At 63.8% G+C, this 47,220-nt stretch carries 48 protein-coding genes and 3 riboswitches; of the genes, 20 read left to right on the top strand and 28 right to left on the bottom strand.

What is annotated here, in order from left to right; all coding sequences use genetic code 11:
* Window positions 1-145: 145 nt before the first annotated feature.
* Window positions 146-248: riboswitch (glycine riboswitch) on the bottom strand.
* A gap of 1 nt (window position 249) precedes the next feature.
* Window positions 250-348: riboswitch (glycine riboswitch) on the bottom strand.
* Window positions 349-891: 543 nt separating this feature from the next.
* Both J2S96_RS19095 and trmB read right to left on the bottom strand, forming a co-directional pair.
* Window positions 892-1,098, bottom strand: coding sequence for a DUF7336 domain-containing protein (locus tag J2S96_RS19095; RefSeq protein WP_306867098.1), 207 nt, complete (start codon window positions 1,096-1,098; stop codon window positions 892-894).
* Between the two features lie 252 nt (window positions 1,099-1,350).
* Window positions 1,351-2,274, bottom strand: a complete 924-nt coding sequence (gene trmB / locus J2S96_RS19090; protein ID WP_306867095.1) for a tRNA (guanosine(46)-N7)-methyltransferase TrmB — start codon at window positions 2,272-2,274, stop codon at window positions 1,351-1,353.
* Window positions 2,275-2,333: 59 nt separating this feature from the next.
* On the opposite strand from trmB, the gene J2S96_RS19085 reads away from it, so the two are divergent.
* Complete coding sequence (locus J2S96_RS19085; protein ID WP_370873165.1) at window positions 2,334-3,620, top strand: MFS transporter; 1,287 nt, start codon at window positions 2,334-2,336, stop codon at window positions 3,618-3,620.
* A gap of 132 nt (window positions 3,621-3,752) precedes the next feature.
* Here the strand turns inward: J2S96_RS19085 and J2S96_RS19080 are convergent, their stop codons facing one another.
* Window positions 3,753-5,045 carry an MFS transporter gene (locus J2S96_RS19080; RefSeq protein ID WP_306867092.1) on the bottom strand — a complete coding sequence of 431 codons (1,293 nt, stop codon included), beginning with the start codon at window positions 5,043-5,045 and terminating at the stop codon, window positions 3,753-3,755.
* Between the two features lie 26 nt (window positions 5,046-5,071).
* The gene (locus J2S96_RS19075; protein ID WP_306867089.1) at window positions 5,072-6,292 is read right to left on the bottom strand and encodes a M20 metallopeptidase family protein; all 1,221 of its coding nucleotides are present in this window, start codon (window positions 6,290-6,292) and stop codon (window positions 5,072-5,074) included.
* A 152-nt stretch (window positions 6,293-6,444) separates the two neighbouring features.
* On the opposite strand from J2S96_RS19075, the gene J2S96_RS19070 reads away from it, so the two are divergent.
* Window positions 6,445-7,500 carry an Lrp/AsnC family transcriptional regulator gene (locus tag J2S96_RS19070; RefSeq protein WP_306867086.1) on the top strand — a complete coding sequence of 352 codons (1,056 nt, stop codon included), beginning with the start codon at window positions 6,445-6,447 and terminating at the stop codon, window positions 7,498-7,500.
* A 26-nt stretch (window positions 7,501-7,526) separates the two neighbouring features.
* Here the strand turns inward: J2S96_RS19070 and J2S96_RS19065 are convergent, their stop codons facing one another.
* On the bottom strand, window positions 7,527-8,678 hold the full coding sequence (locus J2S96_RS19065; protein ID WP_306867083.1) for an alkaline phosphatase family protein: 1,152 nt from the start codon (window positions 8,676-8,678) through the stop codon (window positions 7,527-7,529).
* On the bottom strand, window positions 8,675-9,940 hold the full coding sequence (locus J2S96_RS19060; protein ID WP_306867081.1) for an alkaline phosphatase family protein: 1,266 nt from the start codon (window positions 9,938-9,940) through the stop codon (window positions 8,675-8,677). Before J2S96_RS19060 ends, J2S96_RS19065 begins: the two co-directional genes overlap by 4 nt.
* Before the next feature lie 153 nt (window positions 9,941-10,093).
* Between J2S96_RS19060 and J2S96_RS19055 the strand changes: the two genes are divergently transcribed.
* Window positions 10,094-11,518, top strand: a complete 1,425-nt coding sequence (locus J2S96_RS19055) for an MFS transporter (RefSeq protein WP_306867080.1) — start codon at window positions 10,094-10,096, stop codon at window positions 11,516-11,518.
* A gap of 38 nt (window positions 11,519-11,556) precedes the next feature.
* Here the strand turns inward: J2S96_RS19055 and J2S96_RS19050 are convergent, their stop codons facing one another.
* Together J2S96_RS19050 and J2S96_RS19045 are read right to left on the bottom strand one after the other, a co-directional pair.
* A complete protein-coding gene (locus tag J2S96_RS19050) occupies window positions 11,557-12,096 on the bottom strand; it encodes a hypothetical protein (RefSeq protein WP_306867077.1) in 540 nt (179 codons plus the stop codon).
* A gap of 189 nt (window positions 12,097-12,285) precedes the next feature.
* Window positions 12,286-12,960: an SAM-dependent methyltransferase gene (locus J2S96_RS19045; RefSeq protein WP_306867075.1), complete on the bottom strand. Its 675-nt coding sequence runs from the start codon at window positions 12,958-12,960 to the stop codon at window positions 12,286-12,288.
* A gap of 331 nt (window positions 12,961-13,291) precedes the next feature.
* Here J2S96_RS19045 and J2S96_RS19040 point away from each other — a divergent pair, with 331 nt between their 5' ends.
* Entirely contained in the window at window positions 13,292-15,031 is a 1,740-nt protein-coding gene (locus J2S96_RS19040) for a DEAD/DEAH box helicase (RefSeq protein WP_306867072.1), read from the top strand.
* 201 nt (window positions 15,032-15,232) lie between these two features.
* On the opposite strand, the gene J2S96_RS19035 is transcribed toward J2S96_RS19040, so the two are convergent.
* From J2S96_RS19035 to J2S96_RS19015, 5 genes are all read right to left on the bottom strand, one after another.
* The gene (locus tag J2S96_RS19035; protein WP_306867069.1) at window positions 15,233-15,883 is read right to left on the bottom strand and encodes an MBL fold metallo-hydrolase; all 651 of its coding nucleotides are present in this window, start codon (window positions 15,881-15,883) and stop codon (window positions 15,233-15,235) included.
* A gap of 36 nt (window positions 15,884-15,919) precedes the next feature.
* Window positions 15,920-16,939 carry an aldo/keto reductase gene (locus J2S96_RS19030; protein ID WP_306867066.1) on the bottom strand — a complete coding sequence of 340 codons (1,020 nt, stop codon included), beginning with the start codon at window positions 16,937-16,939 and terminating at the stop codon, window positions 15,920-15,922.
* Between the two features lie 75 nt (window positions 16,940-17,014).
* Window positions 17,015-17,359, bottom strand: coding sequence for a DMT family transporter (locus J2S96_RS19025; RefSeq protein WP_306867064.1), 345 nt, complete (start codon window positions 17,357-17,359; stop codon window positions 17,015-17,017).
* A 2-nt stretch (window positions 17,360-17,361) separates the two neighbouring features.
* A complete protein-coding gene (locus tag J2S96_RS19020; protein WP_306867061.1) occupies window positions 17,362-17,676 on the bottom strand; it encodes a DMT family transporter in 315 nt (104 codons plus the stop codon).
* Between the two features lie 9 nt (window positions 17,677-17,685).
* Window positions 17,686-17,751, bottom strand: a riboswitch (guanidine-III (ykkC-III) riboswitch).
* 118 nt (window positions 17,752-17,869) lie between these two features.
* Window positions 17,870-18,496: a HutD/Ves family protein gene (locus J2S96_RS19015; protein WP_306867058.1), complete on the bottom strand. Its 627-nt coding sequence runs from the start codon at window positions 18,494-18,496 to the stop codon at window positions 17,870-17,872.
* 133 nt (window positions 18,497-18,629) lie between these two features.
* On the opposite strand from J2S96_RS19015, the gene J2S96_RS19010 reads away from it, so the two are divergent.
* From J2S96_RS19010 to poxB, 6 genes are all read left to right on the top strand, one after another.
* On the top strand, window positions 18,630-19,226 hold the full coding sequence (locus J2S96_RS19010) for a phosphoribosylanthranilate isomerase (RefSeq protein WP_306867056.1): 597 nt from the start codon (window positions 18,630-18,632) through the stop codon (window positions 19,224-19,226).
* Between the two features lie 163 nt (window positions 19,227-19,389).
* Window positions 19,390-19,740: an ArsR/SmtB family transcription factor gene (locus J2S96_RS19005; RefSeq protein WP_306867053.1), complete on the top strand. Its 351-nt coding sequence runs from the start codon at window positions 19,390-19,392 to the stop codon at window positions 19,738-19,740.
* Window positions 19,737-20,198, top strand: coding sequence for an SRPBCC family protein (locus J2S96_RS19000; RefSeq protein ID WP_306867049.1), 462 nt, complete (start codon window positions 19,737-19,739; stop codon window positions 20,196-20,198). The genes J2S96_RS19005 and J2S96_RS19000 overlap by 4 nt, the downstream gene beginning before the upstream one ends.
* 136 nt (window positions 20,199-20,334) lie before the next feature.
* On the top strand, window positions 20,335-20,811 hold the full coding sequence (locus tag J2S96_RS18995) for a hypothetical protein (RefSeq protein ID WP_306867045.1): 477 nt from the start codon (window positions 20,335-20,337) through the stop codon (window positions 20,809-20,811).
* Between the two features lie 142 nt (window positions 20,812-20,953).
* Complete coding sequence (locus tag J2S96_RS18990) at window positions 20,954-21,355, top strand: YccF domain-containing protein (RefSeq protein ID WP_306867042.1); 402 nt, start codon at window positions 20,954-20,956, stop codon at window positions 21,353-21,355.
* Window positions 21,356-21,444: 89 nt separating this feature from the next.
* Window positions 21,445-23,181, top strand: a complete 1,737-nt coding sequence (gene poxB, locus J2S96_RS18985; protein WP_306867040.1) for a ubiquinone-dependent pyruvate dehydrogenase — start codon at window positions 21,445-21,447, stop codon at window positions 23,179-23,181.
* A gap of 19 nt (window positions 23,182-23,200) precedes the next feature.
* Here the strand turns inward: poxB and J2S96_RS18980 are convergent, their stop codons facing one another.
* The 8 genes from J2S96_RS18980 to J2S96_RS18945 form a co-directional block, all read right to left on the bottom strand.
* Window positions 23,201-24,922 (bottom strand): sialidase family protein, encoded by a 1,722-nt coding sequence (locus J2S96_RS18980; RefSeq protein ID WP_306867037.1) that lies wholly within the window; start codon window positions 24,920-24,922, stop codon window positions 23,201-23,203.
* 39 nt (window positions 24,923-24,961) lie between these two features.
* Window positions 24,962-25,723: an ABC transporter permease gene (locus J2S96_RS18975; protein WP_306867032.1), complete on the bottom strand. Its 762-nt coding sequence runs from the start codon at window positions 25,721-25,723 to the stop codon at window positions 24,962-24,964.
* Entirely contained in the window at window positions 25,720-26,532 is an 813-nt protein-coding gene (locus J2S96_RS18970) for an ABC transporter ATP-binding protein (protein ID WP_306867030.1), read from the bottom strand. The genes J2S96_RS18975 and J2S96_RS18970 overlap by 4 nt, the downstream gene beginning before the upstream one ends.
* Window positions 26,529-26,909: a DUF1048 domain-containing protein gene (locus J2S96_RS18965; RefSeq protein ID WP_306867027.1), complete on the bottom strand. Its 381-nt coding sequence runs from the start codon at window positions 26,907-26,909 to the stop codon at window positions 26,529-26,531. The genes J2S96_RS18970 and J2S96_RS18965 overlap by 4 nt, the downstream gene beginning before the upstream one ends.
* A 2-nt stretch (window positions 26,910-26,911) precedes the next feature.
* Window positions 26,912-27,241, bottom strand: a complete 330-nt coding sequence (locus J2S96_RS18960; RefSeq protein WP_306867024.1) for a PadR family transcriptional regulator — start codon at window positions 27,239-27,241, stop codon at window positions 26,912-26,914.
* A gap of 100 nt (window positions 27,242-27,341) precedes the next feature.
* On the bottom strand, window positions 27,342-28,121 hold the full coding sequence (locus J2S96_RS18955) for a 2-phosphosulfolactate phosphatase (RefSeq protein WP_306867021.1): 780 nt from the start codon (window positions 28,119-28,121) through the stop codon (window positions 27,342-27,344).
* Window positions 28,118-28,987 carry a DUF4031 domain-containing protein gene (locus J2S96_RS18950; protein WP_306867018.1) on the bottom strand — a complete coding sequence of 290 codons (870 nt, stop codon included), beginning with the start codon at window positions 28,985-28,987 and terminating at the stop codon, window positions 28,118-28,120. The genes J2S96_RS18955 and J2S96_RS18950 overlap by 4 nt, the downstream gene beginning before the upstream one ends.
* 16 nt (window positions 28,988-29,003) lie before the next feature.
* Window positions 29,004-29,243 (bottom strand): hypothetical protein, encoded by a 240-nt coding sequence (locus J2S96_RS18945; protein WP_306867014.1) that lies wholly within the window; start codon window positions 29,241-29,243, stop codon window positions 29,004-29,006.
* Between the two features lie 81 nt (window positions 29,244-29,324).
* Between J2S96_RS18945 and clpB the strand changes: the two genes are divergently transcribed.
* Window positions 29,325-31,997 carry an ATP-dependent chaperone ClpB gene (clpB, locus tag J2S96_RS18940; protein WP_306867011.1) on the top strand — a complete coding sequence of 891 codons (2,673 nt, stop codon included), beginning with the start codon at window positions 29,325-29,327 and terminating at the stop codon, window positions 31,995-31,997.
* A gap of 34 nt (window positions 31,998-32,031) precedes the next feature.
* On the opposite strand, the gene J2S96_RS18935 is transcribed toward clpB, so the two are convergent.
* The gene (locus tag J2S96_RS18935; RefSeq protein WP_306867008.1) at window positions 32,032-32,748 is read right to left on the bottom strand and encodes a septum formation family protein; all 717 of its coding nucleotides are present in this window, start codon (window positions 32,746-32,748) and stop codon (window positions 32,032-32,034) included.
* Window positions 32,749-32,969: 221 nt separating this feature from the next.
* Between J2S96_RS18935 and J2S96_RS18930 the strand changes: the two genes are divergently transcribed.
* Window positions 32,970-33,203, top strand: a complete 234-nt coding sequence (locus J2S96_RS18930; RefSeq protein ID WP_028265518.1) for a DUF3073 domain-containing protein — start codon at window positions 32,970-32,972, stop codon at window positions 33,201-33,203.
* Window positions 33,204-33,364: 161 nt separating this feature from the next.
* Here the strand turns inward: J2S96_RS18930 and J2S96_RS18925 are convergent, their stop codons facing one another.
* Entirely contained in the window at window positions 33,365-33,556 is a 192-nt protein-coding gene (locus J2S96_RS18925; protein ID WP_306867004.1) for a hypothetical protein, read from the bottom strand.
* Window positions 33,557-33,582: 26 nt separating this feature from the next.
* Between J2S96_RS18925 and J2S96_RS18920 the strand changes: the two genes are divergently transcribed.
* A complete protein-coding gene (locus tag J2S96_RS18920; protein WP_306867001.1) occupies window positions 33,583-34,368 on the top strand; it encodes a VOC family protein in 786 nt (261 codons plus the stop codon).
* A 71-nt stretch (window positions 34,369-34,439) separates the two neighbouring features.
* Here J2S96_RS18920 and purM read toward each other — a convergent pair whose 3' ends face one another.
* From purM to J2S96_RS18905, 3 genes are all read right to left on the bottom strand, one after another.
* Entirely contained in the window at window positions 34,440-35,600 is a 1,161-nt protein-coding gene (gene purM, locus J2S96_RS18915; RefSeq protein ID WP_306866999.1) for a phosphoribosylformylglycinamidine cyclo-ligase, read from the bottom strand.
* Entirely contained in the window at window positions 35,597-37,216 is a 1,620-nt protein-coding gene (gene purF, locus J2S96_RS18910) for an amidophosphoribosyltransferase (RefSeq protein WP_306866997.1), read from the bottom strand. The genes purM and purF overlap by 4 nt, the downstream gene beginning before the upstream one ends.
* 62 nt (window positions 37,217-37,278) lie before the next feature.
* Window positions 37,279-37,647, bottom strand: a complete 369-nt coding sequence (locus J2S96_RS18905; RefSeq protein ID WP_306866994.1) for a hypothetical protein — start codon at window positions 37,645-37,647, stop codon at window positions 37,279-37,281.
* Window positions 37,648-37,782: 135 nt separating this feature from the next.
* Between J2S96_RS18905 and J2S96_RS18900 the strand changes: the two genes are divergently transcribed.
* The 6 genes from J2S96_RS18900 (at window position 37,783) to J2S96_RS18875 (ending at window position 44,561) form a co-directional block, all read left to right on the top strand.
* Window positions 37,783-39,327 (top strand): amino acid permease, encoded by a 1,545-nt coding sequence (locus tag J2S96_RS18900; protein ID WP_306866992.1) that lies wholly within the window; start codon window positions 37,783-37,785, stop codon window positions 39,325-39,327.
* Between the two features lie 58 nt (window positions 39,328-39,385).
* Window positions 39,386-40,120 carry a FadR/GntR family transcriptional regulator gene (locus J2S96_RS18895; RefSeq protein WP_306866989.1) on the top strand — a complete coding sequence of 245 codons (735 nt, stop codon included), beginning with the start codon at window positions 39,386-39,388 and terminating at the stop codon, window positions 40,118-40,120.
* A gap of 98 nt (window positions 40,121-40,218) precedes the next feature.
* Entirely contained in the window at window positions 40,219-41,565 is a 1,347-nt protein-coding gene (locus J2S96_RS18890; RefSeq protein WP_306867103.1) for a glutamine synthetase family protein, read from the top strand.
* A gap of 2 nt (window positions 41,566-41,567) precedes the next feature.
* Window positions 41,568-42,374, top strand: coding sequence for a gamma-glutamyl-gamma-aminobutyrate hydrolase family protein (locus J2S96_RS18885; protein WP_306866987.1), 807 nt, complete (start codon window positions 41,568-41,570; stop codon window positions 42,372-42,374).
* Window positions 42,371-43,735 carry an aldehyde dehydrogenase family protein gene (locus J2S96_RS18880; RefSeq protein ID WP_306866984.1) on the top strand — a complete coding sequence of 455 codons (1,365 nt, stop codon included), beginning with the start codon at window positions 42,371-42,373 and terminating at the stop codon, window positions 43,733-43,735. Before J2S96_RS18885 ends, J2S96_RS18880 begins: the two co-directional genes overlap by 4 nt.
* Before the next feature lie 43 nt (window positions 43,736-43,778).
* Entirely contained in the window at window positions 43,779-44,561 is a 783-nt protein-coding gene (locus J2S96_RS18875) for a 3-oxoacyl-ACP reductase (RefSeq protein WP_370873164.1), read from the top strand.
* Between the two features lie 79 nt (window positions 44,562-44,640).
* Here J2S96_RS18875 and uraH read toward each other — a convergent pair whose 3' ends face one another.
* Complete coding sequence (uraH, locus tag J2S96_RS18870; protein ID WP_306866981.1) at window positions 44,641-44,982, bottom strand: hydroxyisourate hydrolase; 342 nt, start codon at window positions 44,980-44,982, stop codon at window positions 44,641-44,643.
* Entirely contained in the window at window positions 44,979-45,509 is a 531-nt protein-coding gene (gene uraD / locus J2S96_RS18865) for a 2-oxo-4-hydroxy-4-carboxy-5-ureidoimidazoline decarboxylase (RefSeq protein WP_306866978.1), read from the bottom strand. Before uraD ends, uraH begins: the two co-directional genes overlap by 4 nt.
* A gap of 491 nt (window positions 45,510-46,000) precedes the next feature.
* Between uraD and J2S96_RS18860 the strand changes: the two genes are divergently transcribed.
* A complete protein-coding gene (locus J2S96_RS18860; RefSeq protein WP_306866975.1) occupies window positions 46,001-47,095 on the top strand; it encodes a pyridoxal-phosphate-dependent aminotransferase family protein in 1,095 nt (364 codons plus the stop codon).
* Window positions 47,096-47,220: the final 125 nt, after the last annotated feature.

Below are 47,220 nucleotides of genomic sequence, written 5' to 3'. Positions count from 1 at the left end.
CTTGGCCTTGATCCACTCGGGCTTGCGTTCGACCGGGACGGCTTTATTGCGCTGTTCAACGCGCAGCAGCTTACGGCCTTCAGGTGCCAGGGTCATGAGGAACTCCATAATTCAGGTGGCGCGGACGCGCCACGATGATTCGGTTCCTCCCCGCTCTGTATTGGACCTGAGAGTTTCCGCGTCCCGCCTCTCGGCTGGACGCTTGCACCGTCGGTGAGTCCGGTTGCCCGGGCTGCTTTCCAGAGTTGCCTTGCCGCGGCGGTACGTGGGCCTGAGAGATTCCTGGGGAGGATTTGCTCCTACGGCGCCTGCTGAAACGTACCGGCAGGGCTCTCCCGCCGCAGATCATAAGCATGTGCCACCTCTCGGTGACACGCTTCACATGGTATCCGGTGCCTGTACGGCACGCAAAGAACCGGTGTGTTTGGCCGAGCTCCTGGGATCTGGCCGGACGAAGTTGAGTGTCCGGTGTTGGCTTCGGCGAGAGTATCTCATTAGCGCCCCCCCTTACTCGGTGTCAAGGGTTTTGCTCTGGATTGAGTGGTCGATATGCAATATTGAGTACTCGTAATCAATAAATTGAGTGGCGTATGGATTGTTGACTGAGTATTGGGGAATAAGTATCGATCGAAATTGCCGACCTCCGATTCTATAATTCCTGAGAAAAAGTGCTCTGACCTGTTTATTGAATGGTCTTGCTTAATTTGTTATGACTGCATAATTTTATTGTTGAGCATTTGCTTCGACGGGTCTGCCCAATAACACTCGCAGAAGGACAGCATGAATCTAAAGACGCGAACCCTAAAATCTCCGGCGCAGTTGTCACTATGCTGTGCGCTGCCGCCAGGCGGTCGTGGCCCCGGTCAAGGCCTAAGCCGGGGATTGGGCGAGTTAATGGTCGCCGGGACCGAAACTCGCGTGTCCGGGTCCCCTGTTGTAGCGGTATCCGATTTCATAGCGGGAGTAAATGACCCCCCTGGCGTACTCATCTTTGATTTCGTCGGCGAACTCTTCCGCCTCGTCTTGAGATGCGAAGACGCCAAGCACGGCATTAAAAGGTTCCTCTTCATCGTGTTGGACTATCCACACCGCAGTCATGTTGACAGGGTACCTGAAAACTTGAGCGCCTCAACCCTTTCATAATGTCCACGGTCTTTCCGGACCATTTTCCGAACAGTAATAGCAATAGCAATAGCAAAGGGATGCCATGAAGAAAGCATTTGTACTAGCCACGTCAGCCCTGTTGCTGGCCTCGTCGTTCGCAGCAGGGCCGTCAACCGCCGCTGAACCCTCTCCGACAGCGCCTGGGAAGAAGCCACCTTGAGGTGCGGGACCAATTAATATCTGAAGCTAAATCCTGCGGTAGCTGAGGTCGAAGATCATGCGTCCGGCCTCGTGGGCCTTGTTTTCGAAGCTCGTGCGGATCCGTCCATCGAAGCGCGGAGCCCACCCGCCCACGTGGTCCACTCCCTCGTTCGGGCCGGTGTGCTCGGTGCTGACAGGTGCCCGGCCTTCCTTGACGGGTGCCCCGCCCACCATGGATTCGACTCCGGATTCCCACACTTGCGTGAGGGGGCTCTCCGCGCCGGTCCGCTCGCCGTCGTGCAGGTTTTCAAACTCGGTGGAACCGGCAAGGACCTCGCGGACGTGGATGGCGTAGTTGGACCAGTCGGTGGCGATCCGCCACAAGCCACCCTTCTTAAGGGACCGCGCAGCGAGTTCGGCGAAGGCAGGCTGGATGAGGCGGCGTTTGTGATGCCGGGATTTGTGCCACGGGTCCGGGAAAAAGACCCAGAGTTCACTCACCGAACCCGCAGGGAGCATGGTCGCCAGTACCTCGGGGGCGTTGGCCTCCACCACTCGGACGTTGCTGAGCCCGCGGCTATTGATCTTGATCATGGTGTTGGCCAGCCCCGGGGTGTAGACCTCCACGGCGAGGAAGTCCTTGTCCGGGTTCTCCTCCGCGGCATGGCATACGGCGTCGCCAAGTCCCGAACCGATTTCGACGATCAACGGTGCCTTGCGCCCAAACTCGGCCTCGGCGTCGAACACGTAGTCCGGATGAACGGAGGTGTTGGCGACATGCCGCGGAACCTGGATGGCCCAGCGGTCCGAGTGCTCTTCCCACGCTGCCTGGCGGCGGCCCTGAAGGCGCGTACCGCGGCGCACGAAACTGACAGGCCGCCCACCATAAGTGCCGAACGAGGCCTGGCTGCCCGGGGTCACGGGTCGCGGAGACTGCGGTGTTTCAGGGGAATCTGGGGTTTCACTCATCTCCTCCAGAATACCGGTGCGGTGCCGGACGCCGGCGGCGCGACTGCCAGAATGGGTTGGTGACCCGCGCTTCAAGCTCCCCCGAGAACCCCAAGCCGCACTCCGGCGTTTCCGAGACCCTCGTCGACGCCGAGATCGACGAGGTTCCCGCCGCCGCGCCCACCCGGGTCAAGACGCGCGGCGGACTCGCCTTCCTTGGGGTCTGCCTGGTGCTCATCGGCCTGAACCTGCGGACGGTGTTCTCGAGCTTTTCGGCGGTCCTTCCGGAAGTGACCGCCGACGCCGGGCTGCCGGGATGGGCGGTGGTTGTGCTCACCACGGTGCCCGTGACCTTGCTGGGTGTCTTCGCGCCGCTCGCCCCGGTCCTGGCCCGTCGTTTCGGTGCCGAGAGGGTGTTGCTCGGTGCGATGGCCGTGCTGACAGCGGGGTTGCTGATCCGTCCGGTGGACCTCGCCGACGCCGGGCATTTGCCCGCCCTTCTTGCCGGCACCGCGGCGTGCGGCGCCGCGATCGCGCTATGCAACGTGCTGCTGCCCGGCGTCGTCAAGCGTGACTTCCCGCATCGGCTGGGACTCATGGGCGGCCTCTACACGACGGCGATTTGCGCGTCTGCCGCGCTTGGCGCCGGTTTCACCTACCCCGTCTTCCAAGCCACCGGTCACTGGACCGTGGCGCTCTGGTTCTGGGCGCTCCCGGCCGCCGTCGTCCTTTTGCTTTTCTTGCCGCTGGCGGTCCGCCAGCACCCCGTCCGCCACAACGCCGCCGACGGCGGTGGGAACGTCTGGCGTTCCGCCGTCGCCTGGCAGGTCACTATCTTCATGGTGTTGCAGTCGATGATGTCCTTCAGCGTGTTCGCCTGGTTGGCACCGATCCTGCGTGACCGCGGAATTGACGGCGGGACGGCCGGCTTGATCGTGTCCGTGTCGATTGTGCTGCAGATGCTTGGTTCGTTCGTTGCCCCGGGGCTCGCGGCGCGTTTCAAGGATCAGCGCGTTATCAACACCGTGGTGGCGCTCATGACCGGCGGCGGCTTCGCCTTGAGTATTTTCGGCCCCACGGATCTGATTTGGGTGTGGACAGGGCTGCTGGGCCTGGGCCAGGGGAGCCTCACGGCTGTCGCGTTGACGATGATCATGCTGCGAACCCGCGATTCGCACACCGCTTCGCACCTTTCGGGAATGATGCAGGGCGTCGGCTATGGCGTGGGTTCCACGGGAACGCTCATGGTGGGCCAGTTGCACCAAGCCACCGGTGGTTTCGCGGCCGCCGGCATCCTGTTCCTCGTGGTGGGGTCCCTGGCAGCCTTCTTCGGCATCCGTGCCGGCCGCAACCGCTATGTCAGTTAGGCGGAACCGGAGGGGCCGCTGGAACTCCCCGGTTTTGGATCCAAACGCCGACGGCGACCCGCGCTACTGAGCGGGGGTCGCCGTCGTCGGGACTGAAAAGAGGGGAGGTCCAGCGGGCGGCCGGATGCAGAGTCAGTGCGTCAGGTCCTTGCCCTTGGTCTCCGGGATCGTGAAGGTGAACGCGATACTGATGACCAACAGGATCACGGCGTAGACGTTGAACATGTTGGCCTGCCCGATGCTGGCGAGCCAGGTCTGCAGGTACGGTGCCGTCCCGCCAAAGACTGCCACGCAAATGGAGTACGGGACGCCCACGCCCACGGTGCGGATCTTGGTCGGGAACAACTCGGCGTACACTGCCGGGACAATGGCGGCGCTGCCGGCAATGAAGAACAACGTGACGGACATCGAAACGGCCAGCTGCCATGGTGAGTCTTTTAGGAGCCACGTCATGGGGAAGTGCAGCAACGCCGTCCCGGCAGCGCTCATGATCATTACGGGCTTGCGGCCGATCCGGTCGGATAGCTTGCCCCAGAAGGGCAGCGCCGCGATGAAAGCGATGTTGCCGATGACGCCGGCCCACAGGGCTGCGCCGCGGTCCATCTTGAGCGTGCTGGCAGCGTAGCTCGGGGCCACGACACCCCAGATGTAGTAGACAACGGTGAGGCCAACCGTCAGCCCGATGACCTGCAGGGCCTGCTTGCGGTACTTGACGATCTGCGGCCACATGGGCTCGCGCTTTTCCTTCGGCGCCTCGGCTTCGAACGCCTCGGTCTCCTTCATCTTGGCCCGCATGACCAAGGCGTAGATGCCCAGTGCGCCGCCGATCAGGAACGGTACACGCCAACCCCAGGCGTTCATGTCGGCCTTGCTCAGCATTCCGGTCAGAATGGCGCCCAACAGTGTTCCGGCGAGGATGCCTGCGGTGCCGGAGGTGTAGATGAGCGTTGCCCAGAAGCCCCGCTTTTCCTTGGGTGCCATTTCGGACAGGTAGGTTTGCGACGACGGCAGCTCGCCGCCGTGGGCGAGGCCCTGGATGAGGCGTGCCACCAGGAGCATCACGGAGGCCAGGGCCCCGACAGCCTGGAAGGTCGGGGCGATACCGATGAGCAGGCTGCCGAGAGCCGCGAGGCCGACGGCGACGGTCATGGATGTCTTGCGGCCGATCCTGTCGCCGATCCAGCCGAAGACGAAGCCGCCGAACGGCCGGGCCACGAACCCGACGGCGAAGATCGCCAAAGTGGAAAGGACCGCGGACGTGGGGTCGGCGCTGCTGAACAGGGCGCTCGCAATGAAGGGCGAGAAGGTGGCGTAGATGGCCCAGTCGTACCATTCGACGGCGTTGCCGATGCCGGTACCGATGAGGGTCCGCAGGTGCGACTTGTGAACCCGGGCTGTGGCTGAAGTGCCAACGGTGGCGGTCATGTGTTGCTCCATGGTGTGGGTGGTGGTTAGCTGCCGGCGGCGAGGGTGGCGATGCGGGAGACCGCGAGCTCTGCGTAGAGCGCCGCACCATCGGAGAGGACACCGTCGTCGAAGGTGGCGTAAGGGGAGTGGTTGAACGGTGAGCTGGTGTGGTCCACCCCGCGCGGCACGGCGCTGAGGCCCACGAAGGTTCCCGGAACTTCGGCAAGGACCCGGGAGAAATCCTCCGAGCCGCTGATGGGCGTGGCCCAGCGGGAAAGCCGCGAATCGCCGAACATGTCCGAGATGACGTTCTCGGCGGTGTGCGTCTCGTCTTCGTCGGTGACGGTCATGGGGTATTCGCCACGGTAATCGACGTCAACCTCCAGGCCGTGCGCTGAGGCAATGCCCTTGAGGAGCCGGGGAACCGCAGTCATCATCCGGTCCCGGGAAGCTTCGGAGAACGTACGGATGGTGGCTTCGAAACGCGCGGATTCGGGGATCACATTGCGCTTGGTTCCGGCCTGCAGCACGCCCACGGTCAGGACTACGGGGTCGAACATGTTGAACTGCCGCGTGATCATCACCTGGAGCGCCGTCACCATTTCCGCCGCCGCAGTCACGGGGTCCTTGGCCGCATGCGGCGCCGAACCGTGACCGCCGGCACCCAGGACCGTGACGAAAAGTCCGTCCGAAGCGCTCATCATGACGCCCGACTTGGTGCAGAACTGGCCGTACGGCTCCAGTGAGGAGAAGACGTGCATGCCGTAGGCGGCGTCGACGCGGCGGCCGGCGGCATCCAGGACGCCTTCGCGGATCATGTGGCCCGCGCCGTCGAAGCCTTCTTCGCCGGGCTGGAACATCAGGACGACGTCGCCAGCCAACTGATCACGACGCTCGGACAAGAGGGTTGCGGCTCCGGCGAGCATGGACGTGTGGAGGTCGTGGCCGCAGGCGTGCATGGCGCCGTCGAGCTTCGAGGTGAACTCGACGCCGGTGCGTTCCTGGATGGGAAGGCCGTCCATGTCTGCGCGGAGCAACACTGTTGGCGTCTGCTCGGAAGCGTGGGGCGCGCCGCCGCGCAAGACCGCGGTGACCGACGTCGTGCTCTGGCCAAGGGTGATTTCGTACGGGAGCCCGTCGAGCGCCTTGAGCACCTTTTCCTGGGTGCGCGGCAGGTCCAGGCCGATTTCCGGTTCCTGGTGGAGCTCGTGACGGAACCGGGCGATTTCTGCCTGCATCTCTTTGGCGTCTGCGGCGATCGACATTTGTTCTCCTGTTTCCTGAACGATTGTTAGGTATCCATAGCCATTGTGGAGTGACTAGCCTCACAATCTTTCAAAGCCCTGAAAAAATTCAGGAACGTGGCAGAATTAACAGGAATCGCGCACGGCTCGGGGAGTAAAGGGGAGGATTGCCAATGGAACTCAGTGAAGAGGACCTGCGGCTGATCAATGCCCTCCAGGTCTCGCCTCGGATCAGCTGGTCCGACGCGGCGGAGGTCCTGGGAGTCCATGCCACTACGTTGGCCTCCCGCTGGGACCGCCTGCGCGAATCCGGAGCCGCCTGGACCACGGCGCACCTCATGGGCGACCCGAAAAACGCCTGCCTGGCACTGTTGGACGTGGACTGCGAAATGCACCTCAGGCCTGAGGTTACGGCCGCGCTCGCAGCGATCCCGGAGATCATCACGGTTGAGGAAGCTGCCAGCAACCGGGATCTCATGCTGACCGTGATCACCCAGGACCTGGGGGAATTCAGCAGCCGGCTCTTGCCCCAGCTCAAGGAAATCCCGGGGCTCACCAAATACAGGACCTCGCTCTGCACCCGGATCCACACAGGCGGCTATGCGTGGCGGCTCAACGTCCTGAGCCGGGCGGAGCAGCAGGCGCTCCGCGCGCTGGCCGGGCCCGAAGCCGCTAATCCGTCCGCTCCCGACGCGATCGTCCCGCCGCTGCCGGAGAGCCATCTGCCGCTCCTTCCCTTCCTCGCCCGGGACGGGCGGGCGTCCGCCGCGGAGATCGCCCGTGCCCTGGGGCGGCATCCCGCCACCGTGCAGCGGCAACTCGGCAGGGTGCTCGCGAGCCGGCTGCTGTCCTTCCGCTGCGAGATAGCCCAGCAATTTTCCGGCTACCCGATAACGTGCCAATGGTTCGCGAATGTTCCGGCCGGGCAACATGAGGCCGCGGCCGCCGAGTTGCGGGCCATCAGGAATATCAGGTTCACGGCCTCCACCACCGGGAGCACCAACTTTGCAATCATCATGTGGTTGCGTTCGCTGGGCGAGGTCCTGGAGATAGAACTCGCCATCCAGCAACGTATCCCGAGGATCGAACTCGTCGAAAGCGTCGTGATGCTGGGCACGGCCAAGCGGGTCGGCTGGATGCTGAACCCGGACTCGACGGCGACCGGCGCCGTCGTGCCCACCGCCGCGGGAGAGCTGATCCCCGCGATCGAGGTGCCGACGACGGCCTGACCCGCCGTGCGGGTCAGGCCATCGGACTAGACCCCGGCGTTGTAGACGTCGAGACCGAAGCGGTTCAGTCCAGGGGTGCCGGCATAGCCGAGGTACGGGAGACCGAAAGTGTCTTCAATGCTGGCCAGCAGGCTGTAGTGGTTGTACGGCGTAGTGGACCAGGTGCCGCCCTTGGTGAAGGGGGAGATGACCAAAGCGCCCGCCCGGCCGCCACCCTGTCCAACGATCCCGGGAAGCGCAGCGTTGGGTCCGGGACCTTCGCCGCAGCACGCCGAGGCGTCCGACTGGGGGCTGTCGGATTCGTCAAAGGTGATCACCAGGACACCGTCCTGGCGGAACGCGGGGGACGAGGTGATCATCGGAACGTACTGCTTCAGCCATGCATCCGCGCTGGTAAGGCCACCGGGCTGTCCGTCAACGCAGGGAGAGTCGTGTCCGTCGTGGCAGAGATTGGGCGTGATCATGGACAGGTTGGGCGTCGTGGAGACCGACGCGAGATCGGTTTGCAGGGCGCCGAGGTCCACGTCGTTCTTGGCACAGTCCGGTGATCCCGTGATTCCCGCGAAGTAGACAAAGGGGTTGTGGCGGGCTGCGTACTGGTCCCCGACCTTCGCCTTCTGGGTGTCATCGGGCGCGCCGAGGGCCGGGTGGCGGCACGGTGTGCTCATGTCCTCCATGTAGCCCTTCCAGGTCTTCCCGGCCGCCGTCAATTGGCCGGCCACCGTCGGAACATCCGCGGGAAACACGCAGCCGTCCCCGACGGCCTGCCCGGGAGTTGCCGTGCCCGTCTTCACGAACGGGGAATACGTCTGGCAATCGGCTTGCATCTGCGGGTTGGGGCCCTGCCCCGAAATCTGGGCCACGTAGTTTGGCTGCGAATTGTGCGCCGTACCGAAGTACTGGTTCAGGAGGACGCCTTGGTTGCGCAGCGTGGTGGAAAGGTACGGTGCCGCCGAGCCCGGCCCCCATGTCGTGTCGTAGCCCTTGTTTTCCAGGTTGATCACGAATACGTGCTGGGCTCCGGGGAGATATCCGGTGCTCTGGACGGTCTGGGGCTGGCTCGCTTGCGCTTGCGGCTGCTGCATTCCGAAGGCGATGCTGCAGGCCCCAAGCAGCACAACCATCAGCGCAGCCAATCCGAGCCGCATCTTGGAAATGGCGAAGGTCTTGAAGGTCATGGCAGGATCCATCCGTCCGCAAGTGCTTTCTGTTTCAATCCGGCCCATTCTTCTTCCGCTGGCGGTCCGACCGGGGAACACGCAGGTCCGGCGGCATAAGGCGGCACGAGGTATGTCGGAGCAGTCAAATTGGGCGTTGATTGGAAATCGAGCACTTCGGCGATGTTGCGGGCGGCGTTGTCCCGCGGTGTCAGGGGTTGAAGTCCCCAGCGCCACTCGATGGCCTTCAGGACCGAGGTGTGGTCGTAGGTGTCATGTGACACGTATTGCCGGCGGGCGCGTGGAGAGATGACCATGGACGGTACGCGGAAGCCGCGTCGCGCAGTGTCCGGATTGCTGTCCGGCGCTGTTTCCGGTGGCACGTGGTCGTAGAACCCGCCCCACTCGTCGTAATTGACCACCAGCATGGTGTTTGCCCAGTTCGGGCTCTTGGTCACGGCGTTGTAGACCTCCGCCAGGAACAGCTCACCGGAGCGGATGTCGGCATGTGGGTGGTCATCGCCGGAGGTTCCGCTCGACTCATCCGTGAAGCGGGGATCCACGAAGGACACCGAAGGGAGTTTGCCTGAACTGCAGTCGCTGAGGAACTCGGAGTAGGGCCTGGAGATTCCGAGGTACTTGGTTCCCCAGAGGGCGGTGAAGGGGATGTCGCCGTAGTAGTACTTTCCTTGAACTCCGGCAGCCGCCAAACGGTCCCAGATCGTGGGCATGGTGCTGGTGACGGTCGAGTTATGGAGCCTGTCCGTAGCCGCTGAGTGCTGATAGAAGCGGTTCGGATAGGTTTCGGCCAGGGTGGCTGCGAAATAGCGGTCGCAAACAGTCCAGTCGGGACCCGCTTGGCGCCAAAAGTCGAGGTCGCTCGAGTCGTAGTATCCGACGGCGAATTCGTCGTTCTCGCCTGCCCGCAGCCAGCCATCGTTCTTGCCGTTGTTGAACTGGATCCGGCCGCCCTCATAGGAATGGTCGGGGTCGGGATGCCCGCAGCCCTGGAAATCCATCAAGTGGTGGGTTGTATGCGGAATGCCGTACCGGTCAACGAACGTCAGACCGGCTTGCTTTCCGTCCGCGCCGGGCATCCATCCAACGAAATGGTCGAATGAACGGTTTTCCATCATCACCACAATGATGTGGTCGATGCCTGAGGAACCGGGCTGCGGGAGTGCCGAAGCTGTAGGTGCGGTCCTCACGGTGGCGCCGCTGACAAGCGTCGCTGCCGTGGCGGAACCGGCGACCGAAAGGAAATTGCGTCTTGTGAAGTTCACGCCAAGCAGTGCATCACGAAATGATTACGGAAGACAACCGAGAGTTAGCTATTTAATAAATTGTTTGCCCAGAGTTAATTTTAGAAAACTGTTAATCAGTTGAATGGATTTTTAAGCTGGCCCCGAACTCGTCCGCCCTTCTAGGCTGGGATGATGACAAGCCACGACGCAACAGCCGGCATACTGCAGCGCCCCTATCTCCTGGCGACCGCTGGTGCCTGTGCGTTGGTTTTCCTGGCAGCTTTCGAGTCCATGGCCGTAACTACCATCATGCCGCTTGTGAGCCGCGATCTGGACGGTGCCGGACTCTATGCATTGGCCTTCGCCGGCCCGCTCGCCACAAGCGTGATCGGCATGGTGGCTGCAGGGAACTGGGCCGACCGGCGTGGTCCGGCCGCCCCGCTGTACGCATCCGTGGCGCTGTTCGCGGCGGGGCTGCTCATCGCAGGCATCGCGGTTTCCATGCCGATGCTCGTGGCCGGCCGGCTTGTCCAAGGCCTAGGCATAGGCGGGATGACCGTGGCGTTGTATGTGGTGATCGCCCGCGTCTACCCGGCCCGCTTGCATGCCCAGGTCTTCGCAGCGTTCTCGGCGTCCTGGGTCATTCCCTCGATGATCGGCCCCTTCGCCGCCGGCGTAGTTGCCGAGTTGAGCAGTTGGCATTGGGTTTTCCTCGGCGTCGCCGGCCTCGTTGTTCCGGCTCTGGCAATGATCCTCCCTGCCATGCGGGGCATGCGTTCCGGGGCGGAACCTGAAAGCTCCCGTGTTCCCTGGGCCTTCGGCCGGATGGGATGGGCCGCGCTCGCGGCCCTCTCGGTGCTCGGCCTGAACCTCTCCGGACAGGTGCCCGGCGCCGGCTGGGTGATGGCCGCCGTCGCGCTCGTCATCGCCATGCTGGCAGTGCGGCCCCTGGTCCCGCGCGGCACGCTCGGCGCGCACCGCGGATTGCCAAGCGTTATCCTCATGCGCGGACTTGCCTCGGCGGCCTTCTTCGGTACCGAGGTTTACGTGCCGTACCTCCTCACGGGGCGGTACTCGTTCTCCCCGGCGTTTGCCGGCCTCGCGCTGACAGGCTCCGCGATCGCGTGGGCAGCGGCGTCCGCCGTGCAGGGCCGCATGGGTTCCCGGCTTGGCAATGCGCTGGCCGTCGGGGTCGGCTCGGCGCTGGTGCTGGCTTCGGTGGTAATCGTCCTCGTGACCACCGTGTTTGCATGGCCCGCGGCCGTGGCGATCGCGGGCTGGCTGTTCGCAGGCGCCGGGATGGGCCTGATGTACCCGCGCCTGAGTGTCATGACCCTTGCCCTTTCCAAGCCCGAAGATCAAGGCTTCAACAGTTCTGCGATGTCCATCTCCGATTCCCTCGGCGGCGCCCTTTCGCTCGCCGTGACGGGCCTCGTCTTCAGTGCGCTGACGACGACGGCGGGATCCTTCGCGGGGGTATTCGTACTGACGTCGGCGATCGCCCTCGTCGGACTCATCATTGCGCCGCGGGTAGCCGTCCGGCGGCCCGCGGCTAGTGAAAGTGCTGCCGAGGCGCGTGGCGCGGCCGAAGGGGACTTGAAGAATGTTCATTCCTAGGAATTGGTTCCCAGGAAGGTAAGGAGGCCGGGTGCAGGTCAGTCCTCCGGGACAACCATATGGTTTGGACGCACATAGTAGGCTTCCAGCCCAGGTGAGCCGAGGATTCTCCCGATCACGGCAGCGGGGCCGCCGACGAATACTGATCGGGCGAAAATGTCGTTGGCAACGCACCAACTGCCGTCTGTGGGAAGCCAATTCATGGGCAGCCGGTCTGGCGGTTCCTCGATTGATTCCACTGCCCGTCCAAGGAGTGCTTCGTGCACGTGCATGATCCGCCCCTGGGCGTTGGAGATGGCTGGCGCGAGGCGGATGTCACGTCGCAGGGAACCATATCCCTCCCATATGAGGAAAGCGCATTTCATCTGCGCCCTGGCGAACGACGTAAGAATGGCGAACAGCTTCGCCGCGACTCCGGCATCGATTGTTCCCGTCTCGGGCTCGTAGTAGGTGGACGGATCAGGGTTCGCGGCAATGATGATGTCGCTCCATTGCGTGGCTGCATCGACCGGAAGCCTTTCTCCCGCGATGTCGGACCAGCGCAGCCGCTGGCCGCCCGGCGTAGCTACGGGGTTCATCACCCGGGCATACGCGGGATAGATAGGCGGTATCAATCCGGCCAATGATCCTCTGTCATGGCCGCGAGTCTGCTCCAGGTACCAGGCGACTCTCGATTCGGGACCAGTGGTGAATGGTTCATTCACAAGTCAGAGAGTCCTTTCGCGTGGGTTTGTGAATTCATGCTCAACTAATTCGATTGGAACTGCTCATCCAGCTGTTCGGGTCGCCCGGAGCACGCTGTCGATCGTGGTGGCGTGTTGACCGTCCGGGCCGGTAACCTCCCGTTCCCGCGAGTCGGCAACGTTGATCCGCCATGAGCCGGGGCCGCGCGTGAGCGCCTGCACCAAGTCCTCGGGAGTGAAGAATTTGTCCTTCATGTCCTTATGCCCGCTCCACGGAGTCAGGCCATCCGGATGATGGCCCACCACCAGCAAAGCGCCCCCCGGAGCCACGGCGGCCGCGGCCGAAGCGAGCGAATCGCGCCACGTTATAAGCGGAGAATGAAGGAATTGGGAGGACACCAAGTCGAAGCCCTCTGCCGGTTGCCACGAGCCGAAGTTCCGTGGCAGCCACGCTATCCGGTCTTGCAGCCCGGCCTCGACCGCATGGGCTCGGGCCCGTTCGAGCGCGACGGCGGAGACGTCCACCGCGGTCACCGTCCAGCCATGCTGGGCGAGCCAGATCGCGTCCGCGCCCTCCCCGCAGCCGAGGTCCAGGGCGGTGCCCGGAGCCAGGCCCTTGGCTTCCGCGATCAGCTGCGGATTGGGGTTCCCGCTCCACCTCTTCGCCTTTTCCAGGTACACCCCGTCCCAAAACTGCGCGGCGCCCGCGTCGTCGGATTGGCTGTTAAGGTGGGCGTCGGCGTCGTGCTCGTGCGTCATGGCTCAAGCCTGCCTTGGCATGCCCCCACGAGGCAACGCCCCCGCGGAGTGCGCCCTGTGAAAAGCCCGCTGCCCGCGGATGCTAGAATGGATCTACTTGATGTGCAGTGATGCCCGCTTAGTCCCCGAATTTGGCTTGGTTCCGAACTCGGGAAGTGGGCTTTTTTCATGTGAGAGGCACATCCTGCGTCGATGAACGCGTATTCTCTGGTCCCGGCCACGGCTTATTGCCTACCGGTCGATCACTGACTTTTTCCTCGGCGAACCCTTGGCCCAACCGGCGTCGGGGGACGATGTCCGTTGGACACCGCCAGAAAGACCCTTGAAACACATGACTACTTTTGCTGCCCTTGGCACGCCCAAGGCCATCGCCGAGTCCCTCGCAGCGGACGGCATCGAAGAAGCCTTCCCCATCCAGGTCAAGACCCTCCCGGATACGCTCGCAGGCCGCGACGTCCTGGGCCGGGGCCGCACCGGCTCCGGCAAGACGATCGCCTTCGCCATTCCGCTCGTGGCACGTCTCGCCGAGCGCGAAGCCAAGCACTTCCGCAAGCCCGGCCGCCCCATGGGCTTGGTCCTCGCACCGACCCGCGAGCTGGCCACCCAGATCAATGCCACCATCGAGCCGCTGGCCAAGGCCATGGGCTTGAACACCACGGTCATCTATGGCGGCATCTCCCAGGCGCGCCAGGAAAAGGCCTTGCGTGCCGGCGTCGACATTGTCATCGCCTGCCCCGGCCGTCTTGAAGACCTCATTCGCCAGCGCATCCTGACGCTCGAAGCCGTCGAGGTCACCGTGCTGGACGAAGCCGACCACATGGCAGACCTCGGCTTCCTCCCCGTGGTCAAGAAGCTCATGGACATGACCCCGACCCAGGGCCAGCGCCTGCTCTTCTCCGCGACGTTGGACAACGGTGTTGACAAACTGGTCAACCGTTACCTGTCCAACCCGCTGACCCACTCGGTGGACGACCCCCAGGCCGCCGTCACCACCATGGAACACCATGTCCTCGTGGTGAACGACCAGACTGTCAAGAAGCAGCTGATCGTCGAGCTGGCCTCCGGCGCAGGCCGACGGGTCCTCTTCATGCGGACCAAGCACCACGCCCGCAAGCTCGCCAAGACGTTGACCGACTGCGGCATTCCCGCCGTCGACCTGCACGGCAACCTGTCGCAGAACGCCCGTGACCGCAACCTTGCCGAGTTCTCCAGCGGAGAGGTCCGGGTCCTGGTGGCCACCGACGTCGCCGCCCGCGGCGTGCACGTCGACGACGTCGAGCTGGTCATCCATGTCGACCCGCCCACAGAGCACAAGGCCTACCTGCACCGTTCCGGACGTACGGCCCGCGCGGGTTCCGACGGAACCGTGGTCACGCTGACGCTTCCCGACCAGCAGGCCGACGTCAAGAAGCTCATGAAGGCCGCCGGCGTCGACGTCACGTTCGAGCGCGTCACCGCGTCATCGCCGTTGGTCGCCGAGCTGGTGGGCGAGGTTGCCGACAAGGTAGACCCACGCACCCGCGCGGCGCTGCTGGCGGCCAAGGCTCCGCAGCAGGGCGGCACCTCCAACGGTGCCAACGCCCAGCGCAAGCGGGCCCGTCGTTCCGGCCAGGCTGCACCCACAGCGGGTGGCCGTGGTGGCCGCGGCGGGCGTGGCAAGGTCTCGGCCGAGCCGGTGCGCACCGATATCAACCGTGCCGAGCGTCGCGCAGCAGCGAATGACGACGTCGCCCGCAGCTCGCGTGGGCGCGGCAACGCAGGTTCCGGCCACCGCAACGACGTTCCTGGTGCTCGTGGACAAGGTGGACAAAGCCAGAACAGCCGCAGCGGCCGTCCGGCAACCGGCCAGCGCGCCTCCGGGGGTAACCGTGCCGCGTCGGCTCCGCGCTCGGAATCCGCGACCTCGACTCGCAACTCGGGCGGCAACAAGGCTGTGTGGTCCTCGAACACGGGCGGAACTTCCGGCGGTTCGTACGGCTCCGGCTCGGGCAAGTCGGGTTCCGGTCGTCCGGCCCGCAGCGGACCGCGCCGCGCCTCGGCTCCGGCGTCGAACGAACGCCGCGGCCGCTAGGTAGCAGCTAGCTCAGGTCGCTCGGGGCTCCTGGCACTAGCTACACCACCGGACATGCTCAACGTGGGCAACAAGGAGTGGACATAATCCTCGTATGTCCACTCCTCGCCACGGAAGCTGGACATGCTCCTCGGTGTGGTTGGGCGAGCACTGAGCATGTCCATCGGTGGCCTCAAAAAATGGGCATGGTGGTGCGCGGAGTTACCAGCCGCGTTCGCGCCATTCCGCAAGGTGCGGCCGCTCTGCACCGAGGGTGGTCGGAGCTCCATGGCCCGGATGCACCACGGTGTCATCCGGGTAGGCCTCGAACAACCGTTCGCTCACGTCGTTCAACAGCGACGTGAAGCGCGCGGGATCGTTCTGGGTGTTGCCGACGCCTCCAGGGAACAACGAGTCGCCGCTGAAAATGTGCGCGGGTCCTTCCGGGTCCAGGTACACGTAGGCGATCGAACCGGGAGTGTGGCCGCGCAAGTGCACCGCGGTGATGTCGAAACCGTCGAAGTTTCCCACATCGCCATGGTGCAGCTGCACGTCCACGGGCACGGGCAGCGCGTCCGCGTCGTCCACTCCGGCCGAGGTCTTCGCTCCCGTGGCTTCCACCAACCCGGGAAGTGCGCGGACGTGGTCCCAGTGCTGGTGGGTCGTGGCGATCAGGGCCAGTTTCGGCGTGGCGGTGGTGTCCGCCGCGGAGTCTTCGATCATCCCTTGGATGGCTGGAAGGTCGTCCGCGGCATCGATCAGGAGCTGCGCTCCGCTTGCCTTGGCAGTGAGCAGATACACGTTGTTATCCATCTCGCTGACCGAGATTCGCCGGATGGTGATGTCACGCAGTGAATGAATGAGTGAGTCCATTGGTCCACTCTACGGAAGCTGCCTGCGGCTTGGCGGCTACTCGCGGCCCTGCGAAACCCAGGTGGGGTCCGCGGACCGTGAGCCGACGACGGCGTCCGCAGCGCCGTCGAGCACGTCGAGTTGAGCGGCGCTCAACTCGAGCGACAAGGCGCCCAGGTTCTCATCGATTCGGTGCGCTTTGCGCGTCCCGGGGATGGGGACCACGCTGAGCTGGCGGCGACGGCCCTGGGCCAAGAGCCATGCCAGAGCCACCTGGGCGGGAGTTGCATCCCGGCCGGTGCTCTCGGACAGCTCCGCGGCGATGGCGCGCACGGCGGCAACAACCGCCTGGTTGGCGTCCAGTGCGCCGTCGGCAAAACGGGGAATGCGATGCCGGAAATCGTTCTCGCCGAGTTGATCGGCGCTGACGGTTCCGGTGAGGAAGCCCCGACCAAGCGGCGAGTAAGGTACGAAGCCTACGCCCAGCTCCGCCGCAGTCGGGACGACGTTGCGCTCAACGTCCCGGCTCCAGATAGACCATTCGCTCTGCACTGCGGCGATCGGGTGCACGGTGTTGGCTTCCCTCAACTCTTCGGCTGTCACTTCAGACAGCCCAAGATGCCGGACCTTGCCTGCCCGGACAAGCTCCGCCATGGCCTCCACGGTTTCCACAATCGGAACGCGGAGGTCACGGCGGTGCATGTAGTAAAGGTCAATCACGTCGGTGCCCAGGCGGCGAAGGCTTGCGTCCGCAGCCTGGGCCACGTACGCGGAATCTCCCCGCACATCGGTGTAGCCCTCGCGCGGGTTGCCCACGATTCCGAACTTGGTAGCAAGCTGGACCTCCTCCCGGCGATCCTTCAGCAGCTTCGCGAGCAGTTCCTCGTTGTCGCCCGCACCGTAGATATCCGCGGTATCAATGAAGCTGATGCCGGCATCCACGGCATGATGCAGTGTCTTGAGGGATTCGGCGGGATCCACGTCGCCGTATACGGGCGTCAGTGCCATCCCGCCGAAGCCTAGGGGGCTCACCGTCAGGCCATCGCCAAGCTGTACGTTCGTGGTTTCCGTGCTCATGAGTGTTCTCCTTCGCCGAATGTTCGCTTCATTGCTCGCAACTCCGTGGAGCGGGGGAGTATTCCGGTGTCTTCCTCAAAGCTCAGGCTTCTCCGCGGGAATGGCCTTCAACCCGGCCGCGCAACCCACGATTCCCGCGATGAACAGCAGCTTGAGCGGATTGCCCGGCTCGACCCCGGTGGCCATCGCCCAGCCTACTGTCAATGCCGCGCCAATCCCCACCCAGACGGCGTAGGCCGTGCCCAGCGGGACCAGCTTCACTGCGATCCCGAGGCCGATCATGCTGAGGGTGGCCGCGACGGCGAAGACCACGGTTGGGAGGATTTGGCTGAAGCCATCGGACAGTCCAAGGGCCGTCGCCCATACAGCTTCGAGCACCGCGGAGGCCAGCAATATGGCCCATGCGAACTTAGCAGTCACGGCTACGCCACCACCTTCAAGCCGACCACGCACACACCGATTCCGGCCAGCAGGAGCAGCCGGGCCGCCGTCGGACGCTCCACTTTGGTGACCATCGCGTAAGCGGCCGTGAGGACGACGCCGACCCCCACCCACACCGCATACGCGGTTCCGGTGGGAATGGATTGCATCGCGAGGGCCAGTCCGGCTGTGCTCGCGATGACGGCGACGAGGAAGACGGCGGAGGGCAGCGGCCGGCGGAAGCCGTTGGACCGGTGAAGCGCTGCGGCCCAGACAGCCTCAAGCGCGCCGGACAGAACCAGGATTAACCACGACATGACAGATCCTTTGGCCAGTCTTGTCGCGTGCCGGGTACTGAACCGTCGTCCGGAGGTCCCTGTGCGGGCCTTCCTTCGAGGCTAGCAAAGCCCGACGCCGGGTTGCCAGCTTTGGTGGCGAGCCTCACCGGGGGACATGTCCAGTCTTCGGCTCAGCGAACGGCCATATCTGCATGATGTCCAGTGCTGGGACCTAGGGGTGCGCATGCTCCACGCGGTCGATGGAAATGACGGCGAGGAATCCACGGCCCAGGATTTCCGGGCTGCGAGTGTCGGAACCCACTACCGCGTCGTAACGTGCCAGCTCGGCTGTCTCGACGTCGGGTTCACCCTCCGAGCCGTCCGCCGTTTCCGCAGGATCCGCCCCGGGACTAACAGAAGCCTTGCCCTCCAAAAGGACTGCCAGCTGGCCTTCGAACACTGGGTGTGCGCGCTTCTTGGAGAGCTCGATGATGGACGTGTAACCCTTGAACTCGCCCGCCCGGGCAATCACATTGAGGTCCCGGATGTCGCCGGTCGGCAGTGCGCTGGCCGAAGCCGCCTCGCCAGAGAACCGGAACGGCCGATACTTTTCCAGCGGGTGTTCCTGGCCGTCTACCGTGAGCAGAAGCAGTTCGCCATCGATCACCGTGAGCACGCGCTCCATGCCCGGGAATGTCGAGAATTCGCCGGCCGATCCGACGTCGGCGATGCTGACCCGCCAGTCCCACGCTCCGTCTTGCGCTGACGCCGCCTTCGGGTGGCTGGCGAGTTCACGGGTCACCCCGCCTCCGTTGCGCCATGGTTCGGGTTTGAGCTCGGCAAAGCGGATGATCTCCATGCTCTCCAGCCTAGTCCGACGCCGCCGTTCGCCGATTGAACGCTCTCGTAACATCGGTGCAATCTTGGCACGGTTCAACAATCCCGAAAGCCCTTGCTAACGTCGTAAGAAGGTAAACGGTTGGAGGCGCGGAATGTTCGTCAAAGTGTGTGGTTTGAGCACGCCTGAATCCGTGCAGGCCGCCGTCGAGTCCGGCGCAGACGCCGTGGGTTTCGTTCTGACGAAAAGTCCCCGCGAGGTATCCCCTAACCGTGCCCGGGACTTGCTGGTCCACGTACCGGATGGTGTGGCCGCCGTCGGGGTCTTCCGTCACGAGACAGCCGCCGACGCCGTCGCAACCGCCCGCGAGGCTGGCCTCGAATGGGTCCAGCTGCACGGAACCCGCTCGCCGGAAGACGTTAAGACCGTGCACGACGCCGGCATGAAACTGGTCAGGGCCGTCACCATGGGTGCGGCTCCGGACGAGTTCGCGGAGTGGGGGGAAGAGCTTCTCCTGATCGACGCCGCCGTTCCGGGTTCCGGGGAGGCATGGGACTATTCCTCCGTCCGGAAGCTCGACCTGGGCGGGCGCCAGTGGTTGTTGGCCGGAGGTTTGACCCCTTCCAACGTCGGAGCCGCGGCGCTCGAAGCCCAGGCCTGGGGCGTCGACGTGTCCAGTGGCGTGGAGTCTTCGCGTGGAGTGAAGGACCTCGGCCTCGTTCGAGCCTTCGTCCGAGCCGCAAAAGCCTGACGCCCCCCGCGCACGCTCGGTCACTTTCAACCCCCTTTCTCCAGACGCTCGTTCACTTGATCTGAGCAAGGATGTGGCAGAACCCCTTGACAGCCCACGTCGGCGGTCGCATATTTAACGCATCAGTTAATTAGCTGACCAGTTAAACACAAAGGCACAGGCGATGTCCGCAGACCGGCTCAGTCTCATTTTCTCGGCCTTGGCCGACCCCACCCGCAGGGCCATCCTGGCCCGGCTTTCGGAGGGCGAGGCCACCGTGAACGAGCTTGCCGAACCGTTCGACATCAGCCTTCCTGCCGTCTCGCGGCATCTCAAAGTCCTGGAAAACGCAGGGCTGATCAGCCGGAGCCGGAATGCACAATGGCGGTCGTCCAAATTGGAAGCCGAACCGTTGCGCGAAGCCACCGAGTGGATGGACAGATACAGGCGTTTCTGGGATGCCAGCTTTATCCGCCTCGATGCCCACCTACGCAAGATTCAGCACGATTCAGAGGATCCAGGAGTCAAACAATGAACACGGAACAGCACATTCTCACCATGACCCGCGAATTCGATGCCCCGCGCGAGCTCGTCTTCCAGGCGTTCGTGGATCCCGACCAGCTCGCCGCATGGTTCGGGCCAGTGGGCGTGGATTCGCCGCGTGACCGGATAGTCGTCGACCCACGGGTGGGCGGAGCCTGGCAGCTTGTCATGACCTGGCAGGAGGATGGTGTTGTCAAGGAATCGCCCATCGACGCCGTCATCACCGCATATGATCCGCCCGCCCTGCTGGTCGCCACCCAGAAAGCAGAGCCCGACGCCGGGACCATACTTTTGCTCGAAATGCGCCTTGAGTTCGAGGTGCTGGATGGCGGACGCACGCTGCTTCGTCTCACTCAGGGCCCCTTCGACTCCGACGAATGGGTGGAAATGACCCGCGAGGGATGGGGGACTTCGTTCAGCAAGCTGGACCGCTTGCTGGTGCGGCAATAGGGAAGTGGCCTGAAGGGCGCGAAGTCAACTTGGAAGGTCCAGGCCCATTCGGGCTACACTCCACGGCGGGGACAGAATGCCATTGCTCCGGGGGCTGAAAGGTTCCGGAGACAGACGATCAAGCAGAATGCGACCTTTGAAAATCTTTGCTCAACCTCTTAACAGCCCTATCCGATTCCTGACAGTCGCCCTCTTCGCCGCCGTGGCGATGTCCGGCTGCTCCTCACAGGCTGGCGGCTCCGCTGCGGCGGGCACGCCGTCGGCCTCTTCCGGGGGCGAGTCCGCCTCCGCAAGTGCAAGCCCAACCCCATCATCGGGGCCATTCGGAGGCTTCGCTTCGGCAGCTGAAATGTGCTCCACCATCTCTCAGGAAGCCACGGGAGCTTCGTTGCTGCCGATGACTGCGGCGCAGGGAAAGACCGCCGAGCTGGAGCAATACAAGACCGAGCTCAGCGCCACAGCCGATCGCGTCCCCGACGCGCTCAAGGCTGATTTCACCAACCTGAAGGACACTGCCATCGCAGGCCTGAAAGACCAAACCGTCTACTCGAGCGGCAAGTTCGAAAAGGCAATGGCTCCCGTTACGGCTTGGCTAAGCGCCAATTGCAAGTGATCTTTTCCACGGGATCCATCGCTCGTATGTGAGCGAGGGTGTGCCGGGAGGGCCCCGTATGTGAGCGGGGATCGGAAGGCCAGGGGGATTTCATTGCGGACCCCTAGGTCCCCGCGGGGTCCCGCAAGGGCAGAATGGGGGTATGAAAACGCTGCTCAACATTATCTGGCTCGTCTGTGGTGGCTTCGTCCTGGCTTTGGGCTATTTCATGGCCGGAATTGTTTGCTGCTTGTTGATCGTCACCATCCCCTGGGGCATCGCCTCTTTCCGGATCGCCTCGTACACGCTGTGGCCATTTGGCCGCATGGTGGTCGACAAGCCCGGGAGTGGGGGCGCTTTTGCGCTCTTGGGCAATGTCATCTGGTTGCTGGTTGCGGGCATTTGGATCGCGATCGGTCACGTGCTCACGGCCTTCGCCATGGCCATCACCATCGTCGGGATCCCGCTGGCCATCGCGAACCTGAAGCTCATTCCCGTGTCGCTCATGCCGCTGGGCAAGCGGATCGTTCCTAGCAACCGCCCGTTCGTCAGCAGCTACCACTAGGCGTCCCCGCGCCGGGCATCAGGCGCCAAGGACTGTTCGGGAGTAGCGTAGGCGGTGTCTGCACTGCCTCCCCTCGAAAGGAACAGTCCATGTCCGCCGCCCGGAACACCGTTGCCAAAAACATCGTCGCCACCCTCAAGGCCAACAACGTCCAGCGCGTCTACGGGATCCCCGGAGATTCGCTGAACGGATTCACGGACGCGCTGAGGGAGGACGAGAGCATCCGTTGGGTGCATGTCCGCCACGAGGAGGCCGCGGCGTTGGCGGCTGCCGCCGAGGCGGGCCTCACGAATGAACTTGCGGTGTGCGCCGGATCCTGCGGCCCGGGCAACTTGCACCTGATCAACGGCCTCTACGATGCCAACAAGTCCAGGGTTCCCGTGTTGGCGATCGCCGCCCACATTCCCAGCGAGGAGATCGGAAGCCAGTACTTCCAGGAAACGCACCCCCAGGAGCTGTTCCGGGAATGCAGCGTGTATGTCGAGCACGTGGCGCACCCTTCCCAGATGCCCAGGGTCTTGGAAATCGCCATGCGGACGGCCGTCGAGAAGCGGGGTGTCGCCGTCGTCGTCATTCCCGGCGACGTTGCCCTCGCGGAGGCGCAAAGCAACCGGACGGCCGTGATCCGGGCCGCGCGTCCGGAGATCAGGCCCAACCCCCGGGAACTCGCCGAAGCAGCGGACATTCTCAACACGGCCGGCAAAGTCACCATCCTGGCCGGTGCCGGTACGGCCGGTGCGCACGCCGAGGTCATGACCTTGGCGGACGCGCTGGGCGCGCCGATTGTCCACGCGATGCGCGGCAAGGAGCACATCGAATACGACAACCCGTTCGACGTCGGCATGACGGGACTTTTGGGGTTCAGCTCCGGTTATCGTGCCATGGAGAGCTGCGAGGCCTTGCTGATGCTGGGCACCGACTTTCCGTACCAGCAGTTCTACCCGGAGAACGCAAAGATCATCCAGGTGGACATCAGGGGCGAGCAACTCGGCCGGCGGTCCCGGATCGATCTTGGCCTTGTGGGCACCGTCAAGGACACAGCAGCCTCGCTCCTGCCCTTGATCGAGCGCAAGTCGAGGCGGACACACCTGAGTACTTCGCTCAAGCACTACGCCAAATCGCGCGCCAAACTCGACGACCTGGCCTCTCCGGCCAAGGATGGCCAGCCCATTCATCCTCAGTTCGTAGGCAGGCTGGTGGATCAGCTGGCAGCCCCGGATGCGGTTTTCACGTGCGACGTCGGTTCCCCCACCGTCTGGGCGGCCCGGTACCTCAGCATGAACGGACGACGCCGGCTGCTCGGCTCGTTCAACCACGGAACCATGGCCAACGCACTCTCGCACGGAATCGGTGCGGCTGCCGCGTACCCCGGCCGCCAGGTGGTGGCTTTGGCCGGGGACGGCGGCTTGACCATGCTGCTCGGCGAGCTGATCACCTTGGTCCAGAACAAACTCCCCGTCAAAGTGGTGGTCTTCAACAACTCCTCGCTGAACTTCGTGGAGCTCGAGATGAAGGCCGCGGGATTCGTCAATTACGGCACGGAGCTTGAGAATCCGGACTTCGCCAAGCTGGCAGAGTCGCTGGGCATTCGCGGAATACGGGTGGACAACTCATCCGGGCTGAGGGCGGGATTGGATGAAGCCTTTGCGCACGACGGCCCGGCCCTCATAGACGTCCGGACGGCCCGGCAGGAACTGTCCATTCCGCCGGCAATCAGCGCCGAGCAGGTCAAGGGCTTCACGCTCTACGCCATCCGGACGGTGCTCTCCGGCCGCGGCGATCAGCTCATCGACCTCGCCAAGACCAACATCCGCCAAATCTTCTGAACCGTCCCCCCGCGCGGAACTAGCCGGCTGTCACGGCTCCTGTGCGCAGATCGAAACTGAAGCTGCGCTCGGCGTCCCGCGCACCGCCGTCGTATGCCACCGCAAAAGTCAGCTCGAGAGATTCCCGCGCCAGATCCGCCTCGGTGATGGTGTAAACGGGCGTGAAGTACAGCGCTTCCGCTCCCGGCGCCAGGTCGGCGGGCGGGAAGTCCGCCGCGTTGGCGTGCGGTCCCAGGAGTACGACGCCGGACGCCGCTTGGGTGCCCAGGTTCCGGGCGCGCCCGGTGAAGGCGAGGATGTCCCCGGCCTTGTAGCCCGGAATGATGGGACCGTAGTTGAGGTCCTGGGCTTCGCGGGTTCCCAGGATCTGCGCTTGTTCCGCTGAGTAGCCCTGGCCGATTTCCTTCCACGTCCGAACGTCCCAGTCGCCGTCGTTGTCCGGGGAGATGGCGTGGAATTCGCCGGCGTTCTGCCACACAGCGGGTCGGCCGGGAGTGATGGAGCGCAGTTCCATGTGGAACTCGATGCCGCCGACGCCATGGGGACGCGACTGGTTTTCGGCCGCCGCGCAGGCCGGACGGGCCGGACCCGCCGGACCCAAAAGCTGCTCCGTCAGCTGCTCCGCCGGGACGGAAACGAAGACGATTTCGCGGTATCCCTGCCGCTCGTACAAAACGCCGATGTTGCCGTCCGGAAGCCGCGCCACCGTCGAGTAGGCCGAGCTGCCCTCGCACAGGACCAGCTTGGCGGGCCAGCTGTCCCCGTTATCCGGGGACAGGCTGAGGACCGTATTGCGACGCAGGGATGTGTCCTGGTTGTTGCTCGCCAGTAGCCAGCCGTTCGTGGCCGGGCCGGCCAGGGAAGCCACATTCGGCAGGCCGTCGAAGCGGACAAGTGAGCCATTGTCGCTCGGGTCGGGGAGGTCTTCCACCGCTTCCAGTCGGCTCCACGTCTCGCCGCCGTCATGGGAGATTGCTGCCAGGCGCCGGGGAGTTGCACGTGAATGCAGGAGGAGTCGGCCGTCGTCGAGGCACGCCACTTTGTTTTCGTTGGGGCCGATCCCGTCCGCGTTCTTTCCGATCAGCGAACCAAGGATCCAGCTCTCGCCGTGGTCGTCGCTGTAAGCGGAAGCCGCCATGATTTCTCCGTCCACGAGGACCACGAACTGCTGCACCAGGCGCCCGGCGAACGGACCGGTGTGCATCTGGATTCCCTGCCCGGCCGCGGCGAACACCCCGGTGATGCCGCGGTCGCCGGCACCGCGGCCCAGCTTGAGCTGATCGGTGAGCCGCCGGTGCTGCCAGGTGATCCCGTCGTCGTCGGAAAAGCTGAGATCGCAGTGCTGCACGTCGTCATCCGGTTCCAGGCCCCCTACTGCCTCGAAGAAACCGGCATGTGTCCCCGCGGCGTGGAACATGAAAATCCGGGCTGTCACTGTGTCCACCAACAGGCTGGGATCGCCGTAGCCGTGGAGCCCCGGGCCGCTGCGGACCACCCGCTGTTCCTCCCAGCTGCGGCCATTGTCCGTGCTGCGCCGGAGCAGGAGATCGATCGGATTGGGCAGATCGTCCAGGTTCGGCCGGCCGTCATAGGCGGCGAGTACAGTTCCCGCCGTCGAGACCGCCAGTGCGGGGATGCGGTACTGTCGGTAGCCTCCCGTACCGCGCACGGCCAGGACGTGCTCGACGTCGGGGCGGGCGTGCGGGATTTCGGCACCGGAGCGCTGGAGGTAGGAGGTCACACCTCCATGATACGAGACCGTTCGGGACTCTCCGGTTGATTAGCTGACCCTGCGCCGGTAAGCGGCCGCGGCGAAGAAGTACGCGAGAACGAGGATGCCGAGGCACCATGCGAGTGCGACCCATATATCGCTGCCGACCGGCCGTTGTCCAAAGAGATCCTGGATCGTGTTGACGATCGACGTGACCGGCTGGTTCTCGGCGAAGGCGCGCACGGGACCTGGCATGGTGGCGGTGGGAACGAACGCCGAACTGATGAACGGCAGGAAGATCAGCGGGTAGGAGAACCCGCCGGCGCCGTCCACGGACTTCGCTGTCAGGCCCGCGATGATTGCGAGCCAGGTAAGTGCAAGGGTGAACAGCGTCAGGATTCCCACGATGGCGAGCCATGCCAGCAGGCTGGCCGATGTCCGGAATCCCATGGCCAAGGCAACCAGCACAATGATCACGAGCGAAAGCCCGTTGGCGACCATGGAAGTCAGCACATGCGCCCACAGCACGGATGATCGTGCGATCGGCATGGACTGGAACCGCTCGAAAATGCCGCTCTGCATGTCGTAGAACAAGCGAACGGCGGTGTACGCGATGCCCGAGGCGATCGCGATCAGCATGATTCCCGGCAGCAGGTAGTTGACGTAGTTCTCCGTGCCTGTCCTGATCGCTCCGCCGAATACGTAGACGAACAGCAGCATGAGGGCGATCGGCGTGATCGCGGTGGTGATGATGGTGTCCGCGCTGCGGAAGATGTGACGCATGGAGCGGCCCAGCAGGACGCTCGTGTCTGCGAAGAAGTGTGTTCTCATGACTGCTCCTTGCTTGTTGCGGCAGTTGTCGCGGCCTTGCCCTCGTTGCCCACGAGTGCAAGGAAGACATCCTCCAGGGTGGGCTGCTTTTCGACGTACTCGGCTTTCGCCGGCGGGAGTAGTTGCTTGAGCTCGGCGAGGGTGCCATTCGCGATGATGCGCCCTTGGTGAAGAATGGCGATCCTTTCAGCAAGCTGTTCAGCCTCGTCGAGATACTGCGTGGTGAGCAAAACCGTTGTGCCTTGGGTGGCCAGATCCTTGATGATCTGCCATACGTCGATTCGTGCTTCGGGATCGAGTCCTGTGGTCGGTTCGTCAAGGAAAATGACCTTCGGGTGCCCGATCAGGCTCATGGCAATGTCAAGGCGGCGGCGCATGCCCCCTGAATACGTGGATACCTTTCGCAATGCTGCATCCGCCAGGTTGAAGCGTGCGAGAAGTTCATCAGCCACCTCGCGGGGATTCTCCAGATGCCGCAGCCTGGCTACCAGCACCAGGTTCTCGCGACCGGAGAGGATCTCGTCGACCGCTGCGAACTGCCCGGTCAGGCTGATGGATTCCCGGACCCGCAGAGGGTGCGTAGCCACATCGAATCCATTGACTGTGGCTGTCCCGGCGTCGGTCTTCAAGAGTGTGGACAGGATTTTCACCATCGTTGTCTTTCCTGCTCCGTTGGAGCCGAGAAGGGCGAAGATGCTGCCCGGTGCCACGTCGAAGTCCACGCCGCGCAGTACGTGCAAGTCCTTGTAGGACTTTTCGACGCTCCGCACTCGGATCGAGGGTTCGCGGGTGGTGGATGCGTTGGTCATGACCTCCCTTCCTTCCCATCGTCTCCGGCGGCGGCGTCGATCGCCTTGACCAGGCGTTCGCGCTCCTTGTTGATCCACTGACCGCCCGTGTAGTTGCGCATGAAGGTTTCCGCGAACTCCACCGGGTCGTCGCCGACGATCCCGCGGATCGGCGTTCCGTCCGCGGCGCTCTGTTCGAAGAGATCGGTGAGATCTCCGAGCATCCGCAGCAGCACATCGCCCTTGGCAATGGCCCCGAAGTACATCAGGTACCGCTCCAGCGCGGTCGCCGCCGCGCGGTAGTCCGCGGGAAGTTGCTCCAAGCGGGCCTTGTTTTGCCTGTATTGCTTCTTCTGTTCGAGCGATCCCGTGAGTTGCTCGATCCACCCTGCGGCCATGTTCACTTCCCTGCCTTCCGGAGCTGTTCCAGTCGCTCGGACAGGAAGCTCCACGTGTTCCAGAATTCGTCCAGTTCCTTCTCGCCCTGCTCGTTGAGCGAATACACCTTGCGCGGCGGTCCCTTCTCGGACGGCCGCTTCTCGACGTCGACGAGGCCTTTCTGCTCGATCCGGACGAGCAGCGCATACACGGTGCCCTCGGCGATCTCCGTGAAGCCCTGCCCCCGGAGCAGCGTCGTGATTTCGTACCCGTATGCAGGCTTCCCTGTCAGGAGAGCGAGAACGATGCCCTCCAGGGTCCCTTTGAGCATCTCCGTCATCTGCCTGCCCATCGGACGCCTCCATTCACTACTCAGTGTTGCTAGCTACTGGTACATAGTATCGCTAGGTAGTGGAATTGCAAGCCCCTGCGGAAACCACGCTGAAGCGCACTCAAATCCGCTGGAACGCGCCGTCCCTCAAGATGGCCACAGCGGTCCCGGCGTCAAGTTCGGCGGCGATCTCGACGTCGTCCGCGTATCCTGCGCCGATCAACTCCCGCCCGCTGGAACAGCCCCGCAGGGCGTCATGGAGCCGGGGCTCGGCAGCGTTGAACACGGCCATCGCTGCGTTGGCCTCCGGCGCGAAACCTTCCCTGCCGTCTTCCGGCGTGAATCCGCCCCGCCCTGCGGCAGCGAGACCGGCGAGGAAGGCGCCGGCCCCGATTTGATCCTCCAGGGCGGGCCGGAGCGAACCACCGGGCCATTGCTCGCCGGCTGCGATCACCGCCACCACTGCATCCGGGGCGAGTTCGGACGCCACCCAATCCGCAGTGGCGGCAGCGTTGCGCAGTGATACGGCCGCAATAAGGGAGACTTCCCGGGCGAGCTCGTGGGCGACGGAAGAGCCATTGGGTGAAGGCAATACGATGCGGCTCAACGTCCGCGCGTCCCGCAAGCTCGACGGCGAGAGGCTGAGCCCGCCTCCACCCCGCGGACCGGCCAGTTGGGCATCGTGGTGGGCGGCGAATTCCTCGGCCCCTGCATCCTTCCATGGGTAGGGGAACACCAACGCGCCGCGGTCGACGGCGACACTGACGCACGTGGTGAAGGACAGGATGTCAACCACGACGGCGAGGTCCGCTCCGGACGCAATGGAACGGGCGCCGTCGAGCCCCCACTCAAACCTCACCGTGAACGGAAGCTGCCGGTGCACCGTCCCCGCCGTGGTCATGACAGTTCGGCCTCCAGGTTGCGGCGGGCGCGATCCAGCCAGAGGCTTTTCGCGCGTTCGCTGTGGAAGAGCGGATCCAAGGCGAGCAGTTGGCGGACCACCGCGGCCCGGCCCGCGGCGAAGTCTGCGTCGCTCACGTGGGCGTAGTCTTCGCGGACGGCAACCAGGTAGCGGCGGTAATCCGCGGGTTCCGCGCCAAGGATGGACAGATCGGCGTCGCACAGGAGGGCGCCGGCGTGGTCTTCGGGTTCGGGGCTGTGGGTGGATGTCAGCCTGACCAGCCGGGCAACTTCGTCGATTGCCGGCCCGGGAAGCCCGGCAATGGCCAGGCGGTCCTCGGCCAGCCTTGCCGACTGCTCTTCGTCCTGCCCGGCAATTCCCTCGTAGACGGCGTCGTGGAACCAAGCGGCCAGAGCCACTGAGTGTGCAGGCGTCCCGGGTTCGGTAAGGAGATCCAAGGCTTCCAGGACCGCCAACAAGTGCGTGCGGCTGTGGTACTTCCGATGCTTCTCGCCCCAGCGTTCGAGGAGCTCGAAACCCAGCTCCTCATGTCCCGGAAGGGTCGAATTCCAGCGTTCCAGCAACGGCACAGTGAGGGCCTTGCTGCGTTGGCGGGCGGGAATCCGCAAGCCGCTCGCGATCAGTTTGCGCACCAAAATCCGGGCCTCCACGGGGATGGCGCCGGCGGACAGGAGATCCTGGTAGCGGCGTTCCGGGACGTCGTAGTGGTCGCCGTCGAAGGCGCGCTCAGGAATCCCCGCGGCCATGGCAAAGGCATGCAGCTCCTCAAGCGAGGTGTCCGAGACGAGGTGGGAAAACACAGTTCCGTGCGCGGGCCACAGCGGGGGATCAAGATAGACGGCCATGGCCTGTGCCCGAGGACTACGGGTTTTTCCGAGTGGTGACGCGGGTGCCGTCCCCTTCGGGCGCGGCCGGAACCAGTGCATTGCGAGTGACTGTGAAGGGTGCCATGTGCATATCGTACGGCGCTTCGGCGGCGTCGTGGGTTCGGGCCGAGGGCTGCGTTCCGGCCCGCAGCCCTCGGCCCGCACCAACGTTTTCGACCGGGAGGCGCCGCGCCGCCCCGGGGCTATGGACAGCCGTTTCGCCGTCGGCAAACATGGAGCAGGTGTACTGCGCTCGCAAAGTTGAGCATAATAGACTCAACTTTGAAATAGTCATTTTCCCGGAAGGAGCTCATCCATGGACGTCAAATTCACCACCAAGAGCCAAGAGGCTCTTTCCGCGGCGGCCATGAACGCCTCCACCGCAGGAAATCCGCAGGTGGAGCCGGCCCACCTGCTCAAAGCGCTCATGGACCAGCGCGAAGGCGTCGCGGTGGCGCTTTTGCGCGCCACCGGAGCGGATCCGGATGCCGTCAGCGTGCAGGCGAGTTCGGCGATCAAGGCACTGCCGGCGTCATCGGGCAGTTCCGTGCAGCAAGCGCAACTTTCGCGACCTGCCATGCAGGCCATCCAGGCTGCCCAGAACGAGGCAGAGAAGCTCGGCGATTCGTTTGTGTCCACTGAGCACCTCCTTTTGGGCCTTTCTGCAGGGAGCGATGCCGTAGGAAAGCTATTGCGCGACGCCGGTGCCTCCCATGAGGCGCTTCTCGCCGCAGTCCCGGGTGTCCGTGGCGACCGGAAGGTCACCTCGCAGGACCCGGAAAATACGTTCCAGGCGTTGGAGAAATACGGCACCGATCTCACGGCCGTGGCACGTTCGGGCAAGCTGGATCCCGTGATCGGGCGGGACAGCGAAATCCGGCGGGTCATCCAGGTCCTGAGCCGTCGAACCAAGAACAACCCCGTGCTGATCGGTGAGCCCGGCGTCGGCAAGACCGCCGTTGTCGAAGGCCTCGCCCAACGCATGGTGGCCGGGGACGTTCCGGAAAGCCTGCGGGGCAAGACCCTGATCGCCCTGGACCTTGCGTCCATGGTGGCCGGCGCGAAATACCGCGGCGAGTTCGAGGAACGGCTTAAGGCCGTGCTGGAGGAAATCAAGAACTCCGACGGGCAAATCGTCACCTTCATCGACGAAATCCACACAGTGGTGGGAGCCGGTGCCACCGGTGAAAGCGCCATGGACGCAGGCAACATGCTCAAACCAATGCTGGCCCGCGGCGAGCTGCGGCTCATCGGCGCCACCACCCTGGACGAGTACCGCGAGAATATCGAAAAGGACCCTGCCCTTGAACGCCGTTTCCAGCAGGTCTACGTGGGTGAGCCGAGCGTGGAGGACACGATCGGCATCCTCCGCGGCCTCAAGGAACGCTATGAGGCCCACCACAAGGTAGCGATCGCAGACTCCGCCCTCGTCGCCGCCGCCACGCTCTCCAACCGCTACATCTCGGGCCGTCAGTTGCCGGACAAAGCGATCGACCTCGTGGACGAGGCAGCGTCACGGCTACGCATGGAGATCGACTCCGCTCCGGAGGAAATCGACCAGCTTCGCCGGTCTGTGGACCGGCTCACCATGGAGGAACTGGCCCTCGCCCGCGAAACGGACGCCGCTTCCGTGGAACGCCTCGCGGCGATCCGTGCGGACAAGGCGGACAAGGCGGAAGCCTTGGCGGCGTTGAACGCCCGTTGGGAAGCTGAGAAGGCCGGACTCAACCGCGTTGGCGACCTCAAGGCGAAAATCGACGAATTGCGTTCCGCCGCCGAAAAGTACCAGCGCGAGGGCGATCTCGAAGCTGCTTCCCGCATCCTCTACGGTGAGCTGCCGGCGTTGGAGCGCGAACTCAGCGCCGCGGCCGAGGAAGAGTCCGCCCGGGAAGAACGCGGCGAAGCCAAGCCTGCCCTCATGGTCGCGGAAGAGGTGACAGCGGACGATATTGCCGAGGTCATCTCGGCTTGGACCGGCATCCCCGCCGGCCGCATGTTGCAGGGAGAATCCCAGAAGCTGCTGCACATGGAAGAGGAGCTCGGCAAGCGGCTGGTCGGCCAATCCAAGGCCGTGACGGCCGTTTCCGATGCGGTCCGCCGCGCCCGCGCAGGCATCAGCGACCCCAACCGCCCCACGGGTTCCTTCCTCTTCCTGGGCCCCACCGGGGTCGGCAAGACCGAGCTGGCGAAGGCGCTGGCCGACTTCCTGTTCGACGACGAACGGGCCATGGTGCGGATCGACATGTCCGAATACGGTGAGAAGCACTCCGTGGCGCGGCTGGTCGGTGCCCCTCCCGGTTACGTAGGCTATGAGGAAGGCGGACAGCTGACTGAAGCGGTCCGCCGCCGCCCGTACTCCGTGATCCTGCTTGATGAAGTGGAGAAGGCGCACCCGGAGGTGTTCGACATCCTCCTGCAAGTGCTCGACGACGGTCGCCTCACCGACGGGCAGGGCCGCACCGTGGACTTCCGGAACACCATCCTGGTGCTGACCTCAAACCACGGTAGCCAGTTCCTTGTGGATCCGACCCTGGACGCCACGGCGAAGCGAAATGCGGTCATGGCTGTGGTCAACGCGTCCTTCAAACCGGAGTTCCTCAACCGGCTCGACGAGATTGTCCTCTTTGATCCCCTGAGCGTGGACGAGCTTGCCAGGATCGTCGAGCTGCACGTGGGCGAGCTCACCAAGCGCCTGCACGACCGCCGGCTCACCCTTGAAGTCAGTGACGGCGCCCGCGCTTGGCTCGCGATGTCGGGCTACGATCCCGCCTACGGCGCCCGTCCGTTGCGGCGGCTGGTTCAACGCGAGATCGGCGACCGCCTGGCCAAGGAGATCCTCGCGGGTCACATCGCGGACGGCGACACCGTGCTGGTGGACACCGCGGCCGACGTCGACGAGCTCACCATCGAGGGTCTCGAAGCTTTGGCGGGTTCCGACGGCGGGGCTCCTGCGGGTAACGGCCTGAGGGTGCGGCGTGCACCCAACTGAGAACTGCCAGCTGCCTGGGCTGTAAGCTGCGGGGCTACTTCTGGAGGATGGATTCCTTGAGTGTGTTTCCTGAGTTCACCACGATGAAGCAGTCCACTCGGCGGTCACCGTTGTTCCAACTGGTGGCGCTTGGGTACACGTTCTGCTGAAGGAGCGGGTACTTGGTGGAGGCTTCATTGAGCATCACATCACGGCAGATTTCGCGACCTTTGTCACGCAAGGCAGTGGCCCCGGGGAAACTGTCATCAGCCTTGTACCGGAAAACAGCGCCTAGCTGGGCCGAATGGTCGGTGTTGCAGTCCACCACCCTGGACTTGGTGGCGTTCGAGTCGAAATCGGCGAAGCAGTCGCCCAGCTGGTAATCCTTTGCCTCGACGTCTGCCGGGAGGGGGCCGCGGCTGCTGGACGTGGACGGTGCAGGGGCAGGACCGGCCGCTGGATGGTTGGCCAAGGCCCCAAGGATGACCCAGATGACTACGCCGATGAGGATCAACACGGCAAGCACAATGCCGCCAATGATGAGCCGATAACGCGTCCTGGCGTCCAGTGCGCTCCGCAGGGATTGCCCTTCTTCGGGGGGAAAGCCGTCGGCGGGCCCGGGTTTGCCAGGAACACCATTTTCCGCGTAGATGCCAGAAACCCGCGGATCTTCGGTCCCTGAACCAGGGTCTACCGGTGACTCGTTGCCGGCTGTACCGTTGTTGCCCGGGATGGTGTTGTCCTGGCCCATGTCTGAGTTTGCGCCTTTCATGCGTGCGGCCCGATATTAGGGCGACTCTACCCAAGTTTTTCATGCCGCTGGTCGGTGATGCTGCCGGGTGGAACTGTGACGGCGGTTTCGCGGAGGTCATGGCAAGCAGTTGCTCCAGAAAGCATGTAATCTAGACATACGACAAATTGACCAAACATTCCGGGGCCTCACCGATCGCCAAGGTGACCACCTCCGGTCCAAGTACAAAAGGGGGTCACGCCATGGGGCGCGGCCGTCAAAAGGCAAAAGCTACCAAGCAGGCTCGGGACATCAAGTATTACTCCCCGAACACTGACTATTCGGCCCTCCAGCGCGAGCTGACCGGGCCATCAAGTCGTGCGACGAGCCGATTCGCGGATGATCCGCCGGAGCCGGACTACTCGGCTTACGAGGACAAGTACGCACAGGACTTGGAAGACGATGACGACGAGGTAGACACCCGCCGCATCGGATAGCTGTAGCAACAATCAGGTGCCTTTCGGCATCGAGTTGCGTACCGCCGTCGTACACGAAGTCATTTGACATCTCCGGATGCCACCCAAAATGATCAAGCCCGTAGGGCGCCACTTTTGGCATGCCCTGCGGGCTTTTTCGTCCTCTTTTTCCCTTTTCCCGCTCAGTCCTTTTGGTGGCACAAATCCAGCAGCGGGATGAGTGCCTCGAGGTCATTGGCGCGGGCAGCGGCGAGGATCTTTCGGTGATCGTTTGCCACACGCTCAAGCTTGGCGTCATCCAGTGGATAGGAGCGGCTAATGAGCCGCTGGACAGGGTTGTCCCAGACGCCCTCCAGCTTGGAGCGCCGGCACATGCCGGCATCTCAACAAAGGGACAGCAATGCCGCAGGTTGATAGCTACAAGCAGGGAACTCCATGTTGGGTGGACCTGTCATCGTCGGACATTGAGGCTTCCAAGGCTTTCTACGGCGATCTATTCGGCTGGGAATTGGACGCGATGGACGCCGGCAACGGCGGCACGTACTACATGGCCAAGCTGCAGGGCTGCTACGTTGCGGGCATGATGCAGCAGATGCCGGACATGGCTGCGGCCGGGATGCCGTCATACTGGGCTAACTACCTCGCAGTCGATTCTGTCGATGAGGCCGCAGGGCGTGCCACGGCGGCACGCGGAAACATCCTCTTCCCGCCGGACGACGTCCCCAACGGCAGTGGCCGGATGTTTTTCGCTGCCGATCCCACCGGCGCGCAGATTGGCTTCTGGGAGGCCGGAAACCACCACGGGGCCGGCTTGGTCAACGAACCGGGCACGGTGATCTGGAGCGAGCTGCAGACAAACGACGTCGCCAAGGCCGTGGCCTTCTACGAAAGCGTGACGGGATGCTCCAGTGAGGCGGCTGCGGCGGGCGATCTCCAGGAGTACACCCAGCTCGTGGTGGACGGCAAGGCCGTGGCCGGCGCCATGAAGCAGCCCATGGAGGGCATGCCGCCGTTCTGGATGACCTACTTCAATGTTGCGGACGTCAACGAGTCCGTCGCGAAGGCGGTGGAACTCGGAGCCCAGGTCTTCGCGCCTGCCTTCGATGTCCCCGGTGTCGGCCGCATGGCGGTTCTCGGCGATCCTGCCGGAGCAGCCTTCAGCGTGATGGCCGGCGAAAGCTCTTAGGCTTAAGCGAAAGTGCCCACCCAAATGGCCAGAACGGTCATTGGGTGGGCACTCGTTTGAGCTAAGAACCCTTAGGCGTAAGCGTTCACCAGGCGCACGGCTCCGCCGTCGACGCCCTTGGCGCCCTGGACATAGTCCGGGCCGCTCTTGTCCACGGACGAGGAATCCGCCGCAACAGTACCCATGACCCACGACGGCAGGCCGCGTTCGTTGAGGCGCGCCACGGCGGCGTCGGCGATTTCGGGGGACACGATGGCCACCATGCCGACACCGAGGTTGAGAGTGCGCTCGAGGTCGGCGAGCGGCACGTTGCCGAGCTCGGAGACCAGTTTGAAGATGGCCGGCAGTTCCCATGTGGCGCGGTCAACCGTGGCAACGAGGCCCTGCGGCAGGACACGGGCCAGGTTGGCTGCCAAGCCGCCCCCGGTGACGTGGCTGAAGCCGTGCACGGCGCCGGGCGCAGCCGCGAGGCCGTTGATCGGGAAAGCGCGGGCGAGGTCCAGGCAGTCGGCGGCGTAGACACGGGTGGGCTCAAGCAGTTCTTCGCCCAGGGTGCGGCCCAGCTCGGAGACCTGGCGGTCCAGGGCCCAGCCGGCGTGGTTGATCACGCGGCGAACCAGGGAGTACCCGTTGGAGTGCAGGCCCGAGGAGGCCATGCCGATCACGACGTCGCCTGCGCGGACCCGGTCCGGGCCAAGCAGGGCATCGGCTTCGACAACACCGGTAGCTGCGCCGGCGACGTCGTACTCGTGTTCACCCAGCAGGCCCGGGTGCTCAGCGGTTTCGCCACCCACCAGGGCAGTGCCCGCGACGGAACAGGCCGCCGCGATGCCGCGGACGATGTCCGCGATGCGCTCGGGGACAACCTTTCCGCAAGCGATGTAGTCGGTCATGAAGAGCGGCTCGGCGCCGACCACCACGATGTCGTCCACCACCATGCCGACCAGGTCGAAACCGATCGTGTCGTGGATGTCCATGGCCTGGGCGATCGCTACCTTGGTGCCCACGCCGTCGGTGGACGTGGCCAGCAGCGGCTTCTTGTACGTCAGCAGCTTGGAGACGTCGTACAGGCCGGCGAAGCCGCCGACGCCGCCGAGCACAGAGCTGTTGTGGGTCGCCTTGACGGCGTCCTTCATGAGTTCGACGGCGCGGTCGCCTGCCTCGACGTCGACGCCGGCCGACGCGTAGGTGATGCCCGTTGTGTTATCAGCGGCGGAGGATGCGGGGGTCATACAGACTCTTTCTTATCGGCGTCGGTCAGCAGGTTCTCAAACTCGGCGTCGGGTCCGGGATCGCAGCCCGTGGCGCCGGGCTTGTTGGCCGGGTCGTCCGAGTCCGCGGTGACGGCTTCGGGGGAGGTGCCCGACGTCGGCAGCTCGCCGAGGTCGGTGCGCTCCAGGAGGTTTTTGCCCAGTTTGTCCGAGCCCGGAAGTGCGATGGGGTACTGGCCGGTGAAGCAGGCAGTGCAAAGGCGTTCGCGTGGCTGCTGGGTGGCGCCGATCATGCCGTCTTCGGAAATGTAGGCCAGCGAGTCTGCTCCAATGGCCTGGGAGATTTCCTCGATCGTGGCACCGTTGGCGATCAGTTCAGCGCGGGATGCGAAGTCGATGCCGTAGAAGCAGGGCCACTGGACCGGCGGTGAGGAGATTTTGACGTGGACGGCCGCGGCGCCGGCCTCGCGGAGCATCCGGACGATGGCCCGCTGGGTGTTGCCGCGAACGATCGAGTCGTCCACCACCACCACGCGCTTGCCCCGGATCACTGATTCGAGGGCGTTGAGCTTGAGCCGGATTCCGAGCTGGCGCAAGGTCTGTGAAGGCTGGATGAACGTCCGGCCAACGTAGGAGTTCTTGACGAAGCCGTGCGCGAACGGGATGCCGGATTCTTCGGCGTAGCCCACTGCTGCCGGAGTTCCGGACTCGGGGACGGGGATGACGATGTCCGCTACCTGGGTGTTTTCGCGGGCCAACTGGCGGCCCATCTCCACGCGGGATTCGTACACGGAGCGCCCGGCAATGGAAGCGTCGGGGCGCGCAAGGTAGACATACTCGAAAACGCAACCGGCGGGCGTCGCTTCCGCGAAACGCCGGGAGCGGACGCCGTTCTCGTCAATGGCGATGAACTCGCCGGGTTCGATCTCGCGGATGAAGCTCGCACCGACGGTGGCCAGCGCAGACTGCTCCGAGGCGACAACCCAGCCGCGCTCGAGGCGGCCAAGGCACAGGGGGCGGATGCCGAAGGTGTCGCGGGCGGCGTAGAGGGTGCCTTCGTCCATGAACACGAAGCAGAAACCGCCCCGGATCTTGGGAAGCAGTTCAAGCGCGGTCTCTTCGAGGGTCTTGCCCTCTTCGCCTTCGAGGAGGGCGGTGACCAAGGCGGTGTCCGAGGTGTTGCCCTGCTTCATTTCTCCGGTCAACTGACCGCCGTTGAGTTCGAGGATCATTTCCCGGAGCTCGGCAGTGTTGGTCAGGTTGCCGTTGTGCGCGAGGGCAACGGTCCCCGTAGCGGTTGCGCCCAAGGTGGGCTGCGCATTGGCCCAGTGGCTTGCTCCGGTGGTGGAGTAGCGGCAGTGGCCCACGGCAAGGTGCCCGGTGAGGGTGTTGAGGGTCGTCTCGTCGAAGACCTGGGACACGAGGCCCATGTCCTTGTAGACATTGATGCGCTTGCCGTCACTGGTAGCAATACCAGCCGATTCTTGTCCGCGGTGCTGCAGCGCATACAGCCCGTAATAGGTGAGTTTTGCTACTTCTTCGCCCGGCGCCCAGACCCCGAAGACGCCACAAGCGTCCTGAGGTCCTTTTTCGTCGGGGAGAAGATCATGAGAAAGTTTTCCGTCGCCACGTGCCACTGGTCAATTGTCGCATGATGTTGGCGTGGTACTTTCCCCCACGCGGCATTGTGACCGGGATCCTATGCTTCGGGATCGTGCTCTGTGGGGTTGGGTACGGACTCGACGACGGCCCGCTGGGAGCGACGCACGCTGACCTTGTCCAGGACGAGTGCCGTGATGGCACCCAACAAGACGCCACCCGCGGCGAAGGATACGAGGAAGAAGCCGAAGACCGCCCCGGTGTCGAAACTTTCGTCCCCGGGGATCCCATAGGCCACGAATGCGGCGACAATGATGCCAATCACGCCGCCCAGGCCCATGAAGGGAACGAACTTCGGCGCGCGGCGGACTGTGATCCCGCGACGCTCCGGGGTGCTGTTTGGTGACGTGCCGTTTTGTGACGTGCTCTTTTGTGACGTGCCGCCGGTGTTCGAGTCCTCAGAAACCATGCCTTCCAGCCTACCGTTCCGGGACGGTTGGTTTGTGGTCTGAAGTCAGACCATTGACAGATAGATGTGAAGTAGGTCACTATCGATGCGAGCGGTGTCGGCCCGCTCCCCCTTCCGTTTAGAAAGAGAATAATCATGAGTGATCGTTCTACGGCAGCGAAGGTGCAGGCTGTGCAAGACGCAGATGCTGCCGCCCTCGCGGAGCTTGGCTACAAGCAAGAGCTACATCGCGGCATGTCCGGCTTCTCCAATTTCGCAGTCTCGTTTTCCATCATTTCGATCCTGGCTGGCTGCATCACATCCTTCAGCATTGCGCTCAAGTCCGGCGGCCCGGCCGCCATCAACCTCGGGTGGCCGATCGTTGGCCTCCTGGTCTTGTGCGTGGCCCTTTCAATGGCCGAGGTATGCTCCCGATACCCCACAGCCGGCGGACTGTATTTCTGGGCGGGCAGGCTCGCCAAACGCAACAAGAGGGCCTGGGCCTGGTACGTCGGTTGGTTCAACTTCCTCGGTGAAGTAGCCGTCACGGCTGCAATCGATTTTGGATGCGCCACAACAATGATGGCTTTCGCGGCTCTGACTTTCGGGGTCGAGCCCACAGCTGGCGGTACGTTCGCACTGTTCGTCGTCCTGATGGTCATCCACGCCCTGCTCAACAGTTTCGGCGTCAAAATTGTCAGTTTCCTCTCCAATGTCTCCGCATGGTGGCACATTGTGGGCGTCGCGATCATCGTTGCCGCCCTGTGGATCATGCCTACGAACCACCAGTCCTTCGACTGGACGATGACGGCGTGGCACAACGAAACCGGCTTCACCTTCGGGCCGTATGTCTTCCTCATGGGCCTGCTCATGTCGCAGTACACCTACACCGGCTACGATGCTTCGGCCCACGTCGCCGAAGAGACCAAGAACGCAGCCATCGCGGCCCCGAAGGGGATCGTGATGAGCGTGGTTATCTCCGTCATTGGTGGCTGGATCCTGCTCTACTCACTCGTTGCGGCGATACCGGACGGCTCAGAGGAGGGCCTGACCACCCTTGGAGCCACGGCAACCGGATTGCCCCCGGCACAGATTTTCCTGGATGCGCTGGGCAACCCCGGCGTAGCCAAGTTCCTGCTCGCCATCGTGGTGGGAGCACAGTTCTTCTGCGGAATGGCATCAGTGACCGCCAACTCACGCATGACCTACGCTTTCTCCCGCGACAATGCACTGCCGGGTTCCCGTATTTGGGCCCAGGTCAATGCCCGGAGCGGCACCCCCACTAATTCAATCTGGCTCTGCGTCGGCTGCGCGATCGTGCTAGCTTCGCCTGCGCTGTTCAATACCACCGCCTATTTTGCCGTGACGAGCGTCGCCGTCATCGGCCTCTACATCGCGTACATCACCCCGGTGTTGCTCCGCAGGCTCAACAAGGACTTCGTGCCGGGCCCGTGGCATCTGGGCAAGTGGAGCCCACTCATCAACTGGATAGCGATTGTGTGGGTCGCCATCATCGTGATTCTCTTTGTTCTTCCACCCGTCGCGGATATCACCATCGACACCTTCAACTACGCGCCAATCGCCGTCGTGGTCGTCTTCCTCCTGGCCACCGTGCTTTGGTACACGACCGGGCGCCGGACGTTTATGACGAGCGCCGAGCAAGAGCACCTTACGATCGACGCAGATAAGCTGCTCAGCTAGCCCAACCATGGGCCGCCGGCGGTTCCCCGCCGGCGGCCTCCCAGCCAGGAAGGCCGCCATGTTCCTCGTTGAACCTATTGAATCCCCCCTACTGGAGACGGTTCTGCTTCCGGTGCGCGGACACATGGCTTTCGAGTCGTGCGTCGAGCATTTGGGATCGGCAATTCAGCTGGGGATCTTCAAAACCGGCGAACGCCTCCCGCCCGAGCGTGACTTGGCCGAGCGCATGCAGGTCTCCCGGGCCACGCTGCGTGAAGCGATCAGCGCATTGCGCGCCGCGGGCTTCGTCACGACCGTCCGGGGGAGGGGCGGCGGAACCATCGTGGAACCGGTCGACAATGCGCGGCCGCCTGAGCGGCTCGACAACAAGGACCGGCAGGAGGAAATCAGCGACATCCTCATCTTCCGTTCGGTGATTGAGCCCGGAGCCTGCCAGCGGGCGGCGTCGCTGCGGTTGAATGAGGATCAGCGCCGGCTTCTCACTGATTCCCTGGCTGAGGTTGAAAACGCGGGTTCACCCGTGGAATACAGGCAAGCAGATGCCCGCCTCCACCTGGCTTTCTCCGCTGTGGCGGGCTCGTCCGAACTCAATAAGGCCAGCACCACCATCCAGACAAAGATCCACGAGTTCCTGGCGGAAATCCCCTTCCTGCAACGGAACATCGAGCATTCAAACCAGGAACATCGATTGATAGTGCAGGCCATCCTCGACGGCGAACCTGCAGCGGCCCGAAGCGTCATGGAATTGCACTGCGAGTCCACTGCCGCACTACTCAAGGGACTACTGAAATGAGCGTCACAATGAGCACCACGATGAAGGACAATCTGAACGACAATCCGAAGGACAATCTGAACGACATATCGACTACCGTCCACCCGCGCAATGACCGGATGCTCACCGTTGAGCAACTCAAGGCGCAGATTGGCGCGGGCGCCGTGGACACCGTCATTCTGGGCTTCACAGACATGCAGGGCAGGCTGCAAGGCAAGCTTCTTCACGCCCAATTCTTCCTGGATTCGGTCCTGGAGCATGGCACCGAGGGCTGCAATTACCTCCTTGCCGTCGACACCGAGATGAACACCGTGGATGGCTATGACATTTCCTCGTGGGAAAAGGGCTATGGAGACATGCTCTTCGACATGGATTTGGAGACCATCCGCGTCCTTCCGTACCGGGAGGGCAGCGTGCTGATCCAGTGCGATCTGTCCACTACCGACGGCACTCCGGTCTCTGTTTCACCCCGAACGATGCTCAAGCGCCAGGCGGCCAAAGCGGCCGAACGCGGCTGGAAGGCACTTGCCGGAACCGAGCTGGAGTTTGTGGTCTACAACGACTCCTACGAGCAGGCGTGGGAGCTGGACTACAAGCACCTCACCCCTGCCAATCAATACAACGTTGACTACTCGCTCCTGGGATCCGGCCGTGTGGAACCTCTTCTTCGCCGGATCCGGAACGATATGTACGCGGCCGGCATGACCGTTGAATCAGCCAAAGGTGAATGCAACTTCGGCCAGCACGAGATCGCGTTCAAGTACGACGAAGTGGTCACGACGGCCGACAACCACTCCGTCTATAAGACCGCGGCCAAGGATATCGCCCATGACATGGGCCAATCCATTACCTTCATGGCCAAGCCCAACGAGCGCGAGGGCAACTCCTGCCACATCCACCTTTCGCTCCGCGGACTCGACGACGAGCTGGTTTTCTGGGACAAAGCCACCGGTGCCCGCACTAAAACCTACGATCACTTCATCGCCGGCGTGCTTGCCACGATGCGGGAATTCACGCTCTTCTACGCTCCCAACATCAACTCGTACAAGCGGTTCGTGAAGGGCTCGTTCGCCCCGACGGCGGTGGCCTGGGGCCTTGATAACCGCACCTGCTCGGTGCGTCTGGTAGGGCATGGCCAGAGTGCCCGGCTGGAAAACCGGCTGCCGGGTGGTGACGTCAACCCGTATTTGGCGTTGTCGGCCATGCTTGCCGGCGGGCTTTACGGAATCGAGAATGAGCTCGAACTCGAATCCGCAACAAGTGGCAACGCCTACACTTCGGGCGCTCCCACCGTGCCGACGACGATGCGGGAAGCCCGCGATCTGTTCGCCGACTCCGTGATCGCCAAGGAAGTTTTCGGCGAGGAAGTGGTGCGGCACTATGTGAACTACGCCGACGTCGAACTGGCAGCTTTTGAGTCCGCCATTACGGACTGGGAGCTCCGCCGCGGTTTCGAAAGGCTCTAGGCATGACTGGGAATCAAACGCGCGCCGAGGCGCCAGGCTCGCTCCCGAGGCCTCGGATCGCCTTGACCACCTACCTGCAAGACGCGAGATGGGGGGTTTGGGATGCGCAGGCAGCGGTGCTGCCGGCGACATATTTGGAAGCAGTCGTGGCAGCTGGCGGCACACCTGTCCTTCTGCCGCCTATCGGCACGGATACTTCGGTCCTTGACTTCGTGGATGGCCTGGTTGTGGTGGGCGGAGCCGACGTCGACCCCGGAAAGTACGACGCCGAGCCTCACCCAACCACTCGCAGCCAGCCCGCCCGGGACGAGCACGACATCGCCTTGACGCTGGCCGCATTGGAGAAGGGAGTTCCTCTCTTTGCAATCTGCCGCGGCGCGCAAATCCTGAACGTGGCCTTGGGCGGAAACCTCATCCAGCACGTGCCGGACGTCCTGCCCGACGCCAACTACCAACCCGCACCTGGGGTCCATGGGGAAGTTGAGTTCGGTACCCAGCCGGGGAGCATCATCGCTGGGCTGCTGGGCGAACGGGCATCGGCGCCGGTCTATCACCACCAAATTCTGGACCGGGTGGCTGAGGGGCTTTGTGTCACGGCTTACGCGGCGGACGGCACCATCGAGGCCGTGGAGTCGACCCAGGGGAGTTGGGCGTTGGGCGTTCAGTTTCACCCTGAACAAGATCGTTCCGACCTGCGCCTCTTTGAAGGATTCGTTGATGCCGCCAGGAGATACCGGGACGGCGAAGATGACGCTGGGCGCCTCGAGCCAGCGACGGAATTCAAACCGACAGAAAAGAGCTGGACGTGAGTGCCACAACTTTTGACATCATCAATCCGGCCACCGAGGAATTCCTTCAAACCGTTGAACTGGCATCCCTCGCGGAGACCGACGCACTGATTGCTCGCGCGGCTGCCGCTTTTGAGGGTTGGCGGAAGGTGTCGCCGTCGGACCGGGCGCTGCTCTTGCGCCGGTTCGCGGCCGCTGTCGACGCCGATCTGGAGAACCTCGCACAACTGGAAGTCCGCAACGCGGGCCACACCGTCGGCAATGCCCGCTGGGAAGCGGGCAATGCACGCGATGTGATCAGCTATTACTCGGCGGCTCCCGAGCGGCACTTCGGGCGGCAGATCCCTGTTGCCGGCGGCCTCGATGTGACGTTCCACGAGCCACTGGGCGTCGTCGGCATCATTGTCCCTTGGAACTTTCCCATGCCGATCGCGGCGTGGGGCTTCGCGCCGGCGCTCGCGGCGGGCAACACCGTGGTCCTCAAACCCGCCGAACTTACGCCGCTGACGGCCATCAGGTTGGGAGAGCTGGCCCGCGAGGCCGGACTGCCCGACGGCGTGCTGACGATCATCCCGGGAAAGGGGTCCGTGGTGGGCGCCCGCTTCGTGAGCCACCCCGCGGTGCGAAAGGTCGTCTTCACCGGGTCTACCGGGGTTGGCAAGCAGATCATGGCCGGTTGTGCCGATCAAGTGAAGCGGGTGACGCTCGAGTTGGGCGGCAAGAGCGCGAACATCGTGTTCGCTGACGCCGACCTTCAGGCCGCGGCCGCCGCAGCCCCCGGCGGTGCTTTCGACAACGCCGGCCAGGACTGCTGCGCCAGGTCCCGGATCTTGGTGGAAAAGTCGGCCTACGATAGTTTCCTGGAACTCTTGGAGCCCGCCGTCCGGGCTGTCAAAGTTGGCGACCCTGCGGATGAAAGTACCGTCATGGGTCCGTTGATTTCCGCCCGGCAACGCGAAACCGTCGCGGGCTTCGTGCCTTCGGGAGCACCCATAGCCTTCCAAGGTGAGGTGCCCGAAGGGCCCGGTTTCTGGTTCCCGCCCACGGTCCTGGCTCCCGACTCCTTCGACGATCCGGCGGTGCGCGAGGAGATCTTCGGACCGGTCGTCGTCGTCGTACCCTTCAAGGACGAGGCGGACGCGGTGCGGATCGCCAACGACACCGAGTACGGGCTCTCGGGATCGATTTGGACCCAGGATATTGGCCGTGCCTTGCGTGTGGCCCGTGGAGTGGATTCCGGAAACCTCTCGGTGAACTCCCATTCTTCAGTCCGGTATTCGACGCCGTTCGGCGGCTTCAAGCAATCGGGCCTGGGCCGCGAACTGGGTCCCGACGCGCTCGATTCCTTCAGCGAAGTCAAGAACGTTTTCATCGCGCACTGAACCGACAACTTCGTAGAGCCCCATCATTTAAGGAGAGATCACCATGACCGAATTCATTTCGAACCGACTCAAGGACCGCACGGCCGTCATCACCGGCGGCGGCAGCGGGATCGGCTTGGCCACGGCAAAGCGTTTCGCTTCGGAGGGTGCCAACGTGGTCATTGCCGACATCGATCCTTCAGCCGGGGAAGCAGCCGCGGCCGCCGTTGACGGGATCTTCGTGAAGGTCAACGTCACGGACGAGCAGGAAGTCATCGACCTCTTTGCCGCGGCCAAGAGCCACTATGGCAGCGTGGATATCGCGTTCAACAACGCGGGTATTTCGCCCCCCGACGATGCTTCGATCCTCGACACCGGAATCGACGCCTGGCGTAGGGTCCAGGAGGTCAACCTGACGAGCGTCTATTACTGCTGCAAGTACGCGCTGCCGTACATGCTGGAGCAGGGCAAGGGCTCGATCATCAATACCGCTTCCTTCGTGGCCGTGATGGGCGCGGCCACTTCGCAGATTTCCTACAGCGCGTCCAAGGGTGGCGTGCTGGCGATGACCCGCGAGCTCGGCGTCGAATTCGCCCGTAAGGGTGTGCGGATCAACGCCTTGTGCCCAGGACCGGTAAATACCCCGTTGCTGAAGGAACTCTTCGCCTCCGATCCGGAGCGGGCAGCGCGCCGCTTGGTCCATGTGCCCTTGGGCCGCTTCGCCGAGCCCGAGGAACTGGCCGCGTCGGTGGCCTTCCTGGCGAGCGACGACGCCTCGTTCATCACCGCGTCGACCTTCATGGTTGATGGCGGAATCTCCGGAGCGTACGTCACCCCGATCGACTAGCGCTCGGTTTGCGTCTGTCGATTGCTCCGTAACGGTCCTTTTGGGGCCTGAAAACGACTGTTACGGAGCAATCGACGCGTTAGCTGCCCCGGTATGTGGAGAAGGCGAAGGGGCTGAGCAGGAGCGGCACGTGGTAGTGCTCGCCGGCGTCGGACACCGTGAAGCTCAAGTCCACTTCCGGGAAAAAGGTGTCCACGCCTTGGGCCTTGTAATACGGGCCGGTTGCGAAATTCAGCCGGTAACTGCCGCCGTCGACCCTCTCAGGACCCAGGTCCTTGATCCGGCCGTCCGCATCGGTGGTGCCGCTAGCCACGGGCCTCCAGGTGTCGCCGTCGCGCACTGACAGCACGACGGCGACACCGGCGGCCGGGCGTCCGGAACCGGTGTCGAGGATGTGGGTGGTTATCTGGGAAACGCTCATTTGTGGGTGGCTCCTTCGCTGCTCACACTGGATTCGCTGACTATGCCGGCAAGGCGCAGCAACGCGATTTCGCGCAACTGGGCCGCCACGATGGTGTCTTCCTCTTCCGCGGTGTGGGCCAGGCGCTCTTGGAGGGTGGCAAGGATTTCCTTGGCGGTCCGGCCCGCGGCGCGGATCAGGAAGACGCGGCCGAACTTGGCTTCGTATTCAAGGTTGCCTTCGGCCAAAGCGGTGACGATGCCGTCATCGCCGGGGTCGACGCCGGCCTGTTCGGAGCGTGACATCGCGGCTTCGGTGGTCTGGGCCTTGGGCCGTTCGCCGATCCTCGGGTGGTGGGCCATCGCGGCCGCCACTTCGTCTGGGGTGAACGGCTCGGCGGTCTCCCGGGCGAAGTCCAGCAAAGAGTCCAAGTCACGGAAGGGGCGCGCATCCGCGACGTGCTCCACCCAACGTTGGATGTCGAGGCATGGGCGGAGGACGGCGATGGCGTCCGTGCGGTCCACGCTGTTGAATGTTTCAAGCTGCATGCTTGTTCGTTCCTCGTGCGAGTGCTGGCATCCATGGTGTCGGCTATGCGGAACTCCGGCGATTTATGCCGGATGAGCCTGCGCGTCTCCGCTCTCGGGCTTTCCACATCATGGAACTGTTATTTCAGCATACGTAATAGTCAATCCAATGACCGCCTTGGTGTCAAGAGAATACCGCACCCCGGTCCTCCGGGCCCGCCCCCGGGACGCCCGGTCACCTCCAGCGGTATTTCCCGGGACGCCCGGTCACCTCCAGCGGTATTTCCCGGGACGCCCGGTCACCTCCAGCGGTGTTTCCCGGGACGCCCGGTCACCTCCAGCGGTGTTTCCCGGGACGCCCGGTCACCTCCAGCGGTGTTTCCCGGGACGCCCGGTCACCTTTGGTGGCTTTTAGTGAAACGCTCGCTCACGTTTGGTGGCTTTTACTGAAACGCTCGCTCACGTTTGGTGGCTGATGGACAATGTCAGCAACGAGCCAAAGGAGTTCCGCCATGCCAGAGGTCCTGACTTCCCGGTATCTTTTCGGACCGGGCCCCAGCAATTGCTATCCGGAAGTGACCGCCGCATTGGCGTATCCGGTGATCGGGCATCTGGATCCGTTGTTCATAGAGCGCCTGGACCGGACGTGCGCCGGGCTTCGGGCGGTGTGGGGGACCCGGAATTCACGTACCCTGCCGTTGAGTGCCACTGGCTCCGGCGGCATGGAGGCGGCCTTCGTGAATACAGTGTCCGACGGCGACGTCGCAGTCATTGCCGTCAATGGGCTTTTCGGAGAGCGCATGTGCGAGGTCGCGCGACGCTGCGGGGCCACAGTGGTGCGCGTCGATCACGAGTGGGGCCAACCCGTGGATGCGGAGCGCGTGCTCGCAGCGCACCCGCATCCCAAGGTGATTGCCGCCATTCATGCCGAAACCTCCACAGGTGTCCTGTCCGACGTCGCTCCCCTGGGCGCTGGCAAGGGTGATGCCCTTCTGATCGTGGACGCGGTGACGTCAATCGGCGGACTGGAACTCCAGGCTGATGAGTGGGGGATCGACGTCGGGTATGCCGGGACGCAGAAATGCCTGGGCGTGCCTCCTGGTTTGTCCCCGTTCACGGTGTCCCAGCGCGCTTTCGAACGGCGTATCAGGGATCCGCGCTCCTGGTACCTGGATATCGGGCTTCTGGGCGGGTATGTCGGCGCGGCGAGTGGCAGCCGAACCTATCACCATACGGCGCCGGTGACCATGATCGCCGGGCTTGAGGCCGGATTGGACCGCATCTTGGCAGAGGGGCTCACGGCAGTCCAGGCACGGCACCAGGCCGCCGCGGCCGAGTTGCGAGATGGCCTTGAAGTGATGGGGCTTGAGTTGTTCGCCGCGGAGGGTTCCCGATTGCCGAGCCTCACCACGGTCAAAGTGCCCGACGGCGTCAGTTCAGCGGGGGTCAGGTCTTACCTTCTGGAGAACTTCAGTATCGAGATTGGCGCGGGGGCGGGTGCGTTCGCCTCGAGTGTTTGGAGGATCGGCATGATGGGGCCGAATGCCAACCGGGCATCTGTGCAGCTGGTTCTCGGGGCGTTGGCGGAAGCGATCGCCAAGGCCTGACGCCAGCTCACGAATGACCGGATAACTCCTGGCGGGTTCAGGGGGTCGTTGCAACGCCTGAGTGGTTGGTGGTGTTGTGGGACGTTTTGGTCGGCCTGAGGTTCGGCGTGAATTGGTTCGGGTGT

This window comes from Arthrobacter bambusae (assembly GCF_030812595.1).
In the GTDB taxonomy this organism is placed as follows: Bacteria; Actinomycetota; Actinomycetes; order Actinomycetales; family Micrococcaceae; genus Arthrobacter; species Arthrobacter bambusae_B.
Note: the sequence above shows the minus strand (reverse complement) of the source record. Positions and strands in the feature narration are given on the sequence as shown.

What these genes read in the sequence shown, in the direction of transcription:
- J2S96_RS19065 (WP_306867083.1), bottom strand. Translation starts at nt 8,678, where the DNA reads ATGACCTTCAAGACCTTCGCCATTTCCAAGATGCGGCTCGGATTGGCT.
- purM (WP_306866999.1), bottom strand. Translation starts at nt 35,600, where the DNA reads ATGACCCCCGCATCCTCCGCCGCTGATAACACAACGGGCATCACCTAC.
- J2S96_RS18920 (WP_306867001.1), top strand. Translation starts at nt 33,583, where the DNA reads ATGCCGCAGGTTGATAGCTACAAGCAGGGAACTCCATGTTGGGTGGAC.
- J2S96_RS19000 (WP_306867049.1), top strand. Translation starts at nt 19,737, where the DNA reads ATGAACACGGAACAGCACATTCTCACCATGACCCGCGAATTCGATGCC.
- J2S96_RS19055 (WP_306867080.1), top strand. Translation starts at nt 10,094, where the DNA reads ATGACAAGCCACGACGCAACAGCCGGCATACTGCAGCGCCCCTATCTC.
- J2S96_RS19040 (WP_306867072.1), top strand. Translation starts at nt 13,292, where the DNA reads ATGACTACTTTTGCTGCCCTTGGCACGCCCAAGGCCATCGCCGAGTCC.
- J2S96_RS18960 (WP_306867024.1), bottom strand. Translation starts at nt 27,241, where the DNA reads ATGGGCAGGCAGATGACGGAGATGCTCAAAGGGACCCTGGAGGGCATC.
- J2S96_RS19075 (WP_306867089.1), bottom strand. Translation starts at nt 6,292, where the DNA reads ATGTCGATCGCCGCAGACGCCAAAGAGATGCAGGCAGAAATCGCCCGG.
- J2S96_RS18925 (WP_306867004.1), bottom strand. Translation starts at nt 33,556, where the DNA reads ATGTGCCGGCGCTCCAAGCTGGAGGGCGTCTGGGACAACCCTGTCCAG.
- uraH (WP_306866981.1), bottom strand. Translation starts at nt 44,982, where the DNA reads ATGAGCGTTTCCCAGATAACCACCCACATCCTCGACACCGGTTCCGGA.
- J2S96_RS18975 (WP_306867032.1), bottom strand. Translation starts at nt 25,723, where the DNA reads ATGAGAACACACTTCTTCGCAGACACGAGCGTCCTGCTGGGCCGCTCC.
- J2S96_RS19095 (WP_306867098.1), bottom strand. Translation starts at nt 1,098, where the DNA reads ATGACTGCGGTGTGGATAGTCCAACACGATGAAGAGGAACCTTTTAAT.
- J2S96_RS18970 (WP_306867030.1), bottom strand. Translation starts at nt 26,532, where the DNA reads ATGACCAACGCATCCACCACCCGCGAACCCTCGATCCGAGTGCGGAGC.
- J2S96_RS19020 (WP_306867061.1), bottom strand. Translation starts at nt 17,676, where the DNA reads ATGTCGTGGTTAATCCTGGTTCTGTCCGGCGCGCTTGAGGCTGTCTGG.
- J2S96_RS18890 (WP_306867103.1), top strand. Translation starts at nt 40,219, where the DNA reads ATGCTCACCGTTGAGCAACTCAAGGCGCAGATTGGCGCGGGCGCCGTG.
- J2S96_RS19050 (WP_306867077.1), bottom strand. Translation starts at nt 12,096, where the DNA reads ATGAACCCCGTAGCTACGCCGGGCGGCCAGCGGCTGCGCTGGTCCGAC.
- J2S96_RS18875 (WP_370873164.1), top strand. Translation starts at nt 43,779, where the DNA reads ATGACCGAATTCATTTCGAACCGACTCAAGGACCGCACGGCCGTCATC.
- J2S96_RS19005 (WP_306867053.1), top strand. Translation starts at nt 19,390, where the DNA reads ATGTCCGCAGACCGGCTCAGTCTCATTTTCTCGGCCTTGGCCGACCCC.
- uraD (WP_306866978.1), bottom strand. Translation starts at nt 45,509, where the DNA reads ATGCAGCTTGAAACATTCAACAGCGTGGACCGCACGGACGCCATCGCC.
- J2S96_RS19080 (WP_306867092.1), bottom strand. Translation starts at nt 5,045, where the DNA reads ATGACCGCCACCGTTGGCACTTCAGCCACAGCCCGGGTTCACAAGTCG.
- J2S96_RS18965 (WP_306867027.1), bottom strand. Translation starts at nt 26,909, where the DNA reads ATGGCCGCAGGGTGGATCGAGCAACTCACGGGATCGCTCGAACAGAAG.
- J2S96_RS19070 (WP_306867086.1), top strand. Translation starts at nt 6,445, where the DNA reads ATGGAACTCAGTGAAGAGGACCTGCGGCTGATCAATGCCCTCCAGGTC.
- J2S96_RS19010 (WP_306867056.1), top strand. Translation starts at nt 18,630, where the DNA reads ATGTTCGTCAAAGTGTGTGGTTTGAGCACGCCTGAATCCGTGCAGGCC.
- J2S96_RS18955 (WP_306867021.1), bottom strand. Translation starts at nt 28,121, where the DNA reads ATGACCACGGCGGGGACGGTGCACCGGCAGCTTCCGTTCACGGTGAGG.
- trmB (WP_306867095.1), bottom strand. Translation starts at nt 2,274, where the DNA reads ATGAGTGAAACCCCAGATTCCCCTGAAACACCGCAGTCTCCGCGACCC.
- J2S96_RS18885 (WP_306866987.1), top strand. Translation starts at nt 41,568, where the DNA reads ATGACTGGGAATCAAACGCGCGCCGAGGCGCCAGGCTCGCTCCCGAGG.
- clpB (WP_306867011.1), top strand. Translation starts at nt 29,325, where the DNA reads ATGGACGTCAAATTCACCACCAAGAGCCAAGAGGCTCTTTCCGCGGCG.
- J2S96_RS18895 (WP_306866989.1), top strand. Translation starts at nt 39,386, where the DNA reads ATGTTCCTCGTTGAACCTATTGAATCCCCCCTACTGGAGACGGTTCTG.
- J2S96_RS19015 (WP_306867058.1), bottom strand. Translation starts at nt 18,496, where the DNA reads ATGGAGATCATCCGCTTTGCCGAGCTCAAACCCGAACCATGGCGCAAC.
- J2S96_RS18900 (WP_306866992.1), top strand. Translation starts at nt 37,783, where the DNA reads ATGAGTGATCGTTCTACGGCAGCGAAGGTGCAGGCTGTGCAAGACGCA.
- J2S96_RS18860 (WP_306866975.1), top strand. Translation starts at nt 46,001, where the DNA reads ATGCCAGAGGTCCTGACTTCCCGGTATCTTTTCGGACCGGGCCCCAGC.
- J2S96_RS18950 (WP_306867018.1), bottom strand. Translation starts at nt 28,987, where the DNA reads ATGGCCGTCTATCTTGATCCCCCGCTGTGGCCCGCGCACGGAACTGTG.
- J2S96_RS18945 (WP_306867014.1), bottom strand. Translation starts at nt 29,243, where the DNA reads ATGTTTGCCGACGGCGAAACGGCTGTCCATAGCCCCGGGGCGGCGCGG.
- J2S96_RS18935 (WP_306867008.1), bottom strand. Translation starts at nt 32,748, where the DNA reads ATGAAAGGCGCAAACTCAGACATGGGCCAGGACAACACCATCCCGGGC.
- poxB (WP_306867040.1), top strand. Translation starts at nt 21,445, where the DNA reads ATGTCCGCCGCCCGGAACACCGTTGCCAAAAACATCGTCGCCACCCTC.
- J2S96_RS18905 (WP_306866994.1), bottom strand. Translation starts at nt 37,647, where the DNA reads ATGGTTTCTGAGGACTCGAACACCGGCGGCACGTCACAAAAGAGCACG.
- J2S96_RS18990 (WP_306867042.1), top strand. Translation starts at nt 20,954, where the DNA reads ATGAAAACGCTGCTCAACATTATCTGGCTCGTCTGTGGTGGCTTCGTC.
- J2S96_RS18930 (WP_028265518.1), top strand. Translation starts at nt 32,970, where the DNA reads ATGGGGCGCGGCCGTCAAAAGGCAAAAGCTACCAAGCAGGCTCGGGAC.
- J2S96_RS19035 (WP_306867069.1), bottom strand. Translation starts at nt 15,883, where the DNA reads ATGGACTCACTCATTCATTCACTGCGTGACATCACCATCCGGCGAATC.
- J2S96_RS19030 (WP_306867066.1), bottom strand. Translation starts at nt 16,939, where the DNA reads ATGAGCACGGAAACCACGAACGTACAGCTTGGCGATGGCCTGACGGTG.
- J2S96_RS19045 (WP_306867075.1), bottom strand. Translation starts at nt 12,960, where the DNA reads ATGACGCACGAGCACGACGCCGACGCCCACCTTAACAGCCAATCCGAC.